At 40.8% G+C, this 43191-nt stretch carries 31 protein-coding genes and 1 tRNA gene; 26 read left to right on the plus strand and 6 right to left on the minus strand.

Going from position 1 to position 43191, the window contains the following annotated elements; translation table 11 throughout:
* Positions 1-49: 49 nt before the first annotated feature.
* The 5 genes from BN161_RS26615 to BN161_RS26635 form a co-directional block, all read right to left on the minus strand.
* Complete coding sequence (locus BN161_RS26615; RefSeq protein WP_044272092.1) at positions 50-1357, minus strand: phenylacetate--CoA ligase family protein; 1308 nt, start codon at positions 1355-1357, stop codon at positions 50-52.
* Between the two features lie 22 nt (positions 1358-1379).
* Complete coding sequence (locus BN161_RS26620) at positions 1380-1961, minus strand: indolepyruvate oxidoreductase subunit beta (RefSeq protein WP_007217792.1); 582 nt, start codon at positions 1959-1961, stop codon at positions 1380-1382.
* 4 nt (positions 1962-1965) lie between these two features.
* The gene (locus BN161_RS26625; protein WP_044272094.1) at positions 1966-3558 is read right to left on the minus strand and encodes a thiamine pyrophosphate-dependent enzyme; all 1593 of its coding nucleotides are present in this window, start codon (positions 3556-3558) and stop codon (positions 1966-1968) included.
* 98 nt (positions 3559-3656) lie between these two features.
* A complete protein-coding gene (gene mltG, locus BN161_RS26630) occupies positions 3657-4694 on the minus strand; it encodes an endolytic transglycosylase MltG (protein ID WP_044272096.1) in 1038 nt (345 codons plus the stop codon).
* A gap of 89 nt (positions 4695-4783) precedes the next feature.
* Positions 4784-4856, minus strand: a tRNA-Thr gene (locus BN161_RS26635).
* Between the two features lie 200 nt (positions 4857-5056).
* On the opposite strand from BN161_RS26635, the gene BN161_RS26640 reads away from it, so the two are divergent.
* From BN161_RS26640 to BN161_RS26660, 5 genes are all read left to right on the plus strand, one after another.
* Positions 5057-6733 carry a polysaccharide biosynthesis protein gene (locus BN161_RS26640; RefSeq protein ID WP_044272098.1) on the plus strand — a complete coding sequence of 559 codons (1677 nt, stop codon included), beginning with the start codon at positions 5057-5059 and terminating at the stop codon, positions 6731-6733.
* A gap of 133 nt (positions 6734-6866) precedes the next feature.
* Positions 6867-9317, plus strand: coding sequence for an SLBB domain-containing protein (locus tag BN161_RS26645; protein WP_044272100.1), 2451 nt, complete (start codon positions 6867-6869; stop codon positions 9315-9317).
* Between the two features lie 8 nt (positions 9318-9325).
* A complete protein-coding gene (locus tag BN161_RS26650) occupies positions 9326-10435 on the plus strand; it encodes a Wzz/FepE/Etk N-terminal domain-containing protein (RefSeq protein ID WP_044272102.1) in 1110 nt (369 codons plus the stop codon).
* Positions 10411-10758 carry a UpxY family transcription antiterminator gene (locus BN161_RS26655; RefSeq protein ID WP_044272104.1) on the plus strand — a complete coding sequence of 116 codons (348 nt, stop codon included), beginning with the start codon at positions 10411-10413 and terminating at the stop codon, positions 10756-10758. Before BN161_RS26650 ends, BN161_RS26655 begins: the two co-directional genes overlap by 25 nt.
* Positions 10758-11219 (plus strand): WbuC family cupin fold metalloprotein, encoded by a 462-nt coding sequence (locus tag BN161_RS26660; protein ID WP_074435195.1) that lies wholly within the window; start codon positions 10758-10760, stop codon positions 11217-11219. Before BN161_RS26655 ends, BN161_RS26660 begins: the two co-directional genes overlap by 1 nt.
* On the opposite strand, the gene BN161_RS26665 is transcribed toward BN161_RS26660, so the two are convergent.
* A complete protein-coding gene (locus BN161_RS26665; protein ID WP_007217797.1) occupies positions 11216-12427 on the minus strand; it encodes an ROK family transcriptional regulator in 1212 nt (403 codons plus the stop codon). The genes BN161_RS26660 and BN161_RS26665 overlap by 4 nt on opposite strands.
* 377 nt (positions 12428-12804) lie before the next feature.
* Here BN161_RS26665 and BN161_RS26670 point away from each other — a divergent pair, with 377 nt between their 5' ends.
* From BN161_RS26670 to BN161_RS26770, 21 genes are all read left to right on the plus strand, one after another.
* On the plus strand, positions 12805-13899 hold the full coding sequence (locus tag BN161_RS26670) for a DUF4434 domain-containing protein (RefSeq protein WP_044272106.1): 1095 nt from the start codon (positions 12805-12807) through the stop codon (positions 13897-13899).
* 2 nt (positions 13900-13901) lie between these two features.
* Positions 13902-15308, plus strand: a complete 1407-nt coding sequence (locus BN161_RS26675) for a sugar porter family MFS transporter (RefSeq protein WP_044272108.1) — start codon at positions 13902-13904, stop codon at positions 15306-15308.
* 17 nt (positions 15309-15325) lie between these two features.
* On the plus strand, positions 15326-16846 hold the full coding sequence (locus tag BN161_RS26680) for an ADP-ribosylglycohydrolase family protein (RefSeq protein WP_044272110.1): 1521 nt from the start codon (positions 15326-15328) through the stop codon (positions 16844-16846).
* Positions 16847-16929: 83 nt separating this feature from the next.
* Positions 16930-18126: an AGE family epimerase/isomerase gene (locus BN161_RS26685; protein ID WP_044272112.1), complete on the plus strand. Its 1197-nt coding sequence runs from the start codon at positions 16930-16932 to the stop codon at positions 18124-18126.
* Between the two features lie 17 nt (positions 18127-18143).
* On the plus strand, positions 18144-21257 hold the full coding sequence (locus BN161_RS26690; RefSeq protein WP_044272114.1) for a SusC/RagA family TonB-linked outer membrane protein: 3114 nt from the start codon (positions 18144-18146) through the stop codon (positions 21255-21257).
* An 8-nt stretch (positions 21258-21265) separates the two neighbouring features.
* Entirely contained in the window at positions 21266-22909 is a 1644-nt protein-coding gene (locus tag BN161_RS26695; protein ID WP_244436632.1) for a RagB/SusD family nutrient uptake outer membrane protein, read from the plus strand.
* Positions 22910-22924: 15 nt separating this feature from the next.
* A complete protein-coding gene (locus tag BN161_RS26700; RefSeq protein ID WP_044272134.1) occupies positions 22925-24343 on the plus strand; it encodes a DUF5018 domain-containing protein in 1419 nt (472 codons plus the stop codon).
* A 79-nt stretch (positions 24344-24422) separates the two neighbouring features.
* Entirely contained in the window at positions 24423-26084 is a 1662-nt protein-coding gene (locus BN161_RS26705) for a DUF4434 domain-containing protein (protein ID WP_044272116.1), read from the plus strand.
* A 160-nt stretch (positions 26085-26244) separates the two neighbouring features.
* Complete coding sequence (locus tag BN161_RS26710; protein ID WP_052356433.1) at positions 26245-27279, plus strand: glycerophosphodiester phosphodiesterase family protein; 1035 nt, start codon at positions 26245-26247, stop codon at positions 27277-27279.
* A gap of 10 nt (positions 27280-27289) precedes the next feature.
* Positions 27290-28276, plus strand: coding sequence for a metallophosphoesterase family protein (locus tag BN161_RS26715; protein ID WP_044272120.1), 987 nt, complete (start codon positions 27290-27292; stop codon positions 28274-28276).
* A 20-nt stretch (positions 28277-28296) separates the two neighbouring features.
* Positions 28297-29682 carry a DUF4434 domain-containing protein gene (locus BN161_RS26720; RefSeq protein WP_044272121.1) on the plus strand — a complete coding sequence of 462 codons (1386 nt, stop codon included), beginning with the start codon at positions 28297-28299 and terminating at the stop codon, positions 29680-29682.
* Between the two features lie 5 nt (positions 29683-29687).
* Positions 29688-30794 (plus strand): SGNH/GDSL hydrolase family protein, encoded by a 1107-nt coding sequence (locus BN161_RS26725; RefSeq protein WP_044272123.1) that lies wholly within the window; start codon positions 29688-29690, stop codon positions 30792-30794.
* Positions 30795-30812: 18 nt separating this feature from the next.
* Complete coding sequence (locus BN161_RS26730) at positions 30813-31880, plus strand: DUF4434 domain-containing protein (RefSeq protein WP_044272125.1); 1068 nt, start codon at positions 30813-30815, stop codon at positions 31878-31880.
* Positions 31877-33400, plus strand: a complete 1524-nt coding sequence (locus BN161_RS26735) for an ADP-ribosylglycohydrolase family protein (protein WP_081743790.1) — start codon at positions 31877-31879, stop codon at positions 33398-33400. The genes BN161_RS26730 and BN161_RS26735 overlap by 4 nt, the downstream gene beginning before the upstream one ends.
* A 2-nt stretch (positions 33401-33402) precedes the next feature.
* Positions 33403-35013: a DUF4434 domain-containing protein gene (locus BN161_RS26740; RefSeq protein ID WP_044272135.1), complete on the plus strand. Its 1611-nt coding sequence runs from the start codon at positions 33403-33405 to the stop codon at positions 35011-35013.
* Positions 35014-35165: 152 nt separating this feature from the next.
* Positions 35166-36218, plus strand: a complete 1053-nt coding sequence (locus tag BN161_RS26745; RefSeq protein WP_044272127.1) for an SIS domain-containing protein — start codon at positions 35166-35168, stop codon at positions 36216-36218.
* An 8-nt stretch (positions 36219-36226) separates the two neighbouring features.
* Positions 36227-39004, plus strand: a complete 2778-nt coding sequence (locus BN161_RS26750; RefSeq protein ID WP_044272136.1) for a glycoside hydrolase family 2 protein — start codon at positions 36227-36229, stop codon at positions 39002-39004.
* A gap of 36 nt (positions 39005-39040) precedes the next feature.
* On the plus strand, positions 39041-39949 hold the full coding sequence (gene rbsK, locus BN161_RS26755; protein ID WP_044272128.1) for a ribokinase: 909 nt from the start codon (positions 39041-39043) through the stop codon (positions 39947-39949).
* Positions 39950-39972: 23 nt separating this feature from the next.
* Positions 39973-40980 carry a GRP family sugar transporter gene (locus tag BN161_RS26760; RefSeq protein ID WP_044272129.1) on the plus strand — a complete coding sequence of 336 codons (1008 nt, stop codon included), beginning with the start codon at positions 39973-39975 and terminating at the stop codon, positions 40978-40980.
* Positions 40981-41011: 31 nt separating this feature from the next.
* Complete coding sequence (locus BN161_RS26765) at positions 41012-42571, plus strand: DUF4434 domain-containing protein (protein WP_044272130.1); 1560 nt, start codon at positions 41012-41014, stop codon at positions 42569-42571.
* A gap of 13 nt (positions 42572-42584) precedes the next feature.
* The coding region (locus BN161_RS26770; RefSeq protein WP_044272131.1) for an NPCBM/NEW2 domain-containing protein at positions 42585-43191 on the plus strand (607 nt) is incomplete at its 3' end.

Below are 43191 nucleotides of genomic sequence, written 5' to 3' on the forward strand. Positions count from 1 at the left end.
CGCTTCATGGGATGTTTTTTTATGTAGAGAGAGTAATCTCTTGAAAGAATTAGTGATTTTGACGTAGGTCTTTTACTCTGACTGCTTTTCCTTCGCTTTGTGGCAAGGAACCTTTTTTCACTAGTTTCAGTTTGGGAGTCACTAATATCTCGTCTTTCAATTGACGTGTGATCTCTTTGCGTATCTTTTCCAATTCAATGTAATTATCAGTAGAAAGATCGCTGAGTTCTACTTCCACAATCATTTCATCCTGGTTGTTTACTGTTTCCAGTGTGATAAGATAATTGCTGCCTAATTGTGGGAATTGTACCAATATCTTTTCTACTTGCATTGGGAAGATGTTAACTCCCTTAATGATGAACATATCATCGCTACGTCCTTTAATACGGTCAATGCGTAGGTGGGTGCGTCCACATGGACATTCTCCGGGAAGAATACGGGTGAGATCTCGGGTACGATACCGTAGAAGCGGCATCATCTCGCGGTCGAGAGTGGTCAATACTAACTCACCGATTTCTCCATCTGGAACTGGTTCTCCTGTTTCAGGATCAATAATTTCAACCAGATAGCAATCCTCCCAGAAGTGCATGCCGTTTTGTTCCTGACATTCAAAAGCAACTCCAGGGCCGTTCATTTCTGTCATACCAAAGCTGTTATAAGCTTTAACACCTAACATACGTTCGATCTTTTTCCGTTGTTCATCTGTATGAGGCTCAGCACCAATGACAAGTGTTTTTAAGCTGGTGCTTGTCGGATCTATACCTTCTTCTTGAATGACTTCTGCCAGGCGAATAGCATAGCTGGGAATAGCATGAAGCGCAGTTGTTTTGAAATCAGTGATGAATTTAATCTGACGCTTACTGTTTCCGGCAGCAGCAGGAACTGTCAGTGCTCCCAAACGTTCTGCTCCATATTGGAAACCTAATCCTCCGGTGAACATACCATATCCGGAACTATTCTGGAAAACATCCGTTTTGCGTATGCCTACCATATAGAGACAGCGTGCTACCAGGTTTGCCCAAGAGTCCAGATCGTGCTGAGAATGAACAATCAGAGTCGGAGTACCGGTTGTTCCGCTTGAAGAATGAATACGTACGCCATCTTCCTGCATATTGCCTGAAACTAGACCAAAAGGGTAGGTGGCACGCATATCAGCTTTAGTGGTAAATGGGATTTTTCGAATATCTTCGAGGCTTTGAATGCTATCAGCTGTGATATTATGTTCTTGGAACACTTTTTGGTAATACGGTGAATTAGCTGCAATATTTATCGTCTTTTTAAGCCGCTGAAGTTGCAATTCCTGCAACTTCTCACGGCTCATGGTCTCTATGTCTTCTTCCCAGTATTTGTTATTCATGGTAGTTTGTTTTGGAGGGTCTTTACATTAATTTTTCGGCAATTTCTTTTCCGGCAGCCAGTGCTTTGAGGTTCATCTCTACAATAGCCTCGCCTTTGCGTTCGAAGATTTCGCGGATGCTGGTTTGTATTTTCTCATAATCAATTCCCAGAAAGGGAATGGTAGCCCCAAGCAAAACAATATTTGCTACGCGAATAGAACCAATTTCTTTAGCCACCTTATCCACATTCAGAACGATTTTATGGGGTAATTTATCCAACTCTGCCCGCACATCAGCTTCTGCCGGATAGTTGGGGATATTAACGAACGGAGTTTCGTTAGTTACCAGCCAGCCTTCAGAACTTAAATAGGGGAGATAGCGTAGTCCTTCCATGGGCTCAAGTGAGATGATCAAATCGCATTTGCCTGAAGGAATAAGATCAGAGGCAATAGGTTGATCACTGATACGTAAATTGGATTGTACGTCACCGCCACGTTGGCTCATGCCATGTACTTCCGCTTGTTTCATATATAATCCGTCTTTAAGGGCGGCTTTACCAATTACTGTGGCGATAGAGAGGATGCCTTGTCCACCAACGCCGGAAAGTATGATATCTTTTTTCATGGTTTTACTTGTTTCGTTTTTTACGTGCTAAAGTTTGAATGCATTCTCTGCGTGGAATAATAACAGATACACCACGATATTCGATTTCTTCACGGATAATCTGTTTCATTTCTTCATAATTCTTTTTAAGGGGAACTACTATGCGAATGTGTTCAGGAGCTACACCGATACCAGCGCAGATTGCTTCGATACGTCCTGTGCCGGCGGAATCCTGACCGCCTGTCATAGCGGTAGTTTCATTGTCTGAGATGACAATGGTAACATTAGCATTTTCATTGACACAGTCTAGAAGTCCTGTCATGCCGGAATGGGTAAAAGTTGAGTCTCCGATGACTGCCACTGCAGGGTGAAAACCGCCATCAGAGGCACCTTTTGCCATTGTAATGGATGCCCCCATGTCTACACATGAATTGATGGCATTGAATGGCGCATTGGCTCCTAAAGTATAACAACCGATATCACTGAATACCTTATGAGTTGGATATTCTTCTTTTAGTACTTGCGTCAGTACAGTATACATATCACGATGGCCACAACCTTCGCAAAGTGCAGGTGGACGCATTTCTACAAGAGAAGGCACTCCAAACTCTGATTTGTTTTCTTTTCCTACTGTGCGCGCTACCTTGTCCGGATTTAATTCACCGTCCTGTGGCAATGTGCCATCCAGACGTCCTTTTACTTTAACGCCAATGCCGAGATAACCTTTCAACTGTTTCTCAACGAAAGGTTGTCCATCTTCCAATACCAGAATCTCATCGCAGGCTTCTACCAGCTGTAGAAGTTGTTTCTTGGGTAATGGGTATTGCCCAATCTTTAATACAGGATATTCACAGCCGTCAGGATAGTTTTCCATCAGATAGTTGTAGCCGATACCGCAAGCTATGATACCCATTTTTTTGTTAGGACCATCTATATACTTATTATATGGAGAACTTTCAGAGGCTTCAATGAATTCAGCCTGACGTTCCAACAAAACTTTGTAACGTTTGCGTGCATTACCTGGTAATAGGATAAATTGGCGTGGGTCTTCACTGAAAGATATTTCATTCTGGACTTGTTGGGCCTTTTGTTCTACACCTGAACGAGAGTGGGCGAGACGGGTGACCATACGCAATAATATCGGTTCACCGATTTTTTCAGAGAATGCAAAGCCGTTATAAACCATGTCGTACGCTTCTTGCTGATTACTTGGTTCGTACATGGGAATAAGTGAGAAATCACCGTAAAAGCGGCTGTCTTGTTCATTTTGTGAAGAGTGCATGCTGGGATCATCCGCTGCTATTACGATTAATCCACCTTTTACACCGGTAACGGCTGAATTGATAAAACAGTCGGCAGCTACATTCATACCTACATGTTTCATACAGACTAATGCTCGTTTACCAACAAATGACATACCCAAAGCGGCTTCCATTGCGGTCTTTTCGTTAGAAGACCAACGACTGTGAATATTTTGTTCAGTCGTAATGGGTGCCATTTGGATGTATTCTGTTATTTCCGTGGAAGGAGTGCCGGGATAGGCGTAAACGCCTGAGAGTCCGGCATCTAATGCAGCTTGTGCAATGGCTTCATCGCCAAGTAAGAGTTGCTTGCTCATATCTGATTGTTTTAATGTTAGTCATGGATTATTAATAAGAAAATAATCTGCGTTTTTCATTCGCAAATATAGCCTTTTGCTTTTATTTTATTACGATTTTACTTGAAAATCTTTCTTTCGTTTAAAGCATTCCAATATTTTCTAGCATTTTTCATATGATCGGCGTAATTGGAAGCAAAGTTATGGGTACCTGAAAAGTCCTCTTTGGCACACATATAAATATAATTGTGCTTTGCATAATTCAGCACAGCATCAATGCCGATGGTTGAAGGAATGCGTATCGGTCCCGGTGGTAATCCGGCATTTAGATAAGTATTGTAGGGTGACTTTACATTCAGGTGCTCATTCGTAATTCTTCTTAGACCGAAATCTTGAAGTGCGAATTTAATGGTGGGATCGGCCTGTAAGGGCATACCCTTATTTAAACGATTTATATAGAGACCTGCAACCATGGGCTTTTCTTCATTGTTATTTGTTTCTTCTTCTACAATAGAGGCGAGCGTTGATACTTCTTCCGGTGTCATGCCTATGGTTGTGGCCTTGGCTAGTCGTTCCTGATTCCAGAATTTCTCATGTTCTTTCTTCATACGGTCAAAGAAATCCTGTACGCTCATATTCCAGTATACTTGATAAGTTTCGGGAATGAACAGGCTGGCCATTGTTTCCTTTGTATATCCCATTTTCTTTTGAAATAGCGAGTCGTTCATTATTGCTGCAATTTCAGTAGAATCAATCATAAGTTGTTTACCTACGCTGCGAGCAAGTCTATCTAAAGTACGTACATTGCTAATGGTCAGATTTATAGGTTCTTGATATCCTCTATATAAACGACTAAAGACGTGGTAAACACTCTCTCCTGGGCGGATGGCATAGCGTCCAGTGTGGATGTTTGAATTGTAGTCACGCCATTTAGCCATCCAGAGAAAGCCTGAAAAACTTTTCGGATGTCCCTGTTTTTTTACCTTGTTATATATGGAATCCAGTGTATCGTCTTTATCGATATAAATATAAGCTGTTTTGGAGGGATGAAACTGTGGATAGAATAAATAATAATAGAATGTTCCGGCACAAGCTGCGCCAATAAGGAACAGGGCTATCAATCCTCCTATGAGAATTCTTTTTGTTTTCTTTTTCATCGGTTTCTACAGTTTTCTTTAGTCAGGCAAAGGTAAGAAGAATCTATGAAATAAAAAAAAAGAGATGCATAAGCATCTCCTTTCCTTTGAGCCGCTAGCCAGACTTGAACTGGCGACCTACGCGTTACGAATGCGTTGCTCTACCAACTGAGCTATAGCGGCAGTGACTTTTCATTTACGGGGTGCAAAATTACACCTTTCTTTGAAATTACGAAAAGAAAAAGGTTTTTTTTTGAAAAAATCTTTCTTAAAATGGTTTTCTATATTTGCTCTGTCATTTTTCCTTCTAAAATAATTGTTTTATCAATATAAAAAATACATCTTTGCAAATCTTACTGTCAACCTAAAATCTGACAATAAATATGAATTTGAAGATATATTATAAGAATCTTTCATCCCGTATTGCCTCCAAGTGGACTATATTGGCTATTGATATTTGTTTGGTAATGATTTCCATGCTTTTAGCATGTATCCTTCAACTCGGGGTGTCTTCTATAATATATAAGATGTCATTGTATGTGTGGATGATTTTTTTCTCTTTGTTTTGTAATCTGTGTTTCTTTTCTGTCTTTCATACATATGTTGGAGTTATTCGTTTTTCTTCGTTTGTGGATATCTATAGAGTGTTTATATCTCTTACATTGAGCTATGGAGTACTGGGGGTAGGAAATTTTTGCTGGTCAGCTTTTGGTTTGGGAGAAACATTACCCAGTGGAATAATTTTTATAGCATATATTCTTAACTTCATATTCATGGCATGTCTGCGCATTTTGGTGAAAATGTTACATGAAGCTTTGTCTTTTGATATTCGGCATTGTGTGAATGTGTTTATTTATGGCTTTCGTGGAACTGGAGTGAATATAGCAAAATCTATGCGTGTAAGTAGGAATAATCATTATCGTGTATGTGGTTTTATTTCTGATGAGCCGTGGATGATAGGCAAACACACTATGGGATGTAGGGTATATGCTAATGATAAGATGTTATTTGAACACTTAAAAAGGAAGAATGTACGTACGATTATTGCTTCACCTGATAAATTGGTGGATTTGGAACAGTCTGGTATAGTAGCACAAATGTTAGCTCAGGATATCCATGTGATGACAGTGCCTCCCTTGAGCGATTGTTTGGATGATGGAATTATAAAAGATATCCATATAGAAGATTGGCTTCGTCGTGAACCAATTCAGGTTGATATCCGTAAGATAGCGGCTTATGTTGAGGGACATCGAATATTGATAACCGGTGCTGCTGGTACTGTAGGGCAGGAAATCGTTCGCCAGTTGGCGGCGCTAAATCCATATCAGTTGATATTGGTTGATCAGGCTGAATCTCCTTTGTACGATATTCAATTGGAATTGTCTGACCATTGGAAAAATCTCGAAGTACGGGTATTAGTAGCAGATGTTACAAATTATACTCGTATGGAGGCTATTTTCAGAGAGTGTATGCCGCAGTTAGTCTTTCATGCTGCAGCATATAAACACGTTGCCATGCTTGAAGATTATGCTTCTGAAGCTATACAGGTGAATGTTTTAGGAACAAAGACTGTTGCAGATTTGTCTGTAAAATACAAAATTAAGAAATGTATGATAATTTCTACAGATCATGCTTTCTGTCCGGTGCATGCTATGGGGTATAGTAAATGTTTGGCTGAAATGTATGTACAGGGATTATCTCGCAAAGTAGTGCAGGAAAATAGTCTTACTAAATTATTTGTAGTTCGCTTCAGTGATGTATATCCTGATGCCCCTCGCAGTTTAATGACTGTATCGGAAGCTTGTCAGTTGATATTGGAAACGGGGAATTTGGGTGAGAATGGTGAAATCTATGTGTTTGAAGATGATGCAGTAGAAGATACGCTGCCTACCAGCTATGAAATAATAAAGAAAAGCAAAGGATATTTCATTGATTATACTATGATTTGCGAGCAGATTAATACTTTAACGGAAAATAATTGCATGCAGGATTCAGCGGTAATAATTAACAAAATGAAAAAAATAATCTCATATTTTTCTGAGTCCTGTGTGGATGCCTGAACGGCTGAATGGAGTTTTTAATTCTTTTTCTGAAATTTCGATGTAAAATAAATGGGCGTTCTGAAATAATGTGCTACCTTTGTGCCCGATTTATATTTAACTGTAGGAATTTTAAAGATTAATCAAATATCTTATGCGTAGATTAATAGCACTATTCTTTTCAATCTTCATCCTCGTAGGGGGCATTATGGCCCAGCAAATGTCGGATGATCAGGTGGTTCAATATGTGAAAGAAGCACAGGGAACTGGCAAATCGCAAAAGCAAATGACTACTGAGCTATTGCGTAGAGGAGTAACCAAAGAACAGGTTGCTCGTATACAAAAAAAATATGCCGAGCATAGTACTGCTGCAGATGGAGTAGAAAACAAACCCTCTCAACTTCGTGAACGTACTTCTTTAATGACAGACGGGAAAGCTATTAGAGGTACTTCTTATGAAGAAGCAGAATTAGAAGAGCAGAAAGAAATAATTGATTTAAAACGTGATGCGAAAGCTACTCCTGAAGCACCGGGAAGCAATATTTTTGGTCATAGTTTATTTTCTAGTAGAAACCTTTCTTTTGAGCCGAGTGCAAATTTGGCTACTCCGATTAATTACCGTTTGGGCCCAGGTGATGAGGTAATTATAGATATCTGGGGGGCTTCGGAAAATACAATTCGTCAGACGATTTCTCCGGAAGGGACTATTTTAGTCCGTGGTTTAGGTCCCGTTCATCTTAGTGGGATGACTGTAAAAGAGGCGAATTCTTTTTTGCAACGTGAGTTTTCTAAAATCTATTCTGGAATTTCAGGTACTGAGCCCAACTCTGAGATAAAATTGACATTGGGTGACATTCGTACGATACAAATTAATATTATGGGTGAGGTTTCTGTACCGGGGACTTATACCTTATCTGCATTTTCCACTGTATTTCATGCTTTATATCGTGCTGGTGGTGTGAACCGTATCGGTAGTTTACGTAGTATTAAAGTGGTACGTGATGGTAAAACCTTTGCTGATCTGGATGTTTACGACTTTATAATGAAAGGTAAAATGAAGGATGATATACGCCTTCAGGAAGGTGACGTGATCATTGTAGATCCTTATCAGTCTCTGGTTGAGATTGTGGGTAAAGTCAAAAGGCCGATGTTTTATGAGATGAAACCTACAGAGACTGTTGCTACCATATTAAATTATGCAGGTGGCTTTACTGGTGATGCTTATAAAAAAGCCATTCGCCTTGTGCGTAAGAGCGGACGTGAACATCAGGTCTTTAATGTAGATGAAATGGATTATTCTGTTTTCCGTTTGGATGATGGAGATATGATTACGATAGATGCTGTACTGGATCGTTTCGAAAATCGCGTAGAAGTTCGTGGTGCTGTTTATCGTGCCGGTTTATATCAACTAGACGGTACAGTGAATACGGTGAAGCAGTTAATAAAGAAAGCTGAAGGATTGCGTGGAGATGCTTTCCTGAATAGAGTAATTATAGACAGAGAGCATGAAGACTTGTCTCATGAAATCATTGCTATTGATTTAGGAGGATTATTAAACGGGACGATTGCTGATATTCCTTTGCAGAAAAATGATATCCTGTATATCCCAAGTATTACTGATTTGAAAGAAGAAGAAACGGTTGCAATTTATGGTGAAGTTGCTAATCCGGGTACTTTCCTTTTTTCTAAGAATATGACTATTGAAGATTTACTTGTTCAGGCGGGTGGTTTGTTAGAAGAAGCTGCTACAACAAGAGTTGAAGTAACTCGTCGTATTAAAGATCCTAAGAGCACTTCATTCAGTAGTGTTTTGGGCAAAACATTTACTTTTGATATAAAAGATGGTTTTATTGTTGGAGGAAATGCTGAAAATTTCTATTTAGAACCTTTTGATGCTGTTTATATTCGTAAAAGCCCTGCTTATCGCAAACAACAGAATGTGGTTGTTGCGGGTGAAGTACTTTTCTCTGGTAGTTATTCTCTATTGAAAAAGAATGAGCGTTTGTCTGACTTGGTTAGCAAGGCTGGTGGTGTAACTCCGGATGCTTATGTAAAAGGAGCTCGGTTAATCCGTAAATTGTCCGATGAGGAAAGACGTCGTCAGAATGACGCTATCCGTATGGCTCAGGATGGTGAGGGTAAGGATTCCATATCTATACAGAAATTAAATCTGTCAGAGACCTATACTGTAGGTATTGATCTGGAGAAAGCTTTAGCTAATCCAAAGTCTGATTTTGATTTGGTTTTGCGTGAGGGAGATGTACTGTATATTCCGGAATATGTGAATACTGTAAAAATCAGTGGTTCGGTCATGTATCCTAATACCGTAGTGTATCAGAAGGGAAAGAATCTGAAATTCTACATTAATCAAGCGGGTGGTTATGGCAATATGGCAAAGAAGAAGAAAGTTTATGTAGTTTACATGAATGGTACGGTATCTCGTCTGAAGGCAAGAAATGCCAGTGCTATAGAACCGGGATGTGAAATTATTGTTCCCAGCAAGGCTGAAAAGAAACATATGGCGATGGCTGAAATTTTGGGTATTAGTAGTACAACTGCTACAATTGCAGCAATGGTAGCAACTATGGCTAACGCTTTTAAGTAATTTGGATTATGGGTGAAGAAAAAAAACTGAATACACTTCCTCAACAACCAGAGGAACAGGAAATAGACTTGATTGAACTTGCCAAGAAAGTTTGGGCAGAGCGAAAGTTGGTTTTTAAAGCGTGTGGATATGCTGCGTTAGTAGGACTGGTTGTTGCATTTAGCATTCCCAGAGAATATTCCACTAGCGTAACGTTAGCACCAGAAAGCACAGGGAAAACTTCAGGAGGTAGCATGGGAGCTTTGGCAGCTATGGCTGGAATCAATATGGGTTCTTCTGTTGGAGAAGATGCTCTTTATCCGGATCTTTATCCGGATATCGTAAGTTCTACTCCGTTTCTGACCGAGTTGTTTGATGTAAAGGTCAAAGATGATAAAGAAAAGGTAGATACTACGCTGTATGTTTACTTGGACGAACATCAGCGTGCTCCTTGGTGGGGTGCTATTATTTCTGCTCCTTTTAAAGTTTTGGGTTGGACCATCTCTTTATTTAAGGATGATGAAGTAGAAGGAACTGGCACACTGGATCCTTTTAGATTAACAAAAGACGAAGCAGACATTGCCGAAGCGCTAAGTAAACGTATTGCTGTCTCTGTTGATAAGAAGACAGGTGTTACTACCTTGACGGTAACAATGCAGGATCCTTTAATTTCTGCTTCATTAACCGATACAGTAATGCACCGCCTTCAGAATTATATAACTGAATATCGAACTAATAAAGCTCGTCATGATTTGGCTTTTACCGAGAAATTATATACAGAGGCAAAAGCTAATTATACGGATGCCCAAAGTAAGTATGCATCTTTTGTAGATGCAAATCAAAATATTATTTTGTTAAGTTATCGTGCTGAGCAGGAGCGTTTGCAAAATGAGATGAGTTTAGCATATAATGTATATACTCAAGTTGCCCAACAGTTACAGATGGCGAAAGCTAAAGTACAAGAAATTACTCCGGTATATACTGTTGTTCAGCCAGCGACGGTTCCTTTGCGTCCGTCTAAGCCTAGCAAGCCCATGATTCTGATAGGTTTCGTATTTTTGGCTGGTGTCGGTAGTGTTGGATGGATATTGTTTATAAAGGATTTATTAAAAGGATGGAAAAAGCAAACAACGATATGATGATGGATGAAAATTCGCGTAGCTGGTATGTATTGTACACAGCGCCAAGATTGGAACGTAAATTGATGCAACACCTTACTGTTGCCGGATATAAGACTTATTGTCCTATGCAAACAATTTATGTGAACTGGAATGGAAAGACAAAGGAAATTATTGTTCCTTTTTTCTCCGGTTGTGTTTTTGTAGAGGGAGATCTTAAGGATATGATCCCTGTTGTAGCTTCTCAAAAAGCGGCATTTTTAGTGAATGCTGATGGCAAAGAGCTTACTATAGTATCTGATAAGGCAAACCTTCCAGGAAAGTTTGCTCAATTATTGAAGTAATGATGAAGTTGATTTCAGAAGAACTGTTGGATAGTGTGTCCCATGAAGCACGAGAGAGCTCTCGTTTGCGTATGAATTATAATTTTCATGAATCATTGGATGCACCTATTCATCGCTTGCTTAATGCATTAGAGCCGGGAACGTATCTTCCTCCTCATCGTCACACTGATAAAGAGGAGACTTATGTGGTATTACGTGGAAGTCTGTTGACTTTCTTTTATGATGATTTAGGTAATGTAATAGAAAAAGTTAACCTAAATCCATCGGCTGGAGTTTATGGGGTGGAGATCCCTTCCGGTACTTGGCATAGTATTATTGCTTTAGAGCCAGGCACTGTGATTTTTGAAATCAAAAGTGGTCCTTATAAACCACTTCCTCCCGAAGATATTGCGCCATGGGCGCCTGCACCCTCCGACTTGGAAGGTGCGGCTGTGTTTATGAAACGAATGTTGGAGGTTTAATTAGCACCTTCAAACATTCGGCTTCGTGCCAGCATGCATGCACCTACAATGCCGGCCTTATCTTTTAACTTGGATGTCGTGATAACTGAGTCTTTATTCACGAGGTTTAAGGAGTATTTCCGTACTGCTGTTTTTATAGGTTGCGTAATGTAGTCTCCGGTTAGAGATAATGTTCCCCCGATTATTACTAACTCGGGATTAAAGATATTTATAAGACCGGCAATTTGTTTACCTAATTTTTGCCCGATTTCTTCAACAATTTCAATGCATAGCACATCTTCCTTGTTTACTGCTGCTATAATCTCATCTAATGTCAATGGGTTTTCCATATTAATCCGTTCGGATAAAATAGAATTTTCTCCTTTCTTTATTCGTTCCAGCAGAGTACGGTGTAATGCTGAACCGGAAGCTTCTGTTTCCAGACAGCCTTTCTTTCCACAGTGGCAGATGATTTCATTATCAAATGTGCTGATATGCCCAAATTCTCCTGAGAATCCAGATTTTCCTTTGTAGATTTTTCCATCTATAATAATTCCGATTCCTAATCCCCAGCTGACATTTACGAAAATAATATCCTTTTCTCCTTTAACGCATCCTTGCATATATTCTCCATAGGTCATTGCTCGTGTATCATTGTCGATTGTGACAGTATATCCTAGTCTTTCACTTAATACATCTGCAAGAGGACGTTCCTCAAAATTGAACTGGCTGAAACTATATCCGGATTCTGGGTTTACCCGACCTGATACATTGACATTGATATTAAGAATCTTTTCAGTGTCAATTGAAAGTTTCTTGATAAAATTGAGAATAAGACTACAAAGCTCGTTCATTCCTTCCAAAGAGTTCTCAAAATTATAAGGAATATCCATTTTGAGATCTACCATATCTCCTTTAAAATTGATTAATCCGATGTTGATGGAGAATTTTTTTATATCTACTCCAATAAAGTAACCGGATTGAGGATTCAAGCCGTATAGATGCGGGTGGCGTCCTCCGCTTGTTTCCAGTTTCCCATAATCATTTATATAACCTTCATCGAACATTTCACCTATTAATTTAGTGACAGTAGGGATACTCAGATCTAACTCCTTAGAGAGATCAGGAATTGTAGAACTACCATTATATATATAATAGGTGATAATCCTTTTTTTTATAAGGGCATTTTTAGACCCCATTTCTATTTCTTTTAGGAATTGCTGATACATACTCTTTGTTAATTTCATTATTGTCAACAAAGATACTTAATAATTTTATTAACATCAACCTTTCTATGTGAAAAAGAATATTATTTCTTCTTTTTATCTAGTTGATAATTGCTGAACTCTCCTTTTTCTTATTCCTTTTTTTGTCTTTAGTTTGCGTTTCTTTTCTTTTTCCTCGTTATTATTAATTAATAATATGGCTGTATTTAATTAAATGTATAGGATAATGAGAATTTAATAATAAAATAATTTATTATCTATTGTTTATTTAATAAATATATCTATATTTGCACTGTGTTATAAGTATAATAACCTCTATAATAATAAAGGTTAAACTTAGAATTCAATAGGTTAACATATATATTATACAGAAGAAAGCTATGAAAACAAGCAATCGCAGAGATTTTCTGAAAAAGGCCGCACTGGCAGGAGCTTCCGCCTTAGTAGCTCCTGGATTGCTGGCAACTGAAGAGAAAGAAGTGATATCTTTCTCTTCATCGCCCGGTGGTGAGACTGATGAATTTATTATTCCTAAGAATAATGGATTGAAAATAACAGGAACCTTCTTAGATGAGATTTCTCATGATATTCCTCATCAGAATTGGAGTGAAAGAGAGTGGGAGCAGGATTTTCGTCACATGAAAAGTATTGGGATTGATACTGTTATTATGATTCGTTCCGGTTATCGCAAGTTTATTACTTATCCTTCTAAATATTTGCTTGGTAAAGGATGCTATATGCCATCTTTCGACTTGGTAGATATGTATCTCCGTTTGGCGGAAAAATATCAGATGAAATTTTATTTCGGTTTGTATGATTCCGGGAAGTATTGGGATACGGGTGATTTATCTTGGGAGATTGAAGATAATAAATACGTTATTGATGAAGTTTGGAAGCAATACGGTGAAAAATACAAGAGTTTTGGCGGATGGTATATCAGTGGCGAGATCAGCCGTAAGACTAAAGGGGCTATTGATGCTTTCAGGGCAATGGGAAAACAATGCAAGGATGTTTCTGCAGGTCTTCCTACTTTTATTTCTCCTTGGATTGACGGAAAAAAGGCTGTGATGGGAACTGACAAGTTAACTAAAGAAGATGCAGTTTCAGTTCAGGAACATGAAAGAGAGTGGAATGAGATTTTTGATGGGATTCACGAAGTAGTTGATGCTTGTGCTTTTCAGGATGGGCACATTGACTATGATGAATTGGATGCTTTTTTTACAGTGAATAAAAAGCTGGCGGATAAATATGGTATGAAATGTTGGACGAATGCAGAAACATTTGACCGTGATATGCCAATCAACTTTTTACCGATAAAGTTTGATAAACTCCGAATGAAGTTGGAAGCTGCAAAACGGGCTGACTATGATAAGGCCATAACTTTTGAATTCTCTCACTTTATGAGTCCACAATCAGCTTACTTACAAGCGGGACACTTGTATGATAGATATAAAGAATACTTTAATATAAAATAAATATGAAGTCGACAATTAATTTTGGTTATTTAGTTTTCCTTTCGGTAGTAGCGGCTTTGGGCGGTTTTCTGTTTGGATATGACACTGCCGTAATTTCCGGTACCATTGCGCAGGTAACAGAACAGTTCGGGTTGGATGCTTTGCAACAAGGATGGTATGTAGGATGTGCATTGATCGGTTCTATCATTGGGGTGCTTTTTGCTGGTATTTTGAGTGATAAGTTTGGGCGAAAATCTACTATGATCCTTTCAGCTATTTTATTCTCTACATCGGCTATTGGTTGTGCTGCATCTACAGACTTTAATCAACTGGTTATCTATCGGATTATAGGTGGTGTTGGGATAGGGGTTGTTTCTATCATTTCTCCACTTTATATTTCAGAAGTGGCTGTAGCGCAATATCGCGGACGTTTGGTTTCTCTGTATCAATTGGCGGTTACAATCGGTTTCTTAGGAGCTTATCTCGTTAATTACCAGCTTTTAGGCTATTCTATGAGTAATCCGGATGCTAGTACAGGATGGTGGAACCTAGTATTTGTATCGGAGGTGTGGAGAGGTATGTTAGGTATGGAAACATTGCCTGCAATCATGTTTTTCATTATAATCTTTTTCATACCTGAGAGTCCTCGCTGGCTGATACTGAAAGGGAAAGAAGAAAAAGCTACAAATATTCTTGAGAGAATTTATACCTCTTCTAAGGAAGCTTTATTTCAATTGACAGAGACTAAGTCTGTACTATCATCCGAGTCTAAATCGGAATGGAAGCTCTTGTTGCAACCTGGTATAAGGAAAGCTGTTATTATCGGTGTATGTATTGCTATGTTAGGACAGTTTATGGGTGTGAATGCCGTTTTATATTATGGACCTTCTATTTTTGAAAATGCAGGTTTATCCGGAGGTGATTCTTTGTTCTATCAGGTTTTAGTGGGATTGGTGAATACATTGACTACTGTATTGGCTCTTGTTATTATTGATAAAGTAGGGCGTAAAAAGTTGGTTTATTATGGCGTATCAGGTATGGTGATTTCTTTAATACTGATTGCAACTTACTTTATTTATGGTGAGTCCTGGGCTATCTCCAGCATTTTCCTTTTAATCTTTTTCCTCTTCTATGTATTTTGTTGTGCCGTGTCTATATGTGCTGTGGTATTTGTGCTTCTTTCTGAAATGTATCCGACCCGGGTACGCGGGCTTGCCATGTCCATTGCCGGCTTTGCTTTATGGATAGGTACATACTTGATTGGACAGTTAACCCCCTGGATGCTCCAGAATCTTACCCCCGCCGGAACATTCATTCTGTTTGCAATCATGTGTGTACCCTATATGCTGATTGTTTGGAAACTTGTTCCCGAGACCACAGGAAAGTCTTTGGAAGAGATTGAACGCTATTGGATGAAAAATAAAAATTGACCTTAATATTATATAAAATGAAGATTAGAAATTATTTATTGAGTGGCTGTCTTATAGCAGCATTATGTTCGTGCGGTACTTCTCAGAAGGAGAACCTGAATCTCACCCTATCGAAAGATACGCTATTCGATAAGGTAAAAGGGGCTTGGGCCGGACAAATCTTAGGATGTACCTATGGCGGTCCTACAGAGTTTCAGTATTTGTCTACCATAATTCCTGATTCTGTGGTTATACCATGGGGAAATGGGGAAATCAAGAAATGGTTTGATGGTGGAGGTGGTCTTTATGATGATGTTTACGTAGATCTGACATTTGTAGAAACTTTTGAAAGGTGTGGATTGGATGCTCCTGTCGATTCTTTTGCGGCAGCATTCTTAGCTAAAGAATATCCATTGTGTCATGCAAACCAGCAGGCTCGTTATAACCTGTTGCAAGGTTTGTCTCCCCATGCCAGTGGATATTGGAAAAACAATCCTCATGCCAATTGCTTGGATTTTCAGATTGAAGCTGACTTTGCAGGTATTATGTCGCCGGGTATGGTGAATAGTGCAGTGGATTTTTGTGACCGTATCGGACATATCATGGCTTACGGTGATGGATGGTATGGCGGAGTATACGTAGCTGCCATGTATTCTTTGGCTTATGTAAGCGATGATATTGAATACATCGTGACGGAAAGTTTGAAAGCGATCCCCCAGCAAAGTCGCTTTTATGCATGCATGACTGATGTTATAAACTGGCACAAGCAATATCCGGATGATTGGAAAAAGTGCTGGGAAGAGATTGAGAAAAAATGGGGAACTAATGACATTGCCTGCCCAGATGGTGTTGAAGTACCTTTTAATATTGAAACCTATGTAAACGGAGCCTATATCATTTTGGGATTGCTTTACGGTCAGGGCGACTTTGAAAAAACAATTGATATTTCTACACGTGCAGGACAAGATTCCGACTGTAATCCGGCTTCTTCCGGAGGCATTTTAGGAACCATGCTTGGTTATAATCGCCTTCCGGAGAAATATAAGGCGGAAATGGCAATTGTTGAAGATATGCCTTTCAATAATACTGTGAGCTTTAATAAAGGTTCTGAGTTGAGTTACGGACAGGCTTTGCAGATGATAGAAAGAGAAGGTGGAAAAGTTGGTGAGAATGAAGTTAAAATCAACTTTCAGAAGCCTGTTCCTGCAAAATTGGAAATCAGCTTTGAAGGTTTAAAACTCGATAAGAAGGTGACTGTGGATAATTGGATTGCTAACTTTCCGACTGTGGAGTTCGACGGTATAGGGGCTGTTATTAAAGGGGAACTCAAGGGTGATAATGTTCCTGAAGATTATGTTGCAGAATTAGAGGTCTATTTTAATGATAAACTGGTAGAAATCTGTAAGTTACCTTTGAAGTATAACCATCGCAAACATGAGCTGTTTTTTAATTACGAGCAGCCTTACGGAAAATACAAAGTGACTTGCAAATGGACTAATCCAGTGAAAGGAGCAGATATTTGGGTAAGAGACGTCATTACTTACACAACAGATAAATAGGTATAAATATATTGAGGAACTGGTTTATATGCATGCCGGATAAAAAACGTTTCCAGTTTCTCATCTAAAAAATTAATAGAATTATGGATTTGAAGAAATTAGCGGATCAGTATAAGGATGAACTGTTGGATAATGTTCTTCCTTTCTGGTTAGAGCACTCCCAGGATCACGAGCATGGTGGGTATTTTACCTGTCTGGACCGGAAAGGGAATGTTTTTGACACAGACAAATTTATTTGGTTACAGGGTCGTGAAGTATGGTTGTTTTCAATGCTTTATAATAAGGTAGAGAAACGCCAGGAATGGTTGGACTGTGCTATTCAGGGAGGTGAGTTCCTGAAAAAATATGGTCATGATGGAAATTATAACTGGTATTTTTCTCTTGATCGTACAGGACGTCCCTTGGTGGAACCTTATAACATTTTCTCATATACCTTTGCTGTAATGGCATTTGGACAACTCAGCCTGGCTACGGGAAATCAAGAGTATGCGGATATAGCGATGAAGACTTTCGATATTGTACTATCGAAGACCAACAATCCTAAGGGAAAATGGAATAAGCTTTATCCGGGTACACGTGAGTTGAAGAATTTTGCTTTGCCGATGATCCTATGTAATTTGGCTATGGAAATAGAGCATTTGCTGGATAAGGGTTGTCTGGAAAAGACGATGGAAGTATGCATCCATGAAGTTATGGAAGTTTTTTATCGTCCGGAACTTGGAGGCATTATTGTAGAGAATGTTCTGGCAAATGGAGAACTTTCCGATTCTTTCGAAGGACGCCAGGTTACTCCGGGCCATGATATCGAGGCAATGTGGTTCATTATGGATCTTGGGAAACGTCTGAACCGTCCGGATTTGATTGAAAAGGCGAAGAATATAACTTTGACGATGCTTGATTATGGTTGGGACAAAGAATTTGGCGGTATCTACTATTTCATGGATCGTAAAGGATGTCCACCCCAACAATTGGAATGGGATCAGAAACTGTGGTGGGTTCATATTGAAACTCTGATTTCATTGCTCAAAGGTTATCAACTGACCGGAGATAAGCAATGTCTCGATTGGTTTGAAAAGGTACATGAATATACATGGAGCCATTTCAAAGATAATGAATATCCGGAATGGTATGGTTATCTGAATAGAAGAGGTGAGGTGTTATTGCCCCTGAAAGGTGGAAAGTGGAAAGGTTGTTTCCATGTTCCCAGAGGACTTTACCAGTGCTGGCAAATCTTGGAAGATATAAATTTAGTTGCACGAAATGAAAATAAGAATTCCTAATTTTAAATTTTAATAATATGAAAAGCAAGTGTTTTGGTTTACTACTATTATTTCTATTTTCCTTAGTAAACATAGGTGCATATGCTCAGGTAAAAGTAGAGGGTAGTGTATTTGATGAGACTGATAATCCCTTGATTGGGGTATCAGTTTTTACGGAAGGTCGCAAGACCGGTACAGTGACAAATGCAGATGGACATTTTACTATTATGGTATCTGATGCTAATTCGTATTTGACTTTCTCTTACGTGGGTTATATGACTCAGAAGGTACAATTGAAAGGAAAGAAAATATTGAAGATTGTCATGAAGGAAGATACTGAATTGCTGGATGAAGTAGTAGTGGTAGGTTATGGTACACAAAAGAAAATTAATGTAACTGGTGCTATTGCTCAGGTAGACAACAAAGAGTTGAAAATGGCTCCCAGCGGTAATTTATCCTCTATGTTGGCGGGGCGTCTTCCAGGTTTGATTACTAAGCAGAGTAGTGGGCAGCCAGGTAAAGATGGTGCTAGTTTGTATATCCGTGGTAATGGTGCGGGTGATGGTGACCCTCTGATTGTAATTGATGGTGTGGTGACAGATTACTTTCCTACTTTTTCTCCCGATGAGGTGGAGTCAATCACTATTTTAAAAGATGCGACAGCGGCTGCTGTTTATGGAGTACGTGCCGCTGCTGGTGTTATCCTGATTACAACTAAACGCGGTACGGTTCAAAAACCTACAGTAACGGTTAACTCTTCAGTTACATTAAGCCAAAACACAAACTTTCCAAAGTTTTTGAATGGTCCTGATTATGCTTATTGGTATAATACAGCTCAGCGCTTGGATGGTGTAGCGGAAGAAAGTTTGCGTTTTACGGCTAATGAGATAGACCGTATTGAAAATCCGGGTGACAACGAGGCCATTTATGGTAATACTGATTGGTTTGATTTGTTATTTAAGAATGTGGCTCCTGCCTATACGAATAATGTATCTGTTTCAGGTGGTACTGAACGTTTGAAATTTTTTGCTTCTGTAGGTGCATACAATCAGGAAGGTGTTATTGATCATACCTCTTATGACAAATACAACTTCCGCTCCAATATGGATGCAAAGGTTACTGATAATTTTGATTTGTCGTTAGACTTGTCCGGTTATGTATCTGAAGATAATGAGCCGGGTGCCAGTGCTGGTAAAGGTTCTTACGCTTCTATTTTCCAGCAGGCCATGTTGTCTTATCCTTATTTGAAAGCTTATTCACCTTCGGGGTTACCTGTAGGTAGTTTAAATTTGGATGGCAATGGAAACAATAATCCGGTTGCAGCCAGGGACCTTTCAGGTAAGAATACTATTAAAAAGACATACTTCCAAGGAAATATATCTATGAAGTATAAGTTGCCGTTTGTTAAGGGACTTAGCTTAAAATTGAATGCTTCTTATGTTAAGAACTACACCATGCAGAAAAAATACTTCCTGCCTTATGATTTGGATTGTTGGAATCAGTCAACTCGTGATTGGGTTGTGCAGAAAGGACGTATTGCTAGTAAGGCTTCTTTAAATCAGTGGTTTACTGAAAGTCAAGGTTATACTATTCAACCTACTATTGAATACTCTAACAAATTTGGTAAACATGCTGTATCGGGATTGTTTTTGTATGAGTATTCCAGGACTGACGAATCAAGCTTATCTGCTGGTAGAGAAGATTTCCCTATTACCGATATTATGGACATGAGTTATGGTCTGACTGTAAACGAAAACCTTGTCAAAGGAGGTCATGGTTTGGACAGACGCGCAGGGTATGTATTCCGTTTTAACTATTCTTATGACGATAAATACTTATTGGAAGTAACTAGTAGGATTGATGCTTCTACTGCTCTCCCTAAAAAATATAGATGGGGTGTATTTCCCGGTGTATCTGTAGGATGGCGTATTTCTCAAGAAGATTTCTTTAAAGAAGCTGTTCCTTTTATGGAAAATTTGAAAGTTAGAGCGTCGGCCGGACGTTTAGGTAGTGACCGTTCCATCAGCAATACGATGACTTATTTTTCTACGGCTACTCTATCTAAAGATCCAATCGTGATATTTGGTTCCGATCCTCAGAAGTATTTAGGTTTAAGTCGTCCTATTAATCCGAATCTGAAGTGGGAATTGACAGATACTTACAATGTGGGTATTGAGTCTAGCATGTGGAATGGTTTGTTGGGGGTTGAATTGGATGTGTTTTATATGAAGACGACTCGTTCTCTTGAGAAACAGTCCGGTAATTTTCCACTTTCTTTAGGTGATTATTTTCCAGCTTATATTAATTATGGTTCGCATGATAACCGTGGTTTTGAGTTGGTATTGACACATCACAATAGGGTCAAGGATTTTAATTATTCTGTTAGAGGTAATGTGTCATGGGCACGTAATAAGATTTTGAAAATGACAGAGGATGCGAACGTTCCTAATTATATGCGTAGTACAGGACGTCCAATGGGTGAATATTGGGGATTTGTTGCAGAAGGTTTGTTCCAGACAGAAGAAGAGATTGCACATAGTGCAGTTTATGGACCTACGCTTCCAGGTGATATCAAATTGAAAGATATTAATGGTGATGGTAAAATTACGTACGATCAGGACCGTGTACCCATTGGTCGTAGCAGTACACCTGAAATGATGTTTGGCTTGAATTTGGCTGGTGAATGGAAAGGAATTGATTTTTCAATGTTATTACAAGGTGCGGCTTTGTTTGATGTCAATTTATGTGGAGTTTATGCAGACGTAGGTTATGATAATACATTCTATACTAAACCTTTCTATTGTGATGGTAATACTCCTTATTATTTGGTAGAAAATTCTTGGCGTCCTGATCATACTAACGCAGATTATCCTCGTTTGGGTATTGTATCTAGGGAAAATGGTGGTAAGATGTCTTCTTGGTGGGTTGAAGATGGTGCGTATGTACGTCTGAAGACTCTTCAGGTAGGTTATACTTTACCTTCTAAATGGACTGCAGCTGCAGGTATTAAGAAAGTACGTGCTTATTTTGCTGGTGGTAACTTATTGACTTTATCACATCTAAAGCATTTAGATCCTGAAATGCCGGGTGTAAACCAGGGTTATTATCCCCAGCAACGTACCTTTGAATTTGGATTAAATATAAGTTTTTAAAAACAAATATGATGAAATCAATTAATAAATTTCTAACAATATTAGCCGCATCTGCCGGTTTGTCGCTGGTAAGTTGCGATATTGATCCTGTTTTGACGGATAGTTATCCAGAAGATGTAGCCTGGTCAAATGCAGATAATTTGCGATTGAATTTGAATGGATTTTATTCGCTTATTGGTGGATATTACGGGAGTGAAGTAGAGAATGATGCTTGTTCAGATATCTTAAAAATGAATGGCCCGCGTGATTCGGAAAATCTGTTTGTATTCGGATCTGCTCCGATTACTCCATCTGCTAATCGGTTTGACCTGTGGAAGAATAGACATACATGGCAACTTTCTTGTTGTCGTTTCTTGCGTGATTTGAAAGAGCATCGTAGTAACTTCACAGAAGAAATTGCTCTTGAAGCTGAGGCGGAGGCACGCTTTTTTCGTGCATTGGCTAACTTTGATTTAGCAAAACGTTATGGTGCCAGTTTTATTTTATATAAAGAGTTGCCCGAGTTGGGAGAAAAAAATCATGCTCGCTGCACACCTGATGAATGTTGGGACTTTATAGCGGAAGATTTGGATTTTGCTGCTAAATACCTTCCTGCTAAATGGAATAATGGAACAAAAGATCCGTGGGGAACGGAAACTCATACTGGTCGTATCACGAAAGGGGCTGCTTATGGACTGTTGGCGCGTGCTATGCTTTATGCCGAACGTTGGAAAGCTGCTTCGGATGCTGCGCTGGAAGTTAAAAAACTGGGTTATAAGCTATACAAAAACCCAAGTCGTGAAGATAAAGGTTATGGAGAGTTGTTTACTAACAGAAGAAGTTCAGTGCTAAGCAATCAAGAAAGTATTATTGAATTTGGCTATTCTTATGATAATAAGATGGATTATTCATTCGATTATTTCTATTGCCCACCCAGTGATGGAGGTTATGCAGAGGTAAGTCCTACAGAAGATTTGGTATCAGCCTATCAGATGGCAGATGGCAGAGATTTCGATTGGACAGATCCTGTAATGGCGGCTAATCCATATTCTGGACGCGAACCACGATTCTATGCTTCTATACTTTATAATGGTTGTCAGTGGAAAGGTCAGACACTTTACACCTATGAAGGTAGTACTGATGGCTATGCTTTGGGTGGGGGAACTACTTGTACTGGCTATTATATGCGAAAACTATTTGATGAAGCATTGCCGAAAAATGGTATGCGATCTACTGATCTGACTTATTATTATATGCGCTATGCTGAAGTTCTATTGATTTATGCTGAGGCTATGGCACAACAGGATGGTGGATTGAAGGAAGCCTTGAATGCTCTGAATGAAGTCCGTGCTCGTGTTGATTTACCTGCGGTATCGGCAAGTACCAAGACGGAATTTATGAAGCTGCTTCGACGTGAAAGAATGATTGAATTGGCATTTGAAGGACATCGTTTCTGGGATCTCCGCCGTTGGGGGTTAGGTACTACAGTGTTGAATGGCACCCATATGAAAGGTGTTAAACCAATGAAAGTAGGTGATAAATTTGAGTATCAGCTTGTGGATTGTGACGGTGGTTCAACACGCGTGTATCTGGAGAAGTACAATCGTTTCCCTATTCCACTGGGGGAATTGCAACAGAATACATCATGTGAACAGTTTGATGAATGGAAATAATAAAAAATGAATGCTATGAAATTACTTAATAAATATACAGCAATAATATGTCTGTTTGTAGCAGCTTTAACTTCATGTGAATCTCCTGATTTGTCTGAAGGGCGTACAGACCAAGTAAAAGGATTGTTGAATGTGACAATCAAGATTCCAGATAATCCGGCTGAATTTACGGCAACAAAGAAAGGACCTTATGAAGAAGGTGAAGAAATAACAGTGAAAGTGCCCACGACGGATGAAGAACCTTTGGATTTGACACGCTTGATTTGCACTGTTAGTTTGGAGCATAATTGTTATGTGGAAACGCCGCTAACGGGAGAAACTGATTTTACGGAACCGTTGAAAATTACTGTAATTGATGTACAAGGTAATCGTCATAATAACACGATTAAGATTTTGCCTACACCACCTAAAACTAAGTTTACTAAAGTTTGGGATAAAAATGCAGTAGAATTGAATATAAATGACCGTAATCTTTCTGGCTTGGCTATGAATGATAAATATTTAGCAGTACAGTTATATGATGGCAATATCTATAGATATGATAAGAAGAGTGGTTCTGCAATTGATGTTGTACCATCTGCAAGATCGTTTATGATGAAAGCTGATGTAGATGATGCTGGACATCTGATTACTGCTCGTGAAAATATTTATGGTGCCGGATTTATGGTATATTATTATTCTGAAGAAGATAATGAACATCATTTGCTACTGGATTATACAAATGACGATGGATGTCCGGAAGATTTGGGATATGAAATAAGTGTGATTGGTGATGTAACGAATGGGAAATCATTTATTTATGGTATGGCTCCTGGAACAATGACTATCTATTATTGGGAGCTGATGGATGGTGAATTGGTAACTCCGGCTGCTGAGCCTAATACATTGCGCTATGGACCGGCTGGAGGTAATTGGGATCGAGCCCAAATACAACGTGCTTCATTGGATGCTAATTCAGACCATTATATTTCATACTATATACCATCAACTGACGATGCGGATGATGAATATCGGAAAGAAAAGAAGGGAAGCCGTTTTAATATCTTCTCGCCATATATGGAGATAAATGAGCTTAATCCACAGAATCATTCTTATAAAATTTTGGATTTCAAAGTATTCACAGTGAATGACGATATATTCTTGGCTACCATTGAACAGAATTATACAGCATGGTCTAATGCTAAAGTTCAAGTTTTTGAGATTACGAATCGCAATAAGATGGAATTAACTGCTGAAGATGCAGGATATGATGAACTCTGCTTATTTACTGGTGATGAAATTGCTCCTACCAACTATAACCGTTGGGGTGACATCGCTGTCTACAAAGAACAGACAGCCACTGGATATGATGTTTACATAGCATCAACAGTCGTAGGTTATGATGCAACTGAGTCAAGAATCAGAATGTATAAGATGAGTTACTATCCGCAATAATCTTTTAAAGTAGAGTGCTGCTAATCACAGCACTCTATTGAAAGAATTATTAGTTACAACAATTTTAAATTTATGAATTATGAGAACATCTTTATTTTTTATATGTCTGTTGGGCGTATTCTTATGTTCCTGCGGTGACGATATACATAAGGGGTATAGAGCGCCAGGTTACGATCAGGTTTTGGAGAAGCAGAGAATACTTAATAATACGAAAGCAGTAAAGTCTATTAACTCTTATGATGAACTGGGGTGTGAGATTTATGATATACCTAAAAGAGAAGAAGGTAAAGCATTTCTTGATTATGAATTGGGAGATGATCAGAAAGAAGGAACCGGCAGTTTTAAGTTGATATATAACTTTACAGGTAACTCTACGGCAGATGCTCCTGAGTGTGTGTACTTTGGACAGAGATGGGGTGATTATAGAGTAGATTTGTCATTTCATCCATTGGGACTTTCTATTTGGGTAAAGGGTAAGAAAGGTAATAAAGGTTTGTTCCGGTTTATTATCATGGAGGATGAAAAGCAGTTTAATGCTGATGCTCCCCATGATTATACTCGTAAACGTTGGTCATATTTTGCTTATGAAGATGCGGAAGTCTTGTCAAAGGAGGGGTGGAATCGCATAATTATGCCTTACAGTGCTTTCAAACTTTACCGGAAAGGAGAAGGAACTACATCTAATGAATTGTTGATGAATCGTAATGAAGGGTTCCGTATCGAAATTGAGAATACTACGAACGAAGCTTGTAGCGGAGAATTTCAGATTGATAATTTGGAGCAATTGACCTCTTATGAACTGAAAGTAGGTAAACCGAAATTTTCCAGTATATTTATTCAGCTGAATAAAGAAGCTTATGAGAATGAGGATTGGGATCAGCAATTTCAAGATAGTCGTGCGGTTGGCATTGATACATGGATTATTCAGTATTCTGAACAGTTCACCGGTAATGATGATGATACGAATGTTTCATTCTATAAGAATACTAATTTACCTTGGGTACAAGTTAAATGTGATATCATTGATAAAATGTTTGAAGCAGCAGAACGTAATGGAATGAAAATTATTCTGGGGTTGTATCCTGGAGATTACAGTAAAACTAATACTGCTGATCCGACCAAGTATAACACTAATCTGGAGAGAAACAAAATGCTTTTCGATGAAGTTTACGAGCAATTTGGTAATAATCCGTGTTTAGTGGGATGGTACATTACAGAGGAGTTTCATGATGGTTCTTATCCTGTAGGTTGGCAACAAGAACCGGCTTTATCTATGTTGGCAAAATATTTGGAAGGAGTGGCTTCTTATATTAAGCAGAAGTCTGATAAACCTGTTTCAATAGCACCTGCATTATGGAGAGGTATGCCTGCCGATCTTTGTGGAGAATGGTTTGGACGAATTTTTGCACAGACTCCTAACATTGATTATTTGTATCTTCAAGATATAGGTGGACGTTGTTTGGTTGACTTTGATGTAGATTTGCCAAACTGGTATGCGGAAATAAAGAAAGCTTGTGATGCTAACGGAGTTAAATTCGGTGTAGATATTGAATCTTTCAAGAGTTGTAACTGTCCCAATATAGGCTATAAAGCTAAGGATTGGAGTGAATTGAAAGAGCAATTGTTTGTAGCGGGTCTGTTTACTGAGTATATAACAAACTTCAGCTGGGTAACTTTTAAGAAAGGAACGAATAACTACGCTGGTTATAAACAGTATTTGGAAGATAACGGTCTTTTGTAAGAGATAATATCTTTATTCCGATAGGATGTAGCTCCTTAGGATGACTACACCATAAAACTAAAAGGGCTACACTCTTTAGGGTATAAGGTTACGCCATCCTGATAAAAAGGTGTAGCCCTTTTATATTGTTAATGTGAATATTTGTTATTGATAGAATACAATGAAGAATGCAATATTTATAATAGGAATGTTCATCAGCTCTATTACGGTAAAAGCTGGTGATATTTCAAACTTCGTACTGGATAATTATCTGATTCCGGTAGATCAACCGGGAAAGATAATTGGGTATATTTATCCGGCACCAGCAAATATTCGTTTGTTAAGTGATACTTCTTCACTTTTTCGGATTGATTTTAAAAAGAAGGCAATCTGCTTGAAAAAGAATAAGGCATTATCGGTTGGACAGATGAGTTATCGTTATGGCATTACTCTTTTAATTGATGGAAAAGAATGTGAATTTGAATTGCTAAAAGACGGATTTAGCAAAAATAAGGTCGTGGCTCATCGTGGTGCCTGGAGGAAAAAAGGTGTATTACAAAATTCCGTACGTTCTTTTCAAAATGCAGTGGAATTGGGTTGTCAAGGGTCTGAAATGGATGTTTGGTTAACTGCTGATAATAAAGTAGTTCTTTCTCATGATCCACATGTGTATGGATTGGAAGTTGAAAATATCACTTCTTTGCAATTATTTCAACAAACTATCAATGAGAAAGATCCCGTACCCTCACTTCAGGAACTTTTGATGGTTGCAAGAGCACAGAATATCACTCATCCGGTTATTGAAATAAAAGATTCTCAGAAAGGATGGGAGCGTACGTTACAGTTGACAGACTCCGTGGTGAATATTGTTCATCGTATGAAGATGCAAGGATATGTAGAGTATATTAGTTTCAATTATGAAGTCTTGAAGCGTATTCGTGAATTGGACCCTACAGCCAAAACTCTTTATTTATGGGAAGGAAAAAAACAATTGGGAGATCTGATCAAAGATCGTATTTCAGGAATTGATTATTCGTATTATGCTTATCGGCAGGATAAAAACTTAGTAAAAAACGCCAAGAGTATGGGGTTACTTACAAATGTCTGGACAGTGAATGATGCGGAAGAATTGCTACTCTACTATCAACAAGGGGTAGATTATATCACGACTGATGAACCGGAGTTATTATTGAAAATTATAAATAGTTTAAATTGATATTTATATTATGTATAGAATTTTTTTGTGTTTGATGGCAGTACTGAATTTTACTGCACTTTTTGCTCAGAAGAGCATATTGAAGTTTAATGCTGATGGTAATTTTAAGATAGTGCAATTTACCGATACTCATTATAAAGTTGATGATCAGGCAAATTCTCAAATAGCTTTAGATCGCATGAATGAGGTTTTGGATACAGAAAAACCTGATTTTGTAATATTTACGGGAGATGTTGTGGTATCCAATGAATCTTTCAAAGGGCTGGATATTGTTCTGGAGCCTTGCATCAAACGTAATATTCCTTATGCTGTTGTATTTGGCAATCATGATGATGAGTATGATCATACACGTCCGGAACTATATGATTATATTGCAAAGAAGAAAGGTTGTTTGATGCCGGTTCGTACTACTGAAATGGCTCCTGACTATGTGTTAACGGTAAAATCATCAAAAGATAAAAATAAGGATGCAGCAGTGTTGTATTGCATTGATTCTCATTCTTATACAAGTATAAAGTCTGTACCGGGGTATGATTGGATAAAGTTTGATCAGATTGCTTGGTATAGAGAACAAAGTCGGAAATTTACGAAACAAAATGGTGGTGAACCGATTCCTGCACTTGCATTCTTCCATATTGCTATACCTGAATATAGAGATGCCGTAATGGAAGAAAAAAACAGATTGTTTGGAGTGAGAGGAGAGGGAGTGGCTTGCCCAACCACAAATTCTGGATTTTTCACCTCGGTTAAGGAATGTGGCGATATAATGGGGATGTTTGTCGGACATGATCACGATAATGATTATGCAGTGGCTTATAAAGAAGTATTACTGGCCTATGGACGTTACACTGGTGGGAATACAGTTTATAATGATTTGCCTTCCAATGGTGCTCGTGTGATTGTTCTGAAGGAAGGGGAGCGTAAGTTTAATACTTATATTCGTATTGCTAATGGCGAAATAGAATCTTTTGTGTCCTATCCTGATAATTTCTTTTAATTTGATAAAACCATAAAAATATGAAGTATATATTTCTTATTCTTTTTTCTTTGTTCAGTCTGGTAAGTTTGCAGGCAGAGAATAAAGTGAGCTTAACTTTAATACCTCCGGGAAAAATCACCAATAAGGTCGATCTGGATATCCGCGGTGGTATTGTGAACGAAAGTGCTTCACAACAGACTTATCAGGTAGCTTTGTATTGGAATAAAGAGAATAAGGATGCACTGTTATACGAAACGGTTGTGACAATCCCTGCCGGAAAGGCCGAAACGGTGAAGGTGGTTATACCTACCAAGGACCGGGTGGGGAAGAATAAAGTGATCTTCAAAGTGGCTAATGAAGGCAAGGCCTATCGGAAGACAAAGGATATAGAAGTGATTGAATCGGACATTCGCTCTATCCAACAGATATCCGGTGCCTGGACGGGCATCTATCACTGGAGTGAAATCGAAGGAAAACATTGGAATCAGGATATCAAGAAGATGACCGATGATCAGTGGAGAGAGTTGATCCGTTCCATGAATAAGCTGGAAATGAATATGGTGGTTATACAGGAAGTTTTCCGTAATGAAGAATATGTAGGCAAGCATACTACCAATGTGGATAACTATGTAGGTAAAGCCTTCTATCCTTCCAAACTGTATCCCGGTCGTATGGAACTTACAGCCAAAGACCCGATTGAGGCCATCCTGACGGAAGCCGATAAACAGGGCATGAATGTACTGATGGGAGTGGGTATGTTTGCTTGGTTCGACTTTACCCCCGAATCTCTGGAATGGCACAAGCGGGTGGCTAAAGAACTGTGGGATATGTATGGTCACCATGAATCCTTTTATGCCTTCTATGTGTCCGAAGAGAGTGGCGGTGGTCTGGATAACTGGGAACAACGCCCTGAGATGCGTAAAAAGAGAAAAGACGATATCGTGAATTTCTTCAAAGAGTTTAAGGCTTACTGTAACGGATTTGCACCGGACAAACCGATCATGTTGGCTACCAACAGTTTTGAAGTTCCCAACGGAATGGATACGTATCCGGCACTTATGGAACATCTGGATATCTTGTGTCCATTCGGATTTGCCCGTATGCCGGATGGTGATCTGACCGGTAAGGAAGCGGCTAACATGTTGCAGAAAGTTTGTGATGAGGCTAAAGCTCATTTGTGGTTCGACCTGGAAGTATTCCTGTTCAATCCGGATAACTCCCTCTATCCCCGTCCGGTAGAAGAAATCATCCGTGACCTGAACCTGTTTGATAACTTCGAGAAGATTCTTTGCTATCAGTTCCCGGGTGTATTCAATGATCCGAAGATGTCTATCCGTGTGGGCGAAGCACGCACTATCGACTTGTTCAACGGATACATGAAATACCTGAAAGAATTGAAAGCTAAAAATAAGAAACGTAAATAAGGAAAATGATGAAACGTTATTGTCTATATCTGTTTATCCTGATAGGGATAAGTTGTTCTGCGGAACTGAAAGCTCAAAGAAACGGAACTGTTTACAAGGGGAATGATCCTGCCGTGCGGTATACCGGCAGAACGTTGGTTTCCCCCGATGGTTCGGTAGCTTTCGACTGGGTAGGCACTTATCTGGAAACCCGTTTTACTGGTGGAAAGCTGTCAGTGAAAGTTTCTGAAACAGGAACGAGTTATTATAATGTATTTGTTGATGGCAAACTGCATAAAGTCGTGAAAGTATGCGGAACGGATACATTGATCCATTTGGTATCGGGCATAGACAAGCGCATTCATAGTTTGAAGATACAGAAACGTTCCGAAGGCGAATTCGGCAAGACAACTGTTCATCAGTTTGTCTTGTCCGGTTCGGGACGCCTGGCGGAAGAGCCGGCAGTACGCACACGGCATATCGAGTTTATTGGAAACTCACTCACCTGCGGATATGGCACAGACGGGAAACATCGCGATGAACCTTTCCTGGTGGAGACGGAAAATTGTAATCTCACATTTGCCTCTATGATAGCCCGTTACTATGATGCGGACTATACACTGATTGCCCATTCCGGTAGAGGAGCCGCTCGCAATTATGGCGATTCGGTACGCGTGTCGAAGGTTACGATGAAAGACCGGATGTTGAATACCTTTGACGAAGATCTTACTCATAAATGGAATTTTAAGGGATATCGTCCGGATCTGGTAGTTATCAATTTAGGTTCCAATGATTTCTCAACGGAGCCCCATCCTTACAAAAGCGAGTTCACCAAAGCATACAAACAGATCCTTGCACAACTGCGTGAGCATTATGGAGATATTCCCATATTGTGCATTTACCCTGTAGCTATGCAAGCTCCTGTATTCAGTTATTATGAAGCGATAATAAACGAAGTGAATGATCCGAAAGTCTTTCTACTGAAATTGGATAAGAATCTCTATAACCGGACTACCGACCTGGGGGCTGCATGGCATCCCAGATATTCGGGACATAAGAAAATGGCGATGTGGATGATTCCTTATATCTCTACGATTATGGGCTGGGATCTGACGGATAGAGTGATTGAGTAAACCTGAAAAAGACAAGAGATGCGAAGACGTGACTTTATAAAATACCTGGGATTAGGGGGCGTTGCCATGTTAGCCATGCCTCAATCTATACGTGCAGCCTCTTCGGCTGTTGCAGTGCCATCTTCATGCAAAAAGCTGAAACCCATTTCCGGTTCCTGGTTTGAGTTCCGGCATTCGGCTTCGGAAGGGGGAAACTGGAATAAGGCATTGACGCATTTTACTGCCGACCAGTGGCGGCGGAAGATTTTTGAAATGCATGAGATTGGAATGGAGTATCTGGTTATGATGGGTGTAGCCCTGGATGGAAAACCGTTCTATCCTTCACAGATAGCTCCTCAAATCCCGATGGGATGTGAAGATCCTTTGGAGGCGGTACTTGCTGCTGCCGATGAATGTGGCATCAAGTTCTTTGTGAGCAATGATTTCTGGGGAGAGTTGGATGCTTATACCATGATGATAGACAAAGGCGTGCAGAAGTTACGTTTTCGTTCTATGGAAGAGGTGGCTCAAAAATACTCCCATCACGAAAGTTTCTACGGGTGGTATTTCCCGAACGAAGCCCAGTTGCAACCCTATTTCATTGATGAGTGCGTGAAGTACGTCAATGATTGTGCGGACTTTGCCCAAAGGTTAACTCCGAACTGTGTCAATCTGATAGCCCCGTACTTCATTAAAGAAGCACGTTTCGATGATTATTTTGTCCGCCAGTTAGAGAAAATGAATATTGATATCATTGCCTACCAGGATGGAGTTGGAGTGAACCATACCGCATTGGAAGATTCCGCCAGATTCTATGAAATCTTGTACAAGGCTCATGAGAAAGCTTCCAGAGCAAGACTATGGGCTGACATGGAACTGTTCTATTTTGAAGATGGGGACGGAGGCAATTTGTTGCCTGCCGACTTCGACAAACGCATTATCAGGCAGATGGAGAATATCTCTCCGTTTGTAGATAAGATTCTCTGCTATCAGTATATCGGTATCATGAATAAACCCGGTACTGATATTATTGCCGGACATCCGGATTCCCTGCGTCTGTATGAACAATACAGTGCGTGGTACAACCAGTATAAAAACAAGAAATGAGTATGTTGAAAAGAAATAGATTATGGCTCCTGATGGCTTTCTTCTTTATAGCCGATCTGGCTGCCGCCGTTCATAAAGGAAATAAAGAAGTGGTTCTGTCCGAGCAGAGCCTGCGTGATAAAGTGAAAGGTGCCTGGGCGGGTCAGACCTTGGGATGCAGTTACGGGGGACCTACTGAGTTTAAATTCCTGGGAACTATCATTCAGGATTATATTCCCATTCCCTGGGATAAGCATACGGTCAAGAATTGGTATGATACCTTTCCCGGTTTGTATGATGATGTTTATGTGGATCTGACTTTTGTGGAAGTCTTCGAAAGATGCGGGCTGGATGCTCCGGTTGATTCTTTTGCGATGGCTTTTGGGCGGACAGAATATCCGTTGTGGCATGCCAACCAGGTAGCCCGCTACAATCTGTTGCAGGGAATGAAAGCACCCCAGAGTGGTTACTGGAAGAATAACCCTCATGCACATTGCATCGACTTCCAGATTGAAGCGGATTTTGCCGGGATTATGTCACCGGGAATGCCTAATCAGGCCGCTGAAATCTGCGATAGGGTGGGGCATATCATGTCCTATGGTGAAGGATGGTATGGCGGAGTTTATGTGGCAGCCATGTACTCTCTGGCTTATGTCAGCAATGATATAGAATATATTGTAAAAGAAGCGTTGAAGGTGATACCGGAAGAAAGCGATTTCCACAAATGTATGTCGGACGTAATTCGCTGGCACAGGAAATATCCGAAAGACTGGAAACGAACCTGGTTCGAGTTGCAGAACAAGTGGAGCGAAGAAATCAGTTGTCCCGAAGGCATTCATAATTCCTTTAATATCGGTACGAAGATAAACGGTGCCTATATACTCCTGGGCTTGCTTTACGGACAGGGGGATTTCACAAAGACCATAGATATCGCCACGCGTGCCGGTCAGGACTCTGATTGTAATCCGGCTTCAGCCGCAGGCATCCTGGGAACCATGATAGGATACAGCAACATCCCCGAATCCTGGAAAGAAGCTTTGTATGAAGTAGAAGACATACCTTTCTCTAATACGGATATCAGTCTGAATAAAGCCTATGACATGACGTACAGACATGCCAGCGAGATGTTGCAAAAACATGGAAACGGGAAGGTAGGAACAGACTTCATAATCAGACGGGAGAACATCAGCCCTGTTGCTTTGGAAGTAGCTTTTGAGAATCTGAAAGTGAGCGATAAACTTACAATAGAGAAATCCATAGATGATGTAAATCCCTTCTCTTTCGAAGGAACCGGACTGGTTGTAAAAGGATATGTGGCAGGTGGGCTTCCGGCGGACTATACGGCGGAGATGGATGTATATATCGATGGACAGTTCTATGAAACAACCGCCTTGCCCCAATATATCAATCACCGGAAGTGTGAATTGTTCTTCTGCTATGACCGTCCTGTAGGGAAGCACACTGTAACTTTTAAATGGAAAAATCCCGTATCGAACGGGAAAATATGGATAACCGAAGTAATAATCTATACAACGAAATAAATATGAAAAATATACTATCCCTAATCAGTATTTCTTCTCTGCTGCTTGTGTTGGCGGCTTGCGGTAGTAAGCAGGCCCCCACAGCAGAGGAGATAGTAGCAAAAGCACGTGCGGTAAAGACTTTGAATGCTTACGACGAGATGAGCTGTGTGGTGTACGAAATGAAGGGACTTCCCGAGTCACCGCAAACCTCGATAGACCGTTTTATCAGCGATGACTGTGTGGAGGGAACGGGAAGCTTCGAGCTTAAATACTCTTTCTCCGGCAATGCGTCCGGAACCGAATCCGTATATATCCAGCAGAGTGGGGGAGACTATCGCAGTGATTTGTCTTTCCATCCGTTGGGACTTTCCATCTGGGTGAAAGGTAATAAGAATAATAAAGGTACATTCCGTTTCATGCTTATTCAGGATGTGGATCAGTTTACGCAGGATGCGCTTCATGACAAAGAACGCTGGCAGTTCTTCGAGTATGTGGATAAGGATATACTGACCAAGGAAGAATGGACACGTGTAGTGATGCCTTATGAGGCCTTTACTTTTGCCAAAGGGCGTGATCTGGGCGAAAACAAACTGGTTCTGAACCGTCTTGAAGGTTATCGTCTTGAAATCACGAACGATGATAACAGCGCGTGTACAGGTGAGTTTTGCATCGACAATCTGGAGCAACTGACCTCTTATACTCCTGAATTCAAGGGAACTCCCAAGTTCTCCAGTGTTTTCATTCAGCTGAATGGCGTCTATAAAGAGACAAACTGGGATGAAGAATTCAAAGCAAGCCGTGAAGTGGGCATTGACACTTGGATTATCCAGTATGCCGAAGGTTTCAATGACCGCACGGAAGAAAAATCTTCTTTCTATTCGCCGACAAATCTGCCGTGGGTGACCAAGCAATATGATATCATGAACCGAATGTTCGATGCTGCCGAGCGTAACGGGATGAAGCTGATTGTCGGACTATATCCCGGTGATTACAGCAAGGAAGATACTACAAAACCGGAACAATATGAATTTCTGGTGGAGCGTAATAAACAAGTATTCGATGAACTGTTTGCCCTTTGGGGGAATCATCCCAGCCTGGCGGGATGGTACATAACCGAAGAATTTCATGACGGTTCGTATCCGGTAGGCTGGCAGCAGGAACCTGCCTTGTCTATGCTGGCTAATTATTTGCAGACAGTGGCGGCTTATGTGAAGTCGAAGTCTCCGAAAGAAGTCTGCATAGCTCCTGCTTTGTGGAGGGGAATGCCCGCTGACCTCTGCGGAAAATGGTTTGGTAAGATATTTGCCCAGACTCCCGATATAGATGTACTTTATCTTCAGGATATAGGCGGACGTTGTCTGGTAGATTTTGATGTGGACCTGCCCAACTGGTTTGCTGAAATAAAGAAGGCTTGTGATGCAAACGGAGTCATCTTCGGAGTAGACATTGAGTCGTTCAAGGAGTGCTGGTGCCCGCGCATCACCATGAGAACCAAACCCTGGGTGGAGTTGGAAGAGCAATTAAGAGTGGCCGGCATGTTTACCGATCATATCACGAATTTCAGTTGGGCCACCTTCAAACCGGGAACAGATACCTATGAAGGGTATAAGAAATATCTTGAAAGAAACTAAGCAATCATACTAAAAGCAAAGTTTCTCGGTGTGAAACAAGCAGTTTCATCACTTGAAACAAAGGGGTTCATGCAATGAAACTCTCTGTTTCGCCCGATGAAACTGAAAGAAACTAATGGTATGCTCAATCAGTAAACGGGAAATACTTGATTATGAATAAGTTTTTAGAAGAAATACAGGAACAACCGGAAGCACTGAAACAGACTTTCTGCTATTACCGTTCGGAAGAAGGAAAGAAAAGTTTGAAGACTGTCTGTGCCTTATGGAAATCCGGTGAATATGACAGGATCGTATTTACCGGTATGGGAAGCTCTTATTTCATTTCGCAGGCAGCAGCTACCCTGCTTTCGGCAGACTCCATTCCGGCGTTTGCTGTCAATGCGGGCGAATTGCTGCATTTTCAGCATCCGGCATTGACGAGCCGTACTTTGTTGGTTGCCATTTCACAGTCGGGAGAGAGTTACGAGGTGATTGAGCTTCTTAAAAAGCAAAGCCACCTGCAACTTACCATCATAGGGATTACCAATGAGGCCGAAAGCTCTTTGGCCCGGATGGCTACCTGTCCTTTGCTGTGCAAAGCCGGGAAAGAGGACATGACCTCTACAAAAACCTTCATCACCACCTATCTGGTGATTAATCTGCTTGCCCAAGCCTTGAAAGGCAATGAGGTGAGTGAAGAGGCTTTGAATAAAGTGGTGAAAGAGGTTGAGCGTCAGCTTGCAGAACAAGAAACATACCTGTCTCATTCGCTCAGCTTCCTGAGGGGGCATCGGTTTATGCAAGTGATAGGACGGGGAACTGTTTTTGCAACAGTCTCTCAAACTGCGCTCATGTTTATGGAAGCTACCAAAACTCCTGCTTCTGCATTATTGGGCGGAGAGTTTCGGCACGGGCCGTTGGAGATGGTCAATCCCGATTTCCTTTGCATTATTTATGCCCATTCGCAGTCGGGTGTCTATCCTCAACTTGTGAAGCTGGCATCGGATGTGCTGAACTTTAAAGGTAAAGTAATTCTGGTATCGGATATAGCTTCAGGCATTGAAGACGAAGGATTGCTGGAAATCAACGTTTGCTGCGAGCACTCTGACTGGTTTGCTATTCCATCCATTATTCCCGTTCAGCTAATGGTGAATGCATGGGCGGAAGAGATGAATCTGGTGCCCGGCAGTTTTATGCACGGTGCAAAAGTAACCGCAATAGAATAATGGAAATTATGAGAAACATATTATTTATCCTGCTACTTTGCAATGTCATGTTGCTGAAAGCCCAATCTCTGGAACTGGAGCATTGGAAAATTATAAATTCATCCGAAGTAACTGATGAAGATGCCCAAGTATCACAAATTGCCTATCCGGCGAATGGATGGTATTCGGCCACAGTGCCTACTACCGTGCTGAACGCATTGGTAAAAGAGAAAGTGTATCCCGATCCGCGCATCGGATTGAATAATTATCAAATTCCCGATGTGTCAGACGAGTTCAATGACCGCATGGATCTGGCTAAATACAACTACCTGAAGAGTGGCCGAAATCCCTGGCAAGATCCTTATTGGTATCGCACCGAGGTGGTGCTTCCTAAATCATACAAAGGCAAGAAAGTGTGGCTGACTCTGAATGGAATCAATTACCGGGCGGACGTCTGGGTGAACGGTCAGCAGGTAGCCGATAAGAATGATATTGTGGGAATGTTCCGCCGTTTCAAGCTCGATATTACGGACTATGCCCTTCCCGGAGCGAACAATTGTGTTGCGGTGAAGATATATCAGGTGGATCATCCGGGTGTTCCTACTCCGGGTACCCAGCTGAAAGTGTTTGGCCCTGTGCGTGGACATTCTTATGACATCTTTAAGGATGAGACTTTAAAGATATCCGGTGGATGGGACTGTGCTCCGGTGGTAAGAGACCGGAATATGGGTATCTATCAGAAGGTAACGATAGAGGCTACCGATGAAGTCGTGATCGAGAATCCTTTCATTGTTACTACTTTACCCAAGCAGGATACTTCGCTGGCGGATGTGAACATCAAACTGGAGGTGAAGAATACTTCAGGAAAAGCGATAGAGGGAAAAGTGAATGCTTTGATTACCTTGGTAAACGATGTGAAGTTCCCCACCTATACCAAACACATGGAAGGTTATCTGAAGCCTATAAAGATTACAAAAAGAGTTAGCCTGGGTCCAGGTGAAAAGAAAGTCGTGGAACTGACTTCCGAAGATTTCCCTTCCCTGTTAATCAGGAATCCCTACCTGTGGTATCCCAACGGATATGGTGAACAATATCTGCATCACATCAAGTTGTCATATAATACAGGTGGAAAAGTATCCGATATAAAAGAGTTCGACTTTGGCATCCGTGAAGTTGAGGTTGGGCTGAACAGAGTTGAGGTTGGCGGAGACAAAGCTGAGGTTGAGTACAGCCGTGTCTATTATGTGAATGGCAAAAGAGTGTTCTGCAAAGGCGGCTGGATTCAGCCGGACATCCTGCTGGAGGAATCGGATAAGCGTATTTATGATGAGGCACGCCTGATGGCGGAGGCTAACATCAACCTGATAGGCAGTGAAGATATGCCTTCTCCTTCCGAAACGTGGTTTGAGAGTTTTGATAAGTACGGCCTTATGTGGTGGCATGTTTTCTATCAATGCTATCGCATGACTCCCGGCACTGAAACCGAAAACAATCCCCTGGATCATAATCTGGCGATTGCTTGTGTGGAAGATATGATGCTTCGGTATCGTAACCACCCTTCCATTATTTCGTGGGTAGGCGTCAATGAAGTATTGATGAATGAAAACTTATACAGGCTGACGAAAGAGAAAGTGAAGAGCCTTGATACTACACGTATATACATCCCTACCACCAGTTACCACTGGGATGTGGATGCTCTGACTCCCTATCTGAAGGAAGACCTGCCCACCGGAACCACGGATGACGGTGCGCCCGACTATAACTGGGCGCCTTCCTCTTACTTCTTCGATAAAGTACGTGAGGTTTATTTGCAGATGTTCCGCAATGAATTGGGCATGCCTTCGGTGCCAATGTACAACAGTCTCCGGAAATTCATCCCTACCGCGGAGAGCACAGCCAATCTAAACAGCCCCATCTTCCCGTTGGATAGCATTTGGGCGGAACATGGCGCCTGGGATGTGAGTAATTATTGCTATCGTTCTTATGACAATGCCATCCGCACGATGTTTGGTGATCCGAGGACGGCGAAAGAATATGCCGATAATGCCCAGTTCCTGAGTGCTGACGGTTATCGTGCTATGTTTGAGGCAGCCAATCATCGGATGTGGGATATAACTTCCGGCGTGATGATCTGGAAGATTAATTCTTGCTGGCCCGATGTGTGCTGGCAGATTTATGACTGGTATCTGGCACCGAACGCTTCTTACTATTTTGCAAAGAAAGCGATGGAGCCGGTACACGTACAGTTGAATGCCAATGATTTTAAGATATCGGTCATTAATGCGTCCCACCGGGTGCTGGATGATGTAAAGGTGACGGCGAAAGTAATCAATAATGATATGAGGGTGGCTTGGCAACATTCTCAGCAGCTGACGGTTTCTCCCGATTGCTATAAAGAGATTGTTACGGTGCCTCAGCATGGCAAGTATTCTTATAACTACTTTGTGAAGCTGGAACTTCACGATAAAGCAGGAAAGCTGTTGTCGGAGAATTTATATTGGTTCTATTCACAGCACATGGACTTTTTCTGGTTTACTTCTATGGAAAAACCGGAATTGAAGAAAGAGGTTAAAGTAAGCAAAGAGGAAGGAGAATATGTCTTTTCTATTTGTTTGAAGAATGAATCTGCCCGATTGTCACACTTCAACCACCTGACTTTGCAGGATACCCGGGGAGAGGAGATTAATCCGGTGTTCTGGAGTGATAACTTCATTACGCTCTTTCCGGGAGATGAGAAGGTGATAACAGCCCGTGTAGCAGTATCTGATGTAGGGGGCGTTGCTCCTACGTTCGTTCTGTCACGGTGATACATACATGCATTTATTTATTTAAAATATAGTACCATGAAGAAAATTATAGTAATTGGCAGTTCCAATATAGATATGATGGTGAAGACCTCTCATCTGCCGGCTCCCGGTGAAACCATTCTGGGTGGTGAATTCTTTATGAACCAGGGCGGTAAAGGAGCCAATCAGGCAGTTGCAGTGAAAAGGTTGGGTGGTAATCTGATCTTTGTAGCGAAGTTGGGGAATGATATACTGGGACAGCAGTCAGTGGATTATTTCAAGAAAGAGGGAATAGATACAAAATATATCACTCTTGATGAAAACTCTGCTGCCGGAGTTGCTTTGATCAGTGTGGACGATCACGCAGAGAATAGTATAGTGGTGGCTTCCGGAGCCAATATGCTGCTGAACGAGCAGGATGTGGATAAAGTTGTGGAGGAAATGTGCGAAGGAGACATCTTGTTGATGCAACTGGAAATTCCGATTCAAACGGTGGAATATGCTGCCAGGAAAGCTTTTGAAAAAGGGGTGAAGGTAGTCTTGAATCCGGCCCCTGCCCGGAGCCTTCCGAAAGAGTTACTCAGATACCTGTTTATGATTACTCCCAACCGGATTGAAGCCGAAATGCTTACCGGTATAAAGATTGTGAATGATGCTGATGCGGAACGGGTTGCAAAAGAAATCAGTGCGATGGGAGTACAGAATATAATTGTAACCTTGGGTTCGAAGGGCTGCTTGGTGAGAGAAGGCGATACTTCGTATTGTGTGGATGCTTTTAAAGTGGAACCTGTTGATACAACGGCTGCCGGCGATACTTTCAATGGTGCTTTATGTGTGGGACTGGCAGAAGGCATGAACTTGAGGCAATCTGCTGTAATGGCTTCTAAAGCTTCATCTGTTGCCGTGACAAGAATGGGAGCGCAGTCTTCTATTCCTCATCGTAAAGAACTGGACCTGAATGAATAAATTAACCTCTAAAAATACCGATTATGTTTATAGTTGAAAGTTACGGATTGGCAGTGGCGTTGTGCTGGGTTACGATGCTTTGCTGGGGATCGTGGGGAAATACTCAGAAGTTGGCAGCCAAGACCTGGCGCTACGAGTTGTTCTATTGGGATTACGTGATTGGCATCGTTCTTTTCTCTCTGATCTGGGGATTGACTTTAGGCAGCACGGGAGAGGCCGGGAGAGGATTTATACAGGACTTGTTGCAAGTGAGTCCGGAGAACTTCTGGAGCGCTTTCCTGGGTGGTGTGATATTCAATGCTTCTAATATTCTGCTATCGGCTTCTATGTCATTGGCAGGGATGTCGGTTGCTTTTCCTATAGGGGTGGGGCTGGCATTGGTGCTGGGTGTATTTGTCAATTATTTCAGTGTTCCGAAGGGAGATCCTGTCATTCTTTTCCTGGGCGTTTTCCTGATTGTGCTGGCTATTATCTTTAATGGAATAGCATCCGGAAAAGTTTCCAAAGCGTCCGGTCAGAGCACCCGTAAGAAAGGTATCCTGGTTGCTGTATGCGCCGGTATCCTGATGGCGTTCTTTTATCGTTTTGTGGCGGCAGCTATGGATCTGGAAAATCTGGAAGCACCAACAGCCGGCATGATGACTCCTTATTCTGCTTTGTTTGTGTTTGCAATAGGTATCTTTATCAGTAATTTCCTGTTCAATACCTTAGTGATGAAGAAACCTTTTATGGGAGAACCTGTGTCCTACGGCCAGTATTTCAAAGGAAACTTCAATACGCATCTGGTAGGTGTGTTGGGAGGTATAATCTGGGCATTGGGAACTGCTTGCAGCTATATCGCTGCCGGAAAAGCCGGTGCGGCTATTTCCTATGCGCTGGGGCAAGGAGCAACGATGGTAGCCGCCTTATGGGGACTCTTCATCTGGAAAGAGTTTAAGGGGGCTTCTAAGTCTACCAACCTGTTGCTTACACTGATGCTTATTCTTTTTATCTCCGGTCTGGTACTGATTATAGTGTCTGGAGGAAGTTGATAACTTAATTATAGATTTATATATGTGTACTATGAAGAAGAAATTTCAAATGATAGGATTTGCTTTGTCAGTTTTATTGGTTGCGCTGCCGGTAGTTACGGTGGGTGCGGATAATGCCGCTTCCGGCAAGCAGAAAAAAGAGAAAATCACCGAGTCGGCTTTGGGTGTGAAACCTGTTACAGGTACCTGGATCAACCTGGCATATAAGGATGTGCGTAATAAATATACGAATCCTCAGAGCTTTGATAATACGGACCCGAATTTGTGGGAAGCTAAAGTACGTGAATTGTCGGCTATGGGTATCGAATATCTGGTATTCATGGAGGTTGCCAATGAAGGAAAATCTTATTATCCTTCGCAAATAATGCCTTGGTGCTATAATAAGGATAAGAAAAGTCCTGTGGATGCTATTCTGGATGAAGCGGCCAAACATAATATGAAGGTTTTCATGAGCAGTGGTTGGGCAAAGGATCAGGATGATAATCTGCTTGATCCGGCAATTAAGGAACGGCAACTCCGAATCATGGAAGAGTTGGCATCCCTTTATAAAAAACACAAGGCCTTTTATGGCTGGTATTTACCGGTAGAAGATTGCCTGTGTCCTATTTTTGCGGAGCATGCGGTGCAGTCGGTAAATACCTTATCAGAGAAGGCTAAAAACTTGACTCCGGGTAAGAAAACTTTGATCTCTCCTTATGGAATCGGATTGTCAGAATTTGATAATCCGGAATATGAGAAGCAAATGCAAAAACTAAAAGTGGATATCATTGCCTATCAGGATGAAGTGGGATGTGTACGCGATCAGTTCACACTTCCACGTCTGAAGAAGAACTGGCAGAGATTGCGTGATATTCATAACCGCCTGAATATTGAAATGTGGGCAAATTGTGAGACTTTCACTTGGGAAGAGGGTACTAATGACCGTACTTCTGCCTTGATTCCGGCTGCCTATCCGAGGCTGCTGTCCCAGCAAGTTGCAGCATCTGCGGCGGGGGTTGATAAGATCATTTCATTTATGTTCTACGGTATCATTGAGAACCCTGAGTCAAAGTACCAGTTGGGACAACCTGTCTGGTCGAACAAAGTGTATATTGACTATATGGACTGGAAGAACGGAAAGGAATATTGGAAACTGATGGAAGCAGCTTTTATGGAGAAATTAGTCAATGGAGCGGCTCCGCAAATGATGCTTGGAAAGGCCGGTTTGCAACCGTTACTGGATGGTAAGGTTGCCGAAGAGGACAGTAAGGATGCCCGCTGGGTGAAGTTTGAGGCCGGCTATCATGAATTTGTAGTGGATCTGCAAAAGAAAACCCGTGTTCAGAAAGCTATGTTGCGTATGCTGAATTATAATCCGGAAAAAATAGGTATGCCGATGAAGACATATCTGTATACTTCAATAGACGGTAAAGAGTATAATCTGTCTTCCATAAAAGACGCCCCTTATTTCCCGAACAACAAGCATGATGCCTGGATTGAAAGCATATTGTTTGACCAACTGGATGAAAATGTACGCTATGTAAAGGTCGCTTTTGAAGCTCCGCAACAGGTATATATAGATGAATTATTTATTAATCCGGTCTTGAAATAAAAAGCAAAATGCTATGAAAACTGGGAAAAACGTAATTACCGCATTGGTCCTTTTGGCAAACTTGTGCTTTGTTTCCTCTTGTAATAATGGGCCGAAGCGTGAAGTCTGGTTGGATGAAGTTTATAAGGACTCCTGTTTTGTGCAGGATTGGGGAATACCACAGATAAATCAGTCTGTGGTATGGACTCCGCTCATGGTAAATGGTGTTGTGTATGAGCGGGGAATCGGAGCTCATTCCATCAGCCGTATGCTGTATGATTTGGGGGGTAAAGCCGTTTCTGTAAGTGGCTTGGCTGGAGCGGATGATAACAACCTGTATGCCGGAAAATTGCAGTTCAAGATAATCGGAGATAAAAAAGAACTTTGGAAAAGCGGTGTGATGCAGAAGGGCGATCCCGTAAAAGAGTTCAATGTCAACCTCTCCGGCATTGATAAAGTGTTGCTATTGGTGGAAGAATGTGGCGACGGCATTATGTACGACCATGCCGACTGGTTGAATGTGAAATTTGTGACTCGTGGAGAGATTACCCCGATACCTGCCTGGCCGAAGTCTGTGGCTAAGGAGAAGTACATTCTGACACCGGAAGCTCCGGAAGCTCCACGGATTAATAATCATGAGT

It is taken from the genome of Bacteroides timonensis, assembly GCF_000513195.1.
GTDB classification, from domain to species: domain Bacteria; phylum Bacteroidota; class Bacteroidia; order Bacteroidales; family Bacteroidaceae; genus Bacteroides; species Bacteroides timonensis.

Bases quoted from the DNA above. Each gene is read 5' to 3' on its own strand.
- BN161_RS26615 (WP_044272092.1), bottom strand. From the start codon at position 1,357: ATGAATAACAAATACTGGGAAGAAGACATAGAGACCATGAGCCGTGAG.
- BN161_RS26620 (WP_007217792.1), bottom strand. From the start codon at position 1,961: ATGAAAAAAGATATCATACTTTCCGGCGTTGGTGGACAAGGCATCCTC.
- BN161_RS26625 (WP_044272094.1), bottom strand. From the start codon at position 3,558: ATGAGCAAGCAACTCTTACTTGGCGATGAAGCCATTGCACAAGCTGCA.
- mltG (WP_044272096.1), bottom strand. From the start codon at position 4,694: ATGAAAAAGAAAACAAAAAGAATTCTCATAGGAGGATTGATAGCCCTG.
- BN161_RS26640 (WP_044272098.1), top strand. From the start codon at position 5,057: ATGAATTTGAAGATATATTATAAGAATCTTTCATCCCGTATTGCCTCC.
- BN161_RS26645 (WP_044272100.1), top strand. From the start codon at position 6,867: ATGCGTAGATTAATAGCACTATTCTTTTCAATCTTCATCCTCGTAGGG.
- BN161_RS26650 (WP_044272102.1), top strand. From the start codon at position 9,326: ATGGGTGAAGAAAAAAAACTGAATACACTTCCTCAACAACCAGAGGAA.
- BN161_RS26655 (WP_044272104.1), top strand. From the start codon at position 10,411: ATGGAAAAAGCAAACAACGATATGATGATGGATGAAAATTCGCGTAGC.
- BN161_RS26660 (WP_074435195.1), top strand. From the start codon at position 10,758: ATGATGAAGTTGATTTCAGAAGAACTGTTGGATAGTGTGTCCCATGAA.
- BN161_RS26665 (WP_007217797.1), bottom strand. From the start codon at position 12,427: ATGTATCAGCAATTCCTAAAAGAAATAGAAATGGGGTCTAAAAATGCC.
- BN161_RS26670 (WP_044272106.1), top strand. From the start codon at position 12,805: ATGAAAACAAGCAATCGCAGAGATTTTCTGAAAAAGGCCGCACTGGCA.
- BN161_RS26675 (WP_044272108.1), top strand. From the start codon at position 13,902: ATGAAGTCGACAATTAATTTTGGTTATTTAGTTTTCCTTTCGGTAGTA.
- BN161_RS26680 (WP_044272110.1), top strand. From the start codon at position 15,326: ATGAAGATTAGAAATTATTTATTGAGTGGCTGTCTTATAGCAGCATTA.
- BN161_RS26685 (WP_044272112.1), top strand. From the start codon at position 16,930: ATGGATTTGAAGAAATTAGCGGATCAGTATAAGGATGAACTGTTGGAT.
- BN161_RS26690 (WP_044272114.1), top strand. From the start codon at position 18,144: ATGAAAAGCAAGTGTTTTGGTTTACTACTATTATTTCTATTTTCCTTA.
- BN161_RS26695 (WP_244436632.1), top strand. From the start codon at position 21,266: ATGATGAAATCAATTAATAAATTTCTAACAATATTAGCCGCATCTGCC.
- BN161_RS26700 (WP_044272134.1), top strand. From the start codon at position 22,925: ATGAAATTACTTAATAAATATACAGCAATAATATGTCTGTTTGTAGCA.
- BN161_RS26705 (WP_044272116.1), top strand. From the start codon at position 24,423: ATGAGAACATCTTTATTTTTTATATGTCTGTTGGGCGTATTCTTATGT.
- BN161_RS26710 (WP_052356433.1), top strand. From the start codon at position 26,245: ATGAAGAATGCAATATTTATAATAGGAATGTTCATCAGCTCTATTACG.
- BN161_RS26715 (WP_044272120.1), top strand. From the start codon at position 27,290: ATGTATAGAATTTTTTTGTGTTTGATGGCAGTACTGAATTTTACTGCA.
- BN161_RS26720 (WP_044272121.1), top strand. From the start codon at position 28,297: ATGAAGTATATATTTCTTATTCTTTTTTCTTTGTTCAGTCTGGTAAGT.
- BN161_RS26725 (WP_044272123.1), top strand. From the start codon at position 29,688: ATGATGAAACGTTATTGTCTATATCTGTTTATCCTGATAGGGATAAGT.
- BN161_RS26730 (WP_044272125.1), top strand. From the start codon at position 30,813: ATGCGAAGACGTGACTTTATAAAATACCTGGGATTAGGGGGCGTTGCC.
- BN161_RS26735 (WP_081743790.1), top strand. From the start codon at position 31,877: ATGAGTATGTTGAAAAGAAATAGATTATGGCTCCTGATGGCTTTCTTC.
- BN161_RS26740 (WP_044272135.1), top strand. From the start codon at position 33,403: ATGAAAAATATACTATCCCTAATCAGTATTTCTTCTCTGCTGCTTGTG.
- BN161_RS26745 (WP_044272127.1), top strand. From the start codon at position 35,166: ATGAATAAGTTTTTAGAAGAAATACAGGAACAACCGGAAGCACTGAAA.
- BN161_RS26750 (WP_044272136.1), top strand. From the start codon at position 36,227: ATGAGAAACATATTATTTATCCTGCTACTTTGCAATGTCATGTTGCTG.
- rbsK (WP_044272128.1), top strand. From the start codon at position 39,041: ATGAAGAAAATTATAGTAATTGGCAGTTCCAATATAGATATGATGGTG.
- BN161_RS26760 (WP_044272129.1), top strand. From the start codon at position 39,973: ATGTTTATAGTTGAAAGTTACGGATTGGCAGTGGCGTTGTGCTGGGTT.
- BN161_RS26765 (WP_044272130.1), top strand. From the start codon at position 41,012: ATGAAGAAGAAATTTCAAATGATAGGATTTGCTTTGTCAGTTTTATTG.